This is a genomic window from Streptococcus devriesei DSM 19639 (assembly GCF_000423725.1).
GTDB lineage: Bacteria > Bacillota > Bacilli > Lactobacillales > Streptococcaceae > Streptococcus > Streptococcus devriesei.
Genome location: NZ_AUIN01000021.1, coordinates 1 through 57,671, shown reverse-complemented (window position 1 = coordinate 57,671; position 57,671 = coordinate 1). Strand labels below are relative to the sequence as shown.

General features: G+C 38.6%; 53 protein-coding genes, 2 tRNA genes and 4 pseudogenes (1 of these 59 running past the window's edge). 20 read left to right on the top strand and 39 right to left on the bottom strand.

Annotated features, from left to right (window positions below; all coding sequences use genetic code 11):
• Together G573_RS0106035 and G573_RS0106030 are read right to left on the bottom strand one after the other, a co-directional pair.
• Positions 1–3,278, bottom strand: the 5' portion of a protein-coding gene (locus G573_RS0106035) for an AMP-binding protein (protein ID WP_027975867.1). It extends 574 nt beyond the left edge of the window; 3,278 of the gene's 3,852 nt are visible here — the first part of the coding sequence; it begins with the start codon at positions 3,276–3,278; the stop codon falls past the left edge of the window.
• A gap of 11 nt (positions 3,279–3,289) precedes the next feature.
• A complete protein-coding gene (locus G573_RS0106030; protein ID WP_027975866.1) occupies positions 3,290–3,829 on the bottom strand; it encodes a 4'-phosphopantetheinyl transferase superfamily protein in 540 nt (179 codons plus the stop codon).
• A gap of 234 nt (positions 3,830–4,063) precedes the next feature.
• Here G573_RS0106030 and G573_RS0106025 point away from each other — a divergent pair, with 234 nt between their 5' ends.
• Positions 4,064–4,846, top strand: a complete 783-nt coding sequence (locus tag G573_RS0106025; protein ID WP_027975865.1) for a MerR family transcriptional regulator — start codon at positions 4,064–4,066, stop codon at positions 4,844–4,846.
• A 1,366-nt stretch (positions 4,847–6,212) separates the two neighbouring features.
• On the opposite strand, the gene G573_RS0106020 is transcribed toward G573_RS0106025, so the two are convergent.
• From G573_RS0106020 to G573_RS10955, 6 genes are all read right to left on the bottom strand, one after another.
• A complete protein-coding gene (locus G573_RS0106020) occupies positions 6,213–7,331 on the bottom strand; it encodes an AAA family ATPase (RefSeq protein ID WP_027975864.1) in 1,119 nt (372 codons plus the stop codon).
• The gene (locus G573_RS0106015; RefSeq protein WP_245543141.1) at positions 7,331–8,110 is read right to left on the bottom strand and encodes a DUF6414 family protein; all 780 of its coding nucleotides are present in this window, start codon (positions 8,108–8,110) and stop codon (positions 7,331–7,333) included. Before G573_RS0106015 ends, G573_RS0106020 begins: the two co-directional genes overlap by 1 nt.
• Before the next feature lie 287 nt (positions 8,111–8,397).
• Positions 8,398–9,291, bottom strand: a complete 894-nt coding sequence (locus G573_RS0106010; protein WP_027975862.1) for a Fic family protein — start codon at positions 9,289–9,291, stop codon at positions 8,398–8,400.
• 2,368 nt (positions 9,292–11,659) lie between these two features.
• On the bottom strand, positions 11,660–12,553 hold the full coding sequence (locus tag G573_RS0106005; RefSeq protein ID WP_027975861.1) for a hypothetical protein: 894 nt from the start codon (positions 12,551–12,553) through the stop codon (positions 11,660–11,662).
• On the bottom strand, positions 12,554–13,192 hold the full coding sequence (locus G573_RS11145; protein WP_051175712.1) for a zinc ribbon domain-containing protein: 639 nt from the start codon (positions 13,190–13,192) through the stop codon (positions 12,554–12,556).
• Positions 13,193–13,217: 25 nt separating this feature from the next.
• The gene (locus G573_RS10955) at positions 13,218–14,342 is read right to left on the bottom strand and encodes a zinc-ribbon domain-containing protein (protein WP_037586813.1); all 1,125 of its coding nucleotides are present in this window, start codon (positions 14,340–14,342) and stop codon (positions 13,218–13,220) included.
• Between the two features lie 124 nt (positions 14,343–14,466).
• On the opposite strand from G573_RS10955, the gene G573_RS0105990 reads away from it, so the two are divergent.
• The 10 genes from G573_RS0105990 (at position 14,467) to G573_RS0105945 (ending at position 22,447) form a co-directional block, all read left to right on the top strand.
• Entirely contained in the window at positions 14,467–14,793 is a 327-nt protein-coding gene (locus G573_RS0105990; protein ID WP_027975860.1) for a helix-turn-helix domain-containing protein, read from the top strand.
• Between the two features lie 399 nt (positions 14,794–15,192).
• Positions 15,193–16,005, top strand: coding sequence for a plasmid recombination protein (locus tag G573_RS0105985; protein ID WP_027975859.1), 813 nt, complete (start codon positions 15,193–15,195; stop codon positions 16,003–16,005).
• 89 nt (positions 16,006–16,094) lie between these two features.
• A complete protein-coding gene (locus tag G573_RS0105980) occupies positions 16,095–16,787 on the top strand; it encodes an XRE family transcriptional regulator (protein WP_027975858.1) in 693 nt (230 codons plus the stop codon).
• A 135-nt stretch (positions 16,788–16,922) separates the two neighbouring features.
• On the top strand, positions 16,923–18,338 hold the full coding sequence (locus tag G573_RS0105975) for a Y-family DNA polymerase (RefSeq protein WP_027975857.1): 1,416 nt from the start codon (positions 16,923–16,925) through the stop codon (positions 18,336–18,338).
• Positions 18,335–18,706, top strand: coding sequence for a hypothetical protein (locus tag G573_RS0105970; RefSeq protein WP_027975856.1), 372 nt, complete (start codon positions 18,335–18,337; stop codon positions 18,704–18,706). Before G573_RS0105975 ends, G573_RS0105970 begins: the two co-directional genes overlap by 4 nt.
• Positions 18,693–18,989, top strand: a complete 297-nt coding sequence (locus G573_RS0105965) for a DUF5960 family protein (RefSeq protein WP_027975855.1) — start codon at positions 18,693–18,695, stop codon at positions 18,987–18,989. The genes G573_RS0105970 and G573_RS0105965 overlap by 14 nt, the downstream gene beginning before the upstream one ends.
• 491 nt (positions 18,990–19,480) lie before the next feature.
• Positions 19,481–20,629: a replication initiation factor domain-containing protein gene (locus G573_RS11140; RefSeq protein WP_051175710.1), complete on the top strand. Its 1,149-nt coding sequence runs from the start codon at positions 19,481–19,483 to the stop codon at positions 20,627–20,629.
• 42 nt (positions 20,630–20,671) lie between these two features.
• Positions 20,672–20,944 carry a DUF3173 family protein gene (locus G573_RS0105955; RefSeq protein ID WP_027975853.1) on the top strand — a complete coding sequence of 91 codons (273 nt, stop codon included), beginning with the start codon at positions 20,672–20,674 and terminating at the stop codon, positions 20,942–20,944.
• The gene (locus G573_RS0105950; RefSeq protein ID WP_027975852.1) at positions 20,919–22,070 is read left to right on the top strand and encodes a site-specific integrase; all 1,152 of its coding nucleotides are present in this window, start codon (positions 20,919–20,921) and stop codon (positions 22,068–22,070) included. Before G573_RS0105955 ends, G573_RS0105950 begins: the two co-directional genes overlap by 26 nt.
• A gap of 77 nt (positions 22,071–22,147) precedes the next feature.
• On the top strand, positions 22,148–22,447 hold the full coding sequence (locus tag G573_RS0105945; RefSeq protein ID WP_027975851.1) for a YbaB/EbfC family nucleoid-associated protein: 300 nt from the start codon (positions 22,148–22,150) through the stop codon (positions 22,445–22,447).
• Positions 22,448–22,619: 172 nt separating this feature from the next.
• Here G573_RS0105945 and G573_RS0105940 read toward each other — a convergent pair whose 3' ends face one another.
• Positions 22,620–23,132 carry a DUF536 domain-containing protein gene (locus G573_RS0105940; protein WP_027975850.1) on the bottom strand — a complete coding sequence of 171 codons (513 nt, stop codon included), beginning with the start codon at positions 23,130–23,132 and terminating at the stop codon, positions 22,620–22,622.
• A 133-nt stretch (positions 23,133–23,265) separates the two neighbouring features.
• Here G573_RS0105940 and aao point away from each other — a divergent pair, with 133 nt between their 5' ends.
• On the top strand, positions 23,266–24,438 hold the full coding sequence (aao, locus tag G573_RS0105935; protein ID WP_027975849.1) for an aminoacetone oxidase: 1,173 nt from the start codon (positions 23,266–23,268) through the stop codon (positions 24,436–24,438).
• 183 nt (positions 24,439–24,621) lie between these two features.
• Here the strand turns inward: aao and G573_RS0105925 are convergent, their stop codons facing one another.
• From G573_RS0105925 to G573_RS0105865, 13 genes are all read right to left on the bottom strand, one after another.
• Positions 24,622–25,395, bottom strand: a complete 774-nt coding sequence (locus tag G573_RS0105925) for a DUF4931 domain-containing protein (RefSeq protein WP_027975848.1) — start codon at positions 25,393–25,395, stop codon at positions 24,622–24,624.
• 107 nt (positions 25,396–25,502) lie between these two features.
• Positions 25,503–26,024: an O-acetyl-ADP-ribose deacetylase gene (locus G573_RS0105920; RefSeq protein ID WP_027975847.1), complete on the bottom strand. Its 522-nt coding sequence runs from the start codon at positions 26,022–26,024 to the stop codon at positions 25,503–25,505.
• A gap of 46 nt (positions 26,025–26,070) precedes the next feature.
• Entirely contained in the window at positions 26,071–26,397 is a 327-nt protein-coding gene (locus G573_RS0105915) for an AzlD domain-containing protein (RefSeq protein WP_027975846.1), read from the bottom strand.
• Positions 26,387–27,085 carry an AzlC family ABC transporter permease gene (locus G573_RS0105910; RefSeq protein WP_027975845.1) on the bottom strand — a complete coding sequence of 233 codons (699 nt, stop codon included), beginning with the start codon at positions 27,083–27,085 and terminating at the stop codon, positions 26,387–26,389. Before G573_RS0105910 ends, G573_RS0105915 begins: the two co-directional genes overlap by 11 nt.
• Before the next feature lie 92 nt (positions 27,086–27,177).
• Positions 27,178–27,627 (bottom strand): ribose 5-phosphate isomerase B, encoded by a 450-nt coding sequence (gene rpiB, locus G573_RS0105905; RefSeq protein ID WP_027975844.1) that lies wholly within the window; start codon positions 27,625–27,627, stop codon positions 27,178–27,180.
• On the bottom strand, positions 27,624–28,274 hold the full coding sequence (locus G573_RS0105900) for a ribulose-phosphate 3-epimerase (RefSeq protein WP_027975843.1): 651 nt from the start codon (positions 28,272–28,274) through the stop codon (positions 27,624–27,626). The genes rpiB and G573_RS0105900 overlap by 4 nt, the downstream gene beginning before the upstream one ends.
• A 143-nt stretch (positions 28,275–28,417) precedes the next feature.
• Positions 28,418–29,155: a DeoR/GlpR family DNA-binding transcription regulator gene (locus tag G573_RS0105895; RefSeq protein ID WP_027975842.1), complete on the bottom strand. Its 738-nt coding sequence runs from the start codon at positions 29,153–29,155 to the stop codon at positions 28,418–28,420.
• Positions 29,156–29,211: 56 nt separating this feature from the next.
• Positions 29,212–30,582 (bottom strand): PTS transporter subunit EIIC, encoded by a 1,371-nt coding sequence (locus G573_RS0105890; RefSeq protein WP_027975841.1) that lies wholly within the window; start codon positions 30,580–30,582, stop codon positions 29,212–29,214.
• 28 nt (positions 30,583–30,610) lie between these two features.
• The gene (locus G573_RS0105885; RefSeq protein WP_027975840.1) at positions 30,611–31,543 is read right to left on the bottom strand and encodes a sugar phosphate isomerase/epimerase family protein; all 933 of its coding nucleotides are present in this window, start codon (positions 31,541–31,543) and stop codon (positions 30,611–30,613) included.
• 192 nt (positions 31,544–31,735) lie between these two features.
• Complete coding sequence (gene tsaD / locus G573_RS0105880) at positions 31,736–32,746, bottom strand: tRNA (adenosine(37)-N6)-threonylcarbamoyltransferase complex transferase subunit TsaD (RefSeq protein ID WP_027975839.1); 1,011 nt, start codon at positions 32,744–32,746, stop codon at positions 31,736–31,738.
• 26 nt (positions 32,747–32,772) lie between these two features.
• Positions 32,773–33,210: a ribosomal protein S18-alanine N-acetyltransferase gene (gene rimI / locus G573_RS0105875; protein WP_027975838.1), complete on the bottom strand. Its 438-nt coding sequence runs from the start codon at positions 33,208–33,210 to the stop codon at positions 32,773–32,775.
• A 4-nt stretch (positions 33,211–33,214) separates the two neighbouring features.
• Positions 33,215–33,901, bottom strand: a complete 687-nt coding sequence (gene tsaB / locus G573_RS0105870; RefSeq protein WP_027975837.1) for a tRNA (adenosine(37)-N6)-threonylcarbamoyltransferase complex dimerization subunit type 1 TsaB — start codon at positions 33,899–33,901, stop codon at positions 33,215–33,217.
• Positions 33,902–33,911: 10 nt separating this feature from the next.
• Positions 33,912–34,373 carry a MarR family winged helix-turn-helix transcriptional regulator gene (locus G573_RS0105865; protein WP_027975836.1) on the bottom strand — a complete coding sequence of 154 codons (462 nt, stop codon included), beginning with the start codon at positions 34,371–34,373 and terminating at the stop codon, positions 33,912–33,914.
• Between the two features lie 175 nt (positions 34,374–34,548).
• Between G573_RS0105865 and G573_RS10950 the strand changes: the two are divergent.
• Positions 34,549–35,604, top strand: a pseudogene (locus G573_RS10950) (SDR family oxidoreductase).
• A gap of 19 nt (positions 35,605–35,623) precedes the next feature.
• Positions 35,624–35,871 (top strand): annotated as a pseudogene (locus tag G573_RS11285) (aldo/keto reductase); the annotation flags it as partial.
• A 386-nt stretch (positions 35,872–36,257) separates the two neighbouring features.
• Here G573_RS11285 and G573_RS10945 read toward each other — a convergent pair.
• Positions 36,258–36,506, bottom strand: coding sequence for a hypothetical protein (locus G573_RS10945; RefSeq protein ID WP_245543140.1), 249 nt, complete (start codon positions 36,504–36,506; stop codon positions 36,258–36,260).
• A 26-nt stretch (positions 36,507–36,532) separates the two neighbouring features.
• On the opposite strand from G573_RS10945, the pseudogene G573_RS11280 reads away from it, so the two are divergent.
• The 3 genes and pseudogenes from G573_RS11280 to rnjA form a co-directional block, all read left to right on the top strand.
• A pseudogene (locus G573_RS11280) lies at positions 36,533–36,739 on the top strand (GIY-YIG nuclease family protein); the annotation flags it as partial.
• Between the two features lie 352 nt (positions 36,740–37,091).
• A complete protein-coding gene (locus G573_RS0105845) occupies positions 37,092–37,322 on the top strand; it encodes a DNA-dependent RNA polymerase subunit epsilon (RefSeq protein WP_027975835.1) in 231 nt (76 codons plus the stop codon).
• A 1-nt stretch (position 37,323) separates the two neighbouring features.
• Positions 37,324–39,006, top strand: coding sequence for a ribonuclease J1 (gene rnjA, locus G573_RS0105840; RefSeq protein ID WP_027975834.1), 1,683 nt, complete (start codon positions 37,324–37,326; stop codon positions 39,004–39,006).
• Between the two features lie 413 nt (positions 39,007–39,419).
• Here rnjA and G573_RS0105830 read toward each other — a convergent pair whose 3' ends face one another.
• The 16 genes from G573_RS0105830 to rsgA form a co-directional block, all read right to left on the bottom strand.
• Entirely contained in the window at positions 39,420–40,049 is a 630-nt protein-coding gene (locus G573_RS0105830) for a COG3942 and LysM peptidoglycan-binding domain-containing protein (protein WP_027975832.1), read from the bottom strand.
• Between the two features lie 479 nt (positions 40,050–40,528).
• Positions 40,529–41,872 carry a glutamine synthetase family protein gene (locus tag G573_RS0105825; protein WP_027975831.1) on the bottom strand — a complete coding sequence of 448 codons (1,344 nt, stop codon included), beginning with the start codon at positions 41,870–41,872 and terminating at the stop codon, positions 40,529–40,531.
• A gap of 53 nt (positions 41,873–41,925) precedes the next feature.
• Positions 41,926–42,297 (bottom strand): MerR family transcriptional regulator, encoded by a 372-nt coding sequence (locus G573_RS0105820; RefSeq protein ID WP_027975830.1) that lies wholly within the window; start codon positions 42,295–42,297, stop codon positions 41,926–41,928.
• Between the two features lie 87 nt (positions 42,298–42,384).
• Positions 42,385–42,924, bottom strand: coding sequence for an FUSC family protein (locus tag G573_RS0105815; protein ID WP_027975829.1), 540 nt, complete (start codon positions 42,922–42,924; stop codon positions 42,385–42,387).
• A gap of 1,030 nt (positions 42,925–43,954) precedes the next feature.
• Positions 43,955–45,151 carry a phosphoglycerate kinase gene (locus G573_RS0105805; protein ID WP_027975828.1) on the bottom strand — a complete coding sequence of 399 codons (1,197 nt, stop codon included), beginning with the start codon at positions 45,149–45,151 and terminating at the stop codon, positions 43,955–43,957.
• A gap of 216 nt (positions 45,152–45,367) precedes the next feature.
• Positions 45,368–46,210, bottom strand: a complete 843-nt coding sequence (locus G573_RS0105800) for an aldo/keto reductase (RefSeq protein WP_027975827.1) — start codon at positions 46,208–46,210, stop codon at positions 45,368–45,370.
• A 148-nt stretch (positions 46,211–46,358) separates the two neighbouring features.
• Complete coding sequence (gene gap, locus G573_RS0105795) at positions 46,359–47,372, bottom strand: type I glyceraldehyde-3-phosphate dehydrogenase (RefSeq protein ID WP_027975826.1); 1,014 nt, start codon at positions 47,370–47,372, stop codon at positions 46,359–46,361.
• Between the two features lie 267 nt (positions 47,373–47,639).
• Positions 47,640–49,721, bottom strand: a complete 2,082-nt coding sequence (gene fusA, locus G573_RS0105790; RefSeq protein WP_027975825.1) for an elongation factor G — start codon at positions 49,719–49,721, stop codon at positions 47,640–47,642.
• A gap of 310 nt (positions 49,722–50,031) precedes the next feature.
• A complete protein-coding gene (gene rpsG / locus G573_RS0105785; RefSeq protein ID WP_027975824.1) occupies positions 50,032–50,502 on the bottom strand; it encodes a 30S ribosomal protein S7 in 471 nt (156 codons plus the stop codon).
• A gap of 17 nt (positions 50,503–50,519) precedes the next feature.
• A complete protein-coding gene (rpsL, locus tag G573_RS0105780) occupies positions 50,520–50,933 on the bottom strand; it encodes a 30S ribosomal protein S12 (protein ID WP_027975823.1) in 414 nt (137 codons plus the stop codon).
• Between the two features lie 388 nt (positions 50,934–51,321).
• Complete coding sequence (gene purR, locus G573_RS0105775; protein ID WP_027975822.1) at positions 51,322–52,137, bottom strand: pur operon repressor; 816 nt, start codon at positions 52,135–52,137, stop codon at positions 51,322–51,324.
• 92 nt (positions 52,138–52,229) lie between these two features.
• Positions 52,230–53,174: a 3'-5' exoribonuclease YhaM family protein gene (locus G573_RS0105770; protein ID WP_027975821.1), complete on the bottom strand. Its 945-nt coding sequence runs from the start codon at positions 53,172–53,174 to the stop codon at positions 52,230–52,232.
• Positions 53,164–54,438: a DNA recombination protein RmuC gene (locus tag G573_RS0105765; protein WP_027975820.1), complete on the bottom strand. Its 1,275-nt coding sequence runs from the start codon at positions 54,436–54,438 to the stop codon at positions 53,164–53,166. Before G573_RS0105765 ends, G573_RS0105770 begins: the two co-directional genes overlap by 11 nt.
• A 6-nt stretch (positions 54,439–54,444) precedes the next feature.
• Positions 54,445–55,077: a thiamine diphosphokinase gene (locus G573_RS0105760; protein ID WP_027975819.1), complete on the bottom strand. Its 633-nt coding sequence runs from the start codon at positions 55,075–55,077 to the stop codon at positions 54,445–54,447.
• Complete coding sequence (rpe, locus tag G573_RS0105755; protein WP_027975818.1) at positions 55,070–55,729, bottom strand: ribulose-phosphate 3-epimerase; 660 nt, start codon at positions 55,727–55,729, stop codon at positions 55,070–55,072. The genes G573_RS0105760 and rpe overlap by 8 nt, the downstream gene beginning before the upstream one ends.
• A gap of 8 nt (positions 55,730–55,737) precedes the next feature.
• On the bottom strand, positions 55,738–56,610 hold the full coding sequence (rsgA, locus tag G573_RS0105750; protein WP_027975817.1) for a ribosome small subunit-dependent GTPase A: 873 nt from the start codon (positions 56,608–56,610) through the stop codon (positions 55,738–55,740).
• Between the two features lie 117 nt (positions 56,611–56,727).
• On the opposite strand from rsgA, the gene G573_RS0105745 reads away from it, so the two are divergent.
• From G573_RS0105745 to G573_RS11505, 3 genes and pseudogenes are all read left to right on the top strand, one after another.
• A tRNA-Leu gene (locus G573_RS0105745) sits at positions 56,728–56,811 on the top strand.
• Positions 56,812–56,903: 92 nt separating this feature from the next.
• Positions 56,904–56,992, top strand: a tRNA-Ser gene (locus G573_RS0105740).
• Between the two features lie 466 nt (positions 56,993–57,458).
• Positions 57,459–57,671 (top strand): annotated as a pseudogene (locus G573_RS11505) (ISL3 family transposase); the annotation flags it as partial.

The following is a 57,671-nucleotide window of genomic DNA, read 5'->3' as shown; positions in this document are numbered from 1 at the left end:
AAAATTTCAATGTTTTCAAATACCTCTAAGTAACTATTATATAGCTTAGCTAACTCATCAAACTCTAATGTTCTGGGATGAAGGACATTCGTATCTTTATCAAATTTAATAGCATATACATTATAAGTATCATCTATATTTTTTGACAGGTTATTATAGATCCCAATTTCTCCGCTACCCGCATGGATAAGAATCACATTTTTATTGCTTGTTCCCTTCTTTAACTGTACTATATTTTTATTAAGACGGATCGTTGATTTATTTATCAGATTCACTAACTCTTCAATGTACTGTGCTTGCTCATGAAGTGTAAATTTATTTAACAACTCTTCTATACTTAATGAAACACCATATTTTTGATTAATTAAATACAATAATTCCGGAAGTTTTATTGAATCTCCGCCTAACTCGAAAAATGTACGCATTCTTGATACATCATTACTATCTATATCCAATACTTCTTTCCAAACGCTAAGCAACTCCTTTTCTTTATCATTTAATTCCTGCTCTTTATGATAGTTCAAATATAGGTTTTTAAGCTGCCTCATATCAATCTTACCATTATTCGTAAGTGGAAATGATTCAATAAATACGAATGATGTAGGAATCATGTAACTCGGTAGATGATCTTTCATACGATTTCTAATTTCACTTCCTGAAATTTCAGGTTCACTAGAAACACAGTAGGCTATCAAATAGTCCTTACCATTGGAATTTTTTTCAATCACGACCTTAGCTTTATCAATACAATCATCTAAAAGCAAAGAATTTTGAACCTCGACTAAATCGATACGATATCCATTCAGTTTCATTTCTGATTTCATTCGTCCTGTAATGTACAACTTCCCATCACTAGCTAGATATCCTTTATCACCTGTCTTATATATATAACCTAACTTCGGATGCTTATAGAAGACAGAAGTCGAATCTTTATTATTTATATAACCATTAGCTACTCCTTTCCCAGAAATTACTAATTCACCCAAGGTGTTCATATTTACTAAGTTATCTTCAAAATCAACGACGTAGAAAGCCTGATTACTTAAAGGATAGCCATATGGAATTTTATGTCCGTCGAAATTATTTAGTGGAAAATAAATTGACCATATAGAAGCTTCTGTAGCTCCTCCTAAGCTAAAAATATTGATGTCTTTATTTATAAATTTCTTTTCAATATCTTGAACCAACTGACTAGAAATAAAATCGCCACTCATCAAAATATTTCGTAATTTTGAATTCTCAATATCAATTTCGTTTAATAACAATTGGACTAATCCGGGAGTAGAATTCCAAAAACTAGACTGAATAATTTGTTCTCTATGCTTCTTCAAATCAATATCGCTACTTAGGTATGTACTACAACCAATCACTAATGGTGCAAGTAAATCGAATATTGATAAATCAAAAGTCAAATTAGATACATTAAAAATTGTGTCTTCTCTTGATAAAGAGGTTCTTTCAATTATATCGTCTATTGTATTCAAAACAGCTGCTTCAGAAATCGAAATTCCCTTCGGCTCTCCTGTTGTTCCTGAAGTAAAAATACTATAAAGCTCATCTTTGGGTACCTTTTCTAATGGAATTTGATTTGTATCAATAATCTGATTATCCTGAATCAACAAAGTAATACTATTATTTTTTAATAACTTATCCATTCTGTTAGGGGATATATCATTTGGAATAAAGCAAAATGAATCACCTAGCATTATAACAGCCATCATTTCTATAACACTTTCAATTGTTTTATTCCCTTTTATCCCAATACGAATTTTTTTATAGGAATTATCCTTTTTTATTTTTACAATTCTTTGGTATAAGTCTGAACTTGACTGTCTTAATTCTTCGAAAGTTAACTCATTTTCCCCATCAGAAAATGAAACTGATTTAGGTAAAGATAGAGCAATCTCATTAAATTTTTCTAAAACTGAAATTGTTGGAGATAGAATAATACTTTCTCTCTTGTTATAATCTTTAAAATTCTCTAAAATATTTTGATTAATATATAAATTAGATTCCTCCATACAAGTTTCAGGATTTGTTAAGAACAACTTAATCTGTTTAAGATAAAAATCAAACATCTCTTTAATTTGAATAGGATCAAAAATATCCTCTAAAAAATCCCAGCTAATATTTAATTCCCCATTAATAATTTTTATTTGACAATCTAAAAACACCTGTGGGGTCTCAGATATCCAATATTCTATAGCTCCCAAACTATTAAAATCATCAAATTCAAATAACATAGAAGTGAATACAAAAGGCATTAAGTTACTCTTATTGCTCTTACCTAATTCACGTAAAACTTCTACCCCTTCAAATTTAGAATGCTTCATTGCTTGAAAAACTTTGTGATGAGCTGATCTAGTATTTTCTATTACTGACTGATTTAAATTTATATTTAGGTCAACCAACGTAGTACTAGTAAAATCTCCTATCACCTCTAAATATTTCTTATTCTTACGAGGTCGTTTAAATGTTGTCATATTAATAGTAAACTCATCTAATTCTGACCATCGTCTTAAGGTGATACCATAAAGTGTCAAAAGCAATGTACTAAGAGAAATATCTCTTTCTTGAGCTATTTTCTGTAGCTTCAATAATTCTTTCTCCGAAAAGTTAAATTCTTTACGTGAAAATTTACTATTTATAGCATTTTCTTCATGAAGGAGCAAAGAAGGTGATGCTGGTAGATCTAAAATTTTATTTTGCCAATATTCTTTATCTTTTAAATATCTATTACTTACCTTTTCTTTTAAATATGCTTCATTTATTTCCATGAGTTCAACAGTTCTATCTTCTAAATAGAAGCCATTATCTAATTCATTATTTAATAACTTATTAAGGCAATCAAAAAGATAAAAAAGACTCATTCCATCAGCGATTAAAAGATCAATACTAAAAAGTATGATATTCTCGTACTCACTTTCAGTGATTGACAAAGCTTCAATTGTATAGAATGGAAAATCATCTCGTCTATAAAGTTTTTGAGATAAATTTTGACGCTTTTGACTTTTAACTTCCTCAATATTATCGGTGCTACATTCTGTTACCTCAATTTCATAAGAATATTCGGGAAGGATCTCAAAATAACCAAATGATTCCACCTTCGCCCGCAGCATTGGTTGTTTTTCAATTAAGTAATTAAATGCTAATTCAAACTGTTTTATAGAACCCTTGTAACTCATTTCAAGATACATATGAGTACCAGTTTTTCCATCAAATGTCTCATTGCGACCTAATAAATAAGCTTTTTGAACTTCTGTCATTTGTAATTTCATATAAATTCACCTCATATAATAAAACTCGTAAAGTAATCCGAATCCTCTAATAATACCGCTTCTTTTGTGTTATAACCTTGTATTCCTAAACTATATTTCCCATCTATATTAGTTGAATGTACGATAATTTCAGATAAATTTAAATATAGACCTCTTTGAAGATATTTAGAATATGCTTCTTTCAGTGTCCATATTTTGAGAATATAATTTGAAATATCTGTATTATCAAAGTCTACATCATCATTCTCGTTATGAATAAAATCAAAAAGCACCTTCCTTTCCCTGCAAGATAATTCCCTCTTATATTCAATATCAACTGAACAAAACTCAGATGAAAAAATAATTGCTACAAATTCTTTTGAATATGATTTAGAATGATACAAGAGGTTTTTTTCAGATAAAATTATCTTATTTGCCAATCTTTGCTGTTCCTTCTTATCACTTGGAAAGTTTAAAATAATTAATTTTGAATGCATAATAGTGCCTATATAATCTACGTAATTCGCGAAACGTTTTCCTTGGCAGTGCTTAGCCTTTATTCTCTCATTCATACGATTATCACTGAGTAATAATTACTGTTATGACAATACCAACTATTTGCAGATGTCACTTTCAACATTATCAAGCCACCCCTACTCTTTTATTAAAATATACCTATCATTGACTATAGTTGCCACACTACTAGCATGATTTCCTTTTTAAGTAAGCATTTTGATATTATTGATGATATTTGATACACTTAAATTGTAAACTATACCGTTAAGGTAATGTCAAGGGGGGAACACATGAAGTCATTCTTAACTATCGGCCAACTTAGTAAATTATCAGGTATTCATACAAAAGCACTTCGGTACTATGAAAGTATTAATATACTAAAACCTGCTTATGTTGATCCTATTAATTCTTATCGTTATTACACTTATTCAGCAATACCATATGTTAAAGTAATTAAAATTTGTGCTGATTATGGTATTCCATTAAAAAAATTCAACAATTTTATTAATGATAATAATGAGATTATGATTAGTGAGATTCTCCAAATAGCTCAAGATATCATCAAGGAAAAAGAAGAAGCATTACAACAGGATAAAAATCACATTGAACAATTTAAATCTCAAATCAATCTTTCTAAACAATTGGACTACACTTCCTACCACCACATTGAAACTGGCGATGAAGACTACCTCATTTTACCCTTCGTAGGTGAAATATTATCTGATGCTTACTATAGAGAGGTATATAAATTGCTTATTTCTCTATCAGTATCAAAAATATCCTTTGAACAACGTGTTGGTTGTTACTACAAGAAAATAGGAAACACATGGAAACAATATATAGCATGTAAAATAGACCATTCTAAAGAGTACATTGATTTTGATACCATATGTTTAAAAAACAGCCATATTCATGGCGAACATATTGATCAGAAAAATATACCGATTAGAATAAAAGAACTTGATGCTGAGTTTAATGTTCAAGAACTTTTAATAATAGAGACTTTGGAATGTCCCTATAATTTTACAAAGCCACATTTAGAATTAAGATACTTATATAAAACTAGTTCCTAGTTACTAAGTGCTTGTGATTAACACAATAAATTGTTTTACTATTTTTTCATAAGATTTCCTAAGCTACTCCATACTGGTCTGCTAAGCAAACGGGATATTTTAATCTGTATAAGGTGGCAACATGCCCTTCCGATTTATTACAAACTAATCTTCTGCACAACCATATATTTCATTTTATATCCTTGCGGATTTATTCTCTACTTTAACTCTTGATGAAGCAAAAGAAAAATTTGACCTCCATAGAAAGATTTATATTGATGTGTGCTCTCAATATAAACGACAAGCTAATGAACAGGCTGGTATCATTCAAATGTTGCAGGCCTCTCCCTTTTGAAACAGCTTTACTCGTTATGGATAGAGGCTATGAAAGTTATAATCTCATGGATCATTACCAAGAAAAGCAATAGGGCTATATCATGAGAATTAAAGATGGAAAGTATGGGATTAAATCTAGCTATCATCTCAAACTCTCTCGTAAACAGACCAATGAATGGAATCATTTCCATATACAATGAATTTAGAAACAGATTCATCAGGCAATAGTATTTCACTAGAACATTTGAAATTTGAACAAATAGAAACAAAGTATGACCCTCATATTGATGGAGAAGGGCACAGGGACATACAAATTCGAACTAGCAGTAACATAATTACAGGATTCCACGTTTCTTTAAGTCTTGTAATCGTCAGAAATATTGATTTAAAACCTTCTTAATTTACTAAATCGAACTAAAAGCTATTAAATTGAGTGGGAATAAATGACTAAACTAATTTGAAATGAAATGGTTGGTTTAACAGCATTTCTAAATGTTATAAAATGTGAAAATAGAACTAAATTGATTTGGTTTCCCACCAAATTCCCCACCAGAAAATAATGTACGGACTCTAAAAGTTTGATTATAAATTTATGCCAAGGATTGAATTCTGTATTACACAGGTTTCAATCCTTTTAGTTTGGTAAAACCAACCAGATAGTGAACTAAGTCGCTGCTATGCTGCTATTTAATAAGAGCAAAAATAGCCAAAGTCAGTATTTTTCTTGCAATCAAAAAACGCTTCACTATATGTGTAGCGTTTTTTGATTTTCAGATTTCCATCTGGATTATTTGAAGTAGATGTGTTAGACACTATAGAAATTTCATAGTATGACTCAACTATCCTAAATAAGTCCATTGTTTTGTCCTATTTTCAACCTTATTCTATTTTCTTTTATAGCATTATTGTTTCTACATAAACAGTTAATCATTATACTAACACTAACCAAAAAGTAAGATGTACAACGGATCCACTAGCTTGCTTAATAAATATAAGCAACTATGCTCAATAATCTATCTGCAATAAGATTTTCTTTAATCATAGCATTCAATTATTTAGAGTTTAATATTATTTCTAATAATTTATCAGAAATTACGTCCTCAACATACTTTCTTATCGCTCTAACATTAGGAAGAAAATTTAATTTAGATTCAACGCTTTCTAGAATCTCAACTTCATCTAAATATTCCTCATATTCCTTAGTTATAGATTCTGAGTTAATAATTTTTGAATATACTATCTTTGAAATTTGTCTTTTCTCGTCAAAAGATAAAGGAAAAAATTTGATAAAACCATCGAATCGACTTAATAATGCTACATCAACATTTTTCTCCATTTCTGACCGACTTTTAAAATTAGATGTGCAAATAATAATTGAGTTACTTAAATCTACTTTATAATTTTGGTCTTCATAGATACCTTCATCAAACATTTGAAAGAAGGTGCTATGAAAAAATGCAGGAGCTAAAGCGAACTCATCAAGCAAAATAACATTAGATTCTCTGTTTAGTAATGTTTTAGAAAATGAGTCTTCGCTATGGTTTGTTGATTTAAAATATTTTACACTTGATTCACCACCAACCATCGACATTTGTTCTCTGATAATATTGTCATTTCCATATAGTGTAGTTGATAGTTGTTTTGCTGTTTCAGTTTTTCCGATTCCTGGTTCACCGTAAAACATTAGGACTAATGGTTTTGCACTCGGACGTATTAGCTGAGCAACCAGTTTTCTCAATAAACTTTGCTTAGCTTTTCCTTGACCAATTATATGTTCATTTAAGTCTTGTGTTACATCTTGGAGTTGCTTTTCGTTAACCTTTTCAAAAGAACTTTGCTCAACAAATATACTTTCCGAGGAAATTCGTTGTCTAATTAAGTGGAAAAACTTTTTTGGAGGATTATGAAGGTAGACTTCTAAAATATTAGCAGTTTCAAAAATTTTTACTAATAAATCAATATTCTCAAAAACTAAACTTGTTGATAATGAATATGAGTCCATTCTGAAAATACAAATATCTTTTTCCTTAAGAGGTTCTGCTATGTCCTGAATCCCAGCTCCATTTGGCCAATTTATAAGTACTTCATTAAACGAAACATGGTTATCTAATTTAGTAACTCGTTCATTAAACTTTTGAACTGGCTCAAAAAAAATATTAAATGTTCCCATTACACCCCTGCCACTAGAACATCATATATCGGAATTTTCTCATTATCTTGTTCTTCATCAAAATCAACTCCTAGTTGCGATTGTCCCTGATTTGATAATCTATCTATCATCGTATTAAAACTTAAATCAATTGAATCCACTTCTCCAACCTTAATTCCATAAAGTTTGACATCCATCTTGGTTAAATCACTCAAAGTATAATTATTACGCAAACCTGATATATTGAATCTTATAATCATTTCCTTATCATTTGAATCAATACCTTTGATCTCGTAATAACCAGACAATCTATCTAAAGTTCTTTCAAAATTTTTAATTTCAAATCCCTTAAAATTGTTTTTATCATCTATTGTTATACTACGTACTTGGTCAATATCTTTTATCATATCAAGAACTGGGGTAATATTCCGATAAAATGCCGGAGAGTCTTTTTCAATTGACATCTTGATATTTTCTAAAATTACAATTTCTGGCTCATTTGTCTCATTTTCTTTACTTACCTTTTCAGTCACAATCTTCTTAAAGTTACTTAATAATGTAGAAGTTATTTGTGATTCTACAACACCACTACGCTGATATGAAGCATTCCCAGAAAAACCTACTTTAAGTCTAGATAAAAAATTCATACCAACTTTTCCCTCAGTATCTGCCCCAATCACAGTCTTTGAAACTTTCTTTATAATATCAGACTGTTCGCCCTCTTGATGTAATTCTAAATAGTCAAAAACAGCTTGTTCGTCAAGATAAACAATTTTTCCATTAAAAAATTCTACCATCATTGTCCTTTCCATTACTTGTTTTTAGCTATAGATAGCCAATCTCCACTTTCTTTGTTATACCAAATTAACCATTAATCCTTAAGATACTCATAAAATATAATAGGTTAGTTGATTTCTCTCTTCTAATCAATAAAGAACGTACTTTTTTTGAACCAGACTTACACTTTCTTGCACATCCTCCGTCAGCTTGTCATACTACTCTGCCTTTGATAAAATCATGCCAGTTCAACTCATGTAACTGTTAGCAACTAAAATGGACATAATATACCTCATTATTTTTCTCTCTTTTACTCTGCCAAAATTGCTAGATACTCATCCAGACGTTCATTGACATACTTAGCAAACAAATCTTCCATGCTAGACACTTGGCCTTTAGCATGAAAGTCATCAAAAGCTTTATAATAGGATACACGATCTGTAAATTTAATATCAATCGGCGGAAATCCTGCTTTCATCAACTCAAGATTAACCAAAAGCCGGCCTGTTCGGCCGTTTCCATCAATAAAGGGGTGGATACTTTCAAAATCAATATGAAATTTAGCTAGCTTAGTAATGATTGAGCTTGTATCCTTTTGATAATCTTGCAAGAGCTGCTCCATCTTGGGACGAATCATATAAGGCGGAGCTGGTTCATTGGCAGCCCCCATGATTCTAACAGGAACTTTTCTATAAACACCTCTATCTTCTTTTTTATCTGACAGAACAAGGTAATGAATATCTTTAATGACTTGCTCCGTTAAGGGACGATTTTCTGAAACCAGTGTTTGAACGAATTGAAAGGCTTCCTTGTGACCAATGGCTTCAAGATGATCCTTCAAAGGTTTCTGATCAATGGTTAACCCTCTTAGCACCATATCGGTTTCCCGAAGAGTCAAGGTATTTCCTTCAATCGCATTAGAATTATAGGTGTACTCTACAAGAAATTCCTCATTTAGTCGATCTAGCTCACCACTAGTCAAGGGCCTCCTTGTTGCTAAGAGTGATTTCTTCTCTTCAATCACTGATAGTAAGCTAGAAGCCTTTTTATAACGACCGTCACTTGGCTGTGCTGCATCCGCTGGGATTCTCCAAATTTTCCCATCACGGTAGGCTCCTTCAACTTTCCCTTGTGCACACAAAGTACGCACGCGCCTATCAGAGATTCCCCAGCGTTTAGCAGCTTCTTTTGCTGTAATATACATCTATTCCACCTCTTTTCTGACTTCTATTATAGCATTTTCGGAATAATAGGTCTGTTTTCGGAACAATATTTAGAGATTTGCGGAATAATAGTAGTTTTTTATGTTATCATCTAAAACTGCATAACGGTATTTTCCATAAATATAACAAGTTGAGTTTCTACAACATAAGTTCTTCTAAATTATTTTTCACATCAGTCATGCGTTAGCAGAAAGAAATTAGTAAAATTTGCGCAAGTTGGTATTGCGTTTACCAACTAGCAGAAAATAACTGTAACTCTTGATAGCAAGGCATTTGATAAAATAAAAGAAAAACAGCGAAGCTTTCTCTCGTTTTCAAAACAATCTACTTATGAAATAATAATGCCCTTCTTATACTATTATCTAAAAATACATGGCTATATTCTCAGACAAGGGTTAGCAGAAGGAAATTTGTAAATATTTGCTCAACTATGTATTGCGTTTATGTAGTTGCGCAAACAGATTTGTTAAGTAATTTTCCGCTAAGTGGTATTGCGTTTATGTAGTTGCGGATTTAAACTAAAACCCTTGCTAGTAAAGCATTCGGTAACACAAAAGAAAAATAGCGAAGCTTTCTCTCTTTTCTCACAACAATCTGTCATCTAACTGAATATTAACCAATAAAATGATATTTCAATCTCATACCCAATAATCTAAGAAAAAGAAATGAAAAATCAAAGATGAATCCACAGTACGCCACACAAAGAACCGCATTAAAACAACGTTTAGAAACATTCAACTAATAATAAATAATAGAAAAACAATGCTATTTCCTTTCTATTCTCCCGCCACTTCGGATAGAGCTAAGAAGAGAGAAAGAAAAAGAAGGATATCCCCCCCTGAAGCTTTAATAAACCCATTTATATCAAGGGTTAAATTATATGAACAAAGATAAAAACATGAATTGTAATAGAAAAATGGCGTAGCCTTCTCTCTATTCTTCCCGCAATTAAGGTAGTAACACAATGTGGAAAACACCCACGAAGCGTATAATATCAAGGATTATCCACATGTTAATAATTTAAAATAGCAATAAATCACGCGCAATAACCTAAGAAAATAGGCCGAAAGGACAAAGATAAAAAAGACACTAAATAAGCCCATAATGATATTAAAGAATGCCTTTATATAGAACCCCATTTATAAGGCAAACGCTATCCCTTATAAAAGAAATATGGCACTGCCTTTTGCTTTTCTTTCGCCTTTATATCACGGCTCACTATAAAAGCCCATAACAGTTAGAAAACACGGTACAGTATAGAAGCCCATGATTATTAAAAGATAACAAGCGTAGCTTTCTCTCTTTTCTTATGGCGCGTGATGTGGATATCTGTATATAGTATAGATGTCCATAATGGGTCTTATTCGTGGTCTACTATGGAGACCCATTGAAATTATGATTATGTTTCACTACAGAAGTCCATGCTATCGCTTATATTACCCTACTATATTAGCCCACTTTTCTTTCATTCATGGCCTTATATAGTAGACCATGAAATTTAAAAATACAGATAACTATAGTGAGCCATGTTTTTTAAAACAACGGTGTGATATAGAAGCCCATGTTTAACAAAATATGAGCCTTATATGTAATCCATTATTGAGATATTCGTGGTACAGTATAGTACCTCATAAAGATAATAAATGATGGTCTAATATAGCGGGCCATGTTCCTTTAATTCATGGTCAACTATAGCTAACCACCAATGACTAAATAATGGGCCGGTATAGAGTAGCCAAATGAGGAATTTTATGGTCTTGTATAGAAGCACACGATTTAACTTTTTATGTTCCACTATAGTTGACCATTATTTGAAAATTTACATCCTAATATAGATGCCCATGTTTAACAAAAATATGGGCTTTATATGTAACCCATTATTGAGATATTCATGGTACAGTATAGCGCCTCATAAAATAACAAATAATGGTCTTATGTAGTGTGCCTCGTTTCTTTAATTCATGGTCGACTATAGTTAATTACCAATAACTAAATAATGGGCCAATATAGAGTACCAAAATGGGGAAATTTTATGATCTCGTATAGTAGCACTCGATTTAATTTTTTATGTTCTACAGTAGTTGCCCATTATTTGAAAATTTGCATCCTAGTATAGAAGCCCATACCACCTTATATAAGCGCTCTTCTACACTAGCCCATCTTTTGCTGATTTATGAATTGTTAAATAAGCTCATGAAAGAATGATAGTATGAATTTTATATGTAGATCATAGTTAGTAAAAAATCGGTCTTTGTGTAACCACATTTCCTATGAAATAAAAAGCATATACACTAGAGAGGGGCTGGAACTACTGCTCCAGACCCTCTCTAATTTTATACCATATAATCATTACTGAACTTCAATGCCAAGGTATTCATTTGTACAATGTATATTAATTTGAGTAAGAATTTCATTATCAAAAGTGAACTCTACATAAGAAGGACGGTCATTTTCTTCACGCCCATCTAATATGTAACTTATGAAGCAGCGTGTATCATTCTTATCATACTCTCTGTCATATCTGAAATACTCATCTTTATATATAGGGTTCTTAATTTTGACATTATCTAAAAATTGATTTCTTGTAATTCCTAAATTAATCCCTTCGTACGATAATCTATTTCCTGCATTTTCATTTGGCTTAATTGCACTATTGACACTGCCTTTATATTGGAAAGTAAGAATGTTAATATCCGAATCAACAGCCTGGGCACTACGTCTTTTTGTGTTAATAACATTTGCAGAAAGAAAGAAGGTTGTTGAGTTTTTTCGATTTTTTGCTGAGATAGACTCAAATGGTGTTGCTGTCTTTCCATTATCTATTTCAGTCATTGCTCCATCGTTACCTTCCATCTCTTCGCCCTCAACAGTTTCCCAAATTTTTCTAACAGTATTAGGCAGATTAAAATGATAAGAGTCAATTACAAAATTTGTTCCAAGAGTTACGTTTATCTTCTTTTGATTATGAACTGGTAGTATTTGGTCAATATCTAGGTATGACATTGCATCATATACAGAATCATCATTTTTCAAAAAACTATAACGGTAGATTCCCTCATCGTCCAATTTACCCTCTGGCGACTCATAAGTTTCAAAGTTGTGCACGACATCAGCAGAAATAGTTTTACCACTTGTTGTATCTGAACTTTTATTCTCTACTGATCCGTTTTTTCCTTTTCCACAGCCAACTAATAGCATTCCACAAATTATTAAGATAAAAAAATATTTAAATTTATTCATCATCTACACACGTCCTTTCGATTTCTTATAACTAGGATCTAATTGATTGATCTTTTCTTCATATTCTTTGATTTGACTGACTAATGATTGAAACTCCGAATCCCAATCGTTAGCAAACTTACTATAATAAGCCTCGCCTAATTGCTTAAACAGCGCATCAAGTTTCCTTTTTTCTAAACTGACCTCAATATTAGTCCTTACGTTACTTGTCAACTCTTTTGTCTTTTTTGAAGCTAAAGAACTGACATCTGATATCTTCTCTGTAATATCTGTCAAAAAGGAATGCTCCCCATCTGTTGATCCAAACTTTGCTCCACATTTTGGACAATAATCACTATCTATTTGTAACTGATTTCCACATTTATAGCAGAATTTTTTTAACGGCTGCTCTTTCTGAGAATGATTAGAGTTAGATAGAGGTGAAGTTGTCAGTTCAATTTTCTCACCATGTTCTATCCCATCTGCCATCATCGGTATGATTGGACTATTTAGAATTTGTTCTGGATTTTCAATAGAATCAGAACTACCTTTAGCATCTTCAGTTAAAAACAATCCAGCATTCTTAGCCTCAATAAATTCTTTTGGTGTTGGTTTGCGGCCTTTTTCTTTTTCAAAAGACTCAATCCATTCATCTTTAAACATAGCTATTCATTCCTTTTCAAATCGTCTAATAAGCTTTATTATAAGCAACTCCCATATTTTGCATAAAACCAATACGTTGGCTCACTGCTGGGAAACCTCTTTCAAAAAATTTCTTAATTCTAGAATTATCAACTGATGTTATATTGTCTAGATAGTAACAGTACACTTCTCCTAGGTTGTGCTCAGCCACATATTGATCAGCAGCTAAAACATCTTTTTGAATCGTGCTTCTAACAAATAAATAAGTTAGTCCTACCCAAGTCGCAATTATTGCTAAAGAAACATAAAAGATGATAGCTCCGTTCTTACTTTGCGACGTATCAGACCAAAATGATGTTCTTCTATCTCCATAATTTTTATTGAATCCGCTCCAGATTAAAATAGCAATTGCTGCTAATACGACGATAATGTTGGCAGAAATAACAACTAATAATAAATTCGGGGCCATATCGCTAATTCGATGCAATTCAAACATCACTTTAGATTCAAAAATTTCTGGGTGCTGAGCCAGTGATTCTGATACAACAAGTTTGTTCATCCCAACCGCATAAGTAACTGGTACGTCACTATTAATAATATGAATATCAATTGTCTCAGGCAATAACAAACCTTCAGACCTAGCTTTGGCTATCATATTATCTATGGGGACTTTTAAATATTCTATTTGTTCTTGACGTTCAATCTTTCTGGCACCAATAATCCGACACACTAGCCCCTGCCCTGTTTTTGATATCGCAAACATCATCAAAAGAATCGGTATCCCATATTGAAAAGAACTGGTTATCGCTAAATAAATTAATAAGATCCATCTTTTATGCTGTATGCAACTCGTCAAATAGTCTATTATTGAAGTTTTCTGAAATTGAGCAGACATGTCACTTGAGTGGTTTTCACCTTTCAATCTCTGACCACAGTTTTGACAAAACTGAGTTCCTTCTATAGCTTGACTACCACAAGAAGTACAAAACATCATGGCTTTAGTTGGTTCATTTAGATTATTTTCGGCATCTTCTTGAAGATTTGATTGACTCATTGCTGCAGTGGTATTTTCTATGAACTCTCCACTGAATTTCGCGGAAGTCATTTCTTCCTCAGTAGCTCTTCTTCCATTTATAGCTTCAAAAGCTTCTAACCATTCTTCTTTTGTCATAGTATTCTCCTAGTTCTTATATATAAAGCTATTTTACCACATTTTCAGTCTTTTGTGACTGTTAAATTTATTTTCAGTTTTTTATAGTGGTTCTTTGAAAAATTAATACCTGTATGATAGGTTTATGGAAAATAAACTACAGAAATTTATTGCTCAGCGCATCAGAATTCTACGGAAACAAGCTGGTATGACACAAATGGAGCTCGAAGAAAAAGCTGGCTTAGGTTTTAATTATATTTACAAACTAGAAAATAAACCTAGTAATATTACTATCAGTACACTTTACAAAATTATAGAAGCCCTTGAAGTAGATATACCCACTTTTTTCGATATGAAGCAAGGTATTGATGAGGAAACCGAAGATCTATTACTACTCTTAGCCGAACTTCCCAAACAAAAACGCCATGAATTCACGAAGGCTCTATCAATTCTGATTAAGTCTCTAAAATAGAGAAATAAATTTATCTTCAAGCCATTGTGAAGCTAAGAATAATGTTACAACACCAACTGAGGAGAGTACTCCTAGCTTGTTCATCATCCTGTATGCCTCCACGCGCATAAAGTTACAACTGGCAAAGATAAACCATATGAAATAGCTATCCATCTGCTCAAAGTATTTACCTAGACATCCATTTCGGATGTCTTTTTCATTCTTGACTACTCCACAATCTTAGCGTGTATACAGCGCTGTTAGTCAAAGAAAAATGAACAGCCTGTGCCTATTTTTTCTTTATTTGCATCAGGAAAAATTAATATCTCCAACCCTAGATTCAACGACATTTCATTATCAAGTTTTTATTTTTTTAATTATATGGCATGATATTAATGAATACATTTTTAGGAATATGACATGACAAATAAAGCAAACAAGCCTATGAAGGTTACTGTTCAAATTGGAAATACAGGAAGTCCTTCTCATAACTCAAGAAATTTTAATATAATATCTGCTTCTCATATTGATGAAAGTCGGTCTCACCTAAATCATTACATTTCTACCTATCCCGATTTAAAATATAATTTCGTTGAAACGGAAAAACGATTTTATCGAGTTAATTTTTCGGATTGGCTTAAAGATATTAATGCAAAAGCAATCAAACAATACCATCCAGAACGCAAAAAAACGAGTGAAGATTTAAGAAAAGGACGGAATACTAAGCCACAAGAAGTTATTTATCAAATTGGAAACAAAGATATAGCTCCTACTTCAACTGAATTTCGTATATGGAACAATGAACTGATAAAATATCAGTCGAAATTAACCAAAGAAAACTTATTTATCCTTGATGGTGCTATTCACAACGATGAAGCAACCCCTCATGCACATATCCGACAAGTTTGGGTATATCATGATAAAAATGAGGATGGAAAAGAGCTCCTCAAGATTGGGAAAAGAAAAGCTATGATAGAATTGGGATTGCCACTTCCGAATCCTGAAAAACCTGAAGGCCAGTATAACAACCGCTTAATGACCTATACTCGTCTTATTCGTGAAGAAGGGGAACGCCTGGCTATTGAAATGGGCTTTAACATTGATGTTGAACACAGCAAACGTCCGCACATGTCAAAAGAGGCATATATCCGTTACATTACCAGTCGGGAGTATGAAAATAAGGTGCTTAAACAAATTGAACAGAATCAGAAATTCAATCAACAGGATCGGTAAAGAAAATAAACTTTTCCCCATTGCTCTTACTCAAAAAATCTGGTATACTTTTGTTAGTTTATAAAACAACAGATGATTCGGGAGGTTTTATGTTTTCGGGAAATCGTTTAAAAGAAAGGCGGATGTCTCTAGGTTATTCGCAGTCTGCTGTGGCAGATAAACTTCGTATCAACCGTTCCTCCTACTTCAATTGGGAAAATGGAAAAACAAAGCCAAATCAAAAGAATCTCCAACAACTGGCCACCATCTTAAAAGTTCCAGAGACTTACTTTGAATCTGAATACAAGATTGTTAGTACTTACCTCCAGCTCTCTTCGGATAATCAAAAAAAGGTTGATGGCTATGCCGAAGAATTGCTTCAAGCACAACAATCACATGATAACATTGTTCCACTGTTTTCTGTGGAAGTCCTATCTGATGTGGCTCTTTCTGCTGGTCTTGGTGAATCTCTCTTTGATGAATACGAGACAGAAACCGTTTATTCAGACGAAGAACAATATGGCTACGATGTTGCTGCTTGGATTAAAGGAGACTCTATGGAGCCTATATACCTGGATGGTGAAGTCGCTCTTATTCGTGCCAGTGGTTTTGATTATGACGGAGCCGTCTATGCACTGTCATGGAATGAGTCCGTCTATATCAAGAAACTTTATCGAGAAGAAAATGGGTTTCGAATGGTATCTCTAAACGATGATTATCCTAATCGATTTATCCCCTATGAGGATGAACCTCGTATTGTTGGATTAGTCGTTAGTCACTTCATGCCCACTATAAGAAGCTGATTGTGATACCACCTGCTAAAACTATCATTTGTAGTAAAGAGCATATTTACATTGCACCACAGCATATTGAATATGAGATAACAGATCATATTGATGAACTGGAAAGTTAGAAGGAGATAAGGAGGAACTAAAACCATGGGCTATATTGATTATTCCAAAGAACCTCAATCTGATATAGCTTTCGTTGATATGAAGTCTTTCTATGCCAGTGTAGAATGTGTTGACCGTGGATTAAATCCCTTGCACACTTCTCTGTGCGTTATGAGTAGAGCTGAAAACGCTGCGGGGTTAATTTTAGCATCGTCTCCTATGTTTAAAAAAGTCTTTGGAAAAAACAATGTCGGACGTGCTTACGATTTACCCTTTGATATTCAGACAAGAAAGTTCAATTACTATAATGCTAAACGCCAAGGACTTGATATCTCACCCAGGTACATCTCTTATATTGAAAGCTGGGCTAAAAGAACACTGATTGTCCCTCCCCGGATGGATCGCTATATTGAGAAAAACATCGAAATTCAGCATATCTTTCAAGACTATGCTGCACCTGATGACATTCTTCCCTACTCTATTGATGAGGGCTTTATTGATCTAACCTCTTCTCTCAACTACTTCATCAGAGATAACTCATTGAATCGAAAGCAGAAACTGGATGTGCTATCTTCCAAATTACAACATGACATTTGGAAAAAGACAGGGATCTATTCAACTGTTGGTATGAGCAACGCTAACCCATTATTAGCTAAATTAGCTCTTGATAATGAAGCGAAAAAGACACCGACCATGCGAGCCAATTGGTCTTATGAAGATGTCGAATCAAAACTTTGGTCTCTTCCACACCTAACTGACTTCTGGGGTATTGGCAGACGTACAGAGAAACGACTCCATAAATTGGGCATCCCCTCTATCAAAGAACTGGCTAATGCTAATCCAGATACACTTCAAAAAGAATTTGGAAAAGTCGGCGTTGAATTGTGGTTCCATGCCAACGGTGTAGATGAAAGTAACGTTCACAAGCCTTACAAACCTAAGTCTCACGGTCTAGGTAATTCTCAGGTTTTACCTCGTGACTATTACTCAAAACGAGAGATTGAGACTGTCTTATCGGAAATGGCAGAACAGGTAGCGAATCGATTAAGAGCGGCCCACAAAAAGGCCACGGTAGTATCTATCCAAGTCGGTTACTCAAAAATAGAGAGGAAGCGACCTATTATGGCGCAAAAGAAAATTGAGCCTGCCAATCTAACAAAAACAATGGTGAATCATGTACTGGAGTTATTCCGCAGTAAATATAACTCTGGGGCCGTGAGAAATATCGGCGTATTCTACAGTGGCTTTGTCGATGAAAGCATTGGACTCCTATCACTTTTCGATGATGTTGAAACGATAGAAAAGGAAGAAAGACTCCAAGCAGCCATTGATACTGTTAGGGAACAATTTGGTTTTTTGGCTATACAAAAAGGAACCGTCCTTACAGAAGGTTCCAGAAATATTGAAAGAAGTAAACTCATCGGCGGTCACTCCGCTGGAGGATTAGAGGGACTAAAATGATAGATCGTTCTTATTTACCTTTTCAATCAGCAAGGGAATATCAAGATGCTGGGATGCAAAAATGGGTGGGATTTTTCTTATCAGAACACACTTCTGCTCTTTCTAATGATGCGAGTAGAAGGACTTACCAGTCTGAATTAACCGTAGAGATGAAACATCTGCTGCTAAACCAGTTGTATGTGAATCAATTGACTGCACGAATCACAATAGAAGAAAAGAACAATTTAAACTATGTCATTGGTAGCGTCCTAACGCTCACAAGTGACCATGTTTTAGTGAAATCAACTGATGGGCATATCACTATCGCACTCGAAGATATGCTTGCTATTGAACTTTTGGAGGAGGTGCCCCTGCATGAATCAGCTTGACTTTCATCACAATGAGTTACAAATGGATTATTTTAGCGATAGCTATCGTCGCTTTGAGATAGACTTCTACCGCTACTCTGCCTTAGATATCCCCTTAACGTTCTTAACAGATGATATTCTCTTGGCCATGTCCAAATCCCAACATAACTACTTTAAGCTCAATAAAGAGAATGCTAAGGATAATAGGGACCACTACTTCATCTTTGATATTAAACCTGTAGAGGAAGAAAAGCTAATTCGAAAGTTTGTCTATTTAAAAACAACTCTTCATCTCTTCTCTTGAAGTACCTAATAGCAATTAAATTATATATATGAACAAAAGGAGTAGGCGTTATCGCTTACTCCTTTTGTTATATCCATAGATAATATTGAAAAACTATCAATAGAGTATTCTTTAACATTTACAAATATTAGTAGATAAATACTTGAAAAATTATTTATCCCTAAAAAAAATGAATTTTTGAATGAGACTAAATTTTTTCGTGGCATAATATAGTTGCCAAAAACAACATAGGTTTTTACGACGATTTTTAAAGAAATCCTAGCTGTTCATGGCATACTATCTATGCGAGAAAATAAATCTAACATAAATTATATCAAAATGATTTACTTAGAGCTCTAAAATACAAACAATTTTCTAAAGATTAATTTTCAAGCATTCACAAATACATAGAGGAGAGTAATATACCCCCTCTCGACCGGTCGTACCAACCAAAAGAAGTCCTTTAAGGATAGTCTTTCCAATTATTTAAAAATTTTAAAAAGGAGATATTTATGATAGACATAAAAGTTGATCAAGTTACTTTAGTTGTATTTGATAATAATTCTCAGCACGAACATACATTTTGGCAGGAACGAGCCCAAAAAAATATTCAAAAATTATTGCACCTAAGCAAACTTTCTGAATTATATAGTTTTACTGATGAGAACGTAAAATTACCGCGGGGATATACAGTCGGTTTCAATATAGACAATGCGACCTTCCAGTTATCAATTGCATATCATCCTGACAATCTACAAATAGGGATCATCATATATTTCTCAGCTAAAGCATGGGATAACTATCAACAAGCATTTCAAGAAAAGTTTGGCAAATCTATTAATGTCCACACGTTATTACAAGAGCTACAATTTTCTTCTCTCAATATAAGATTGAGTCGAATAGATATTTGTGTTGATTTTATCAATGAAAAAATTAATATCTCGAAACTGAAACGTTCACTAGAAAGTGGGCGAACAGAGTTAAGATACGGAAAATACAAAAACTCTAATAAAATAAATCTCCAACATATTCAAGAAGATAACTTAAAAAAGCCATATCCCAGAAATACTTCTCAAATCAATGATATTTCAAAGGATTTTAAGACAGAGACAATCTATCTCGGATCTCGTTCTAAAAACAGTAAGGCTATAGTACGTATTTATGATAAAAAAAGAGAATTGCAAGAAAGAAATATAGATAAAAATGTGGAAGATTGGGTTCGATTTGAAGTTGAGTTTAAAGAAAAATTTGCACATCAGTTAACCTTAGCTCTTCTTGATTGTCAATCAGATAACGAAGCCAAAAATATTATACTATCAGCTGTTCTTGATAAATATTTATTTTTCTATACTAAATCTAACAGACTTCATAAAATATCAAAGTTAATGTTAGAACAACTTGAGAGTGGGGCATTTTCTTTTACTACATCAAAAATCACTGATAATAGCTTAGAAAAAAGTATTCAATATCTTATAAGAGGCTCTGGATTGTTAGCACTTTTGTGGAAAGTTGACCAAATCTATGGACAGAGAAGTTCCCCAAAATTATTAGGCCATTTTTACCAGATTTACAAAAATACATTCAAGCCAAACAAAGACCATCTGAGTTGGCTTAATAAGTATCAACACGAGCTTAAAGGCACAAAAGAACCGTGGATTTAGTCTAAAGAAAGCAACTATAAAATAATACATGAGGAGAAAATTATGATCGATTTATTATCAAAAGAAGAGATTATCACATTAACAGGCTACTCAGAATCTCAAGCAAAAAAAATTATACGAATGGCAAAAGAAGACCTAGTACAACATGGTTTTCTCTTTTATAATAATAAGAGGGTAGGTCGTGTTCCTAGAAAATCAATTGAACGAATTCTAGGTTTTGAGCTCTCACCTAAAGATGGTATAATTGATAGTGTGCAAGAAGATACTGTTTTTGAAAAGGGAGTTTCAAATGACAGTAACGAGACAAAAAAATAAGAAATGGAGGGTGGATATCAGTGACGGTTATGATCCTGTAACAGGGAAACAAAAGCGTCATAGAAAAACAGATTTCAAGTCACGCAAAGAAGCAGAAAGATATGAGGCGGACTATCGAATCAATAAGCTTTATCAAGTAGGATACCAAGACAAAATCAGTGTAGACTATTTGTATTCTTTGGTTCGAGAAGAAGATGAACTTCGTGGTAATAAACGAGGTACAATTGATAGTCAAGAGTCCTATTTCCGAGTATATGTCTCACAATATTTTAAAAATGCAAATATGCGAGCAGTATCCATTGCTGATATTAAGGATTATAGAAATTGGCTTAAGAGCCAACCTAGTGTAAAGGGTGGTACGCTATCTAATACTCACATCAATCAACAAATGATTTTTCTTCATAAAATGTTTGATGTTGCGATTTCAAATCAGCTTCGTATAGATAATCCCTGCGATGGTTTGCGGCAATTACCTCAACCATACAAAGAAATGAATTACTATACGCCTGAACAATTCAAACAATTCGACTCGCTTTTTAAAAAAACAGAATACCAATATCAGCTGTTTTACAGAATATTGATGTATACCGGAATTCGTATAGGAGAAGCATTAGCTTTAACTTGGAAGCAAGTCAATCTTGACGAAAAATATATTGATATTAAATACTCTGCTTATTATCGTAATGGACAAGTTCATATCGGTACTGTAAAAACAACTCAATCAAATCGTAGAATTTATATTCACAATGCCTTTATAGAAGAATTGAAATTATGGAAGGCAAAACAGTTTGATTTATTAGGTGAATTTACAGATGACTCGGATAATCTTCAAATTTTTCAAACAAGTCCTGAGTTGCTCACAGGTCCTAATATTTCAAATTTTAGAGTAATCCTAAAAAAGAGAATGCCTGATAATCTCAAGTTAATTCGCAATCATGATTTCAGACACTCTCATGCAGCCTTTCTTATTTCACAAGGCTTACGAAACGGTGAGGGGAGAGATTATATCTTCTTTACCTTGATGAAACGCTTAGGACATAGTTCTATAAACACTACTATAAATGTTTACTCACATTTATTTCCAACACAACAAAAAGAAGTTGCTTCTGCTTTTGAAAATTTTTAACAATAAGGCAAAATAAGGCAACGAAAATTTACAAACAGGGTCTAAACCCTTGATACGAAAGGAATCTAGAAAATCTTATGATGAATATGCAAAACATGATGAAACAGGCGCAAAAACTGCAAAAACAAATGGAGAAAAAGCAGGCTGAACTGGCCGCTGCTACTTTTGTTGGCAAATCTGCTCAAGAATTGGTTGTTGCTACTTTTACAGGTGATAAAAAGCTGGTTTCTATTGATTTCAAAGAGGCCGTTGTTGATCCCGAAGATATTGAAACACTGCAGGATATGACCGCTCAAGCCGTAAACGATGCCCTCAGCCAAATTGAAGATGCCACGCAAAAAACGATGGGTGCCTTTGCTGGGAAACTGCCTTTTTAAAATTGAAAAAGGAGAGAAGCCTCCATACGGCTAATTCATCAAGTTCAAACAGTCTGACGGAGTTCGGCAAGGATGGACTGGAAAAGCAAAAAACGGCTGCTCAATCAGCCGCTTTGTTAATCTATTAGCGCAATATAAGATTCAAGGCCGGGACACGTTGTTCCGGCCTTTTTTATTTACCAAACAAACGGGCAAAAAATCCTTTTTTGACGCCCTCTTGCTGATTTTGAATCTCTTCGACCTCTGCCTTAGCCTCATCAAGTTCCAGCTTGAGCTGTTCCTTATCTTGCATGGCGGTCAGGGTCAGCTGCTGCTGCTGGTCTATTTGCTTGTCTTTTTCAGCAATCTGCACATCCTTGATCCGCAGCTGTTCATCTTTTGAATCCAGCTGGCTGTCTTTTGCTTTAAGCTGCTCATAAAGGCGCGTAATTTCAGTGTTTTTTTCATCAATCAAAATTTCAAGAAATTCCCGCTGCTTAACTTCCTCGCTGACTGGCTCGTCTTCAAAGATTGTCTTTTTATAAATTTCCTCTAATTTGATAAGGCCGGCACGGTTGACAACCGTAACCCCCTTGTCATTTTTTTCAACATATTCTTCAGGAAAAGATTTAACGCGGTTATTAACCGCTTGTCGGCTCACTCCCAGAATTTCAGCCAATTCGCTGACTGTCTTTTCAATTGCCATAATATCCTCATTTTTACAGAATTTATACTATGAAAATAGTATCATATCACCCTTAATCTGTCAATTTATGGCAGGAAAAGCAAGGTTTTTAAGAAATCTGTCAAAGCCGGTAAAATTATGCTAGAATGAAAGTATGATACATTTTGATACTATTGTTATCGGCGGCGGGCCTGCCGGTATGATGGCCAGCATTTCTGCCGGCTTTTATGGGCAAAAAGTCCTCCTCATTGAGAAAAACAAAAAGCTGGGCAAGAAGCTCTCCGGCACCGGCGGCGGCCGCTGCAATGTCACAAATAACGGCAGTCTTGATGACCTTATGGCAGGTATTCCCGGCAATGGGCGCTTTCTCTACAGTGTCTTTTCCCAGTTTGATAATCATGATATTATCCATTTTTTTGAAGAAAATGGGGTGGCCCTAAAAGTTGAAGATCATGGGCGCGTCTTTCCAGTAACGGATAAATCACAGACAATCATCCGCGCGCTGGAGGCAAAAATTCAAGAAACCGGCGGCACCGTGCTGACTAATACAGAAGTCACCTCAGTCAAAAAAAGAGATGGCCTCTTTCAGCTCAAGTCAAAAGATCAGGCCTTTACCTGTCAAAAACTGATTGTCACAACAGGCGGAAAATCTTATCCCTCAACCGGATCAACAGGATTTGGGCATGAAATTGCCCGCCATTTCAACCTTGGTCTAACACCTCTCGAAGCAGCCGAAAGTCCTCTGCTGACAGATTTTCCTCACAAAGCTCTGCAGGGGATCTCACTTGATGATGTCACACTTAGCTGCGGCAGACACCAAATCACGCACGATTTGCTCTTTACACATTTTGGTCTGTCCGGTCCTGCTGCGCTTCGGCTATCCAGCTTTGTCTCCGGCGGTGAGACTGCTAACCTAGACTTTCTGCCACAGATGATGTCTGAAGATCTGCTCAGCTATTTTCAAAAAAATCGAGAAAAATCCTGCAAAAATGCTCTTAAGGGTCTGGTTCCCGAACGTGTTGCCGACTTTCTGAGTGCCAATCTGCCGGACAAGATCAAACACCTGTCTCCAAGCCAAACACAAGAGCTTGCGGACAAGCTTAAAAAACTGCCTATTAAAATTACCGGCAAGATGTCTCTGGCCAGATCCTTTGTTACCAAAGGCGGGGTTGAACTCAAAGAAATCAACCCTAAGACACTGGAAAGTAAGAAAGTTCCGGGTCTGTTCTTTGCCGGTGAAGTCTTAGACATCAACGCTCACACAGGCGGGTTTAATATTACTTCTGCCTTGTGCACCGGCTGGGTCGCCGGCAGCGTTTCTGTGTAATTCAAAGGATGCCAAAACAGATAAGGTTATTTTGACCGCTGCGCAGGACAAGTGCCAGCAAAGCTTTAAATCTTCTTGTTCTTTCCATAAATTAAGAAAGCTGGGATTTTCACCCAGCTTTTTCCTAGTGCCTACAGTCACTCTGCCAGATGACTTCACAGCAGGAGGCTTGGCTATAGAGTTTTATTTGATTTTTTCAAGAAATTTGTGCCTTAGATCATCTCTGATCGTTTCCAAGCGTTTTAGCTGATTGACCTGATGAATGCCATAAGCAATATTGTAAGCCGAGGTCACAAAACGCGGTACGACCTTGCAGCAAATTTCTCGCTCAAAACGATAAAAGAACAAATTATAGGAGCTGCAGCGACCGCCGGCAAATTCATTGAGCACATAATCACTGAGCAGCTGCACACTGTCTGCCAGGCGGTCTAAATCACTGATATCAGCAATTCTGACATTAAACTCTGTAAAGTCCTGTAAGGGATACGACGATATGGTAATTTCAGCCGCATGTTTTGACTCTTTATAAACTTCCAGACCTGCAAAAGTTTTCCTGTCCAAGGCTGCATAAGCATCTAGATCTTTAAAGCCCACAAGCTGTGAATGAGGGTGCCTGAGGCTCCCTCCGGATAAGGGACCAAAATTGCGAAAGAGAACAACACTGCGGTAATCCTTGCAGACCTCAAGCTCTGCCCATTTTTCAAACATAAAAGCAAAAAGCTGCCGGTTAGCTGCTGAATCGTAAGCTGAAATATCTCCCTCATGCCAGCTGGACTCAATGATCAGGGTTTGATAACTGTCTTGCAAGACAGGAAACTTATTCTCCACCCAAATCATGTCCTTTTTTCTATCTAAAATTTTGCCAAGCTCCGTCTGCTCACAAAAAGGGCAAGTATCCTTGTTGCTGGGCTTCTGACTGGCAATCGTGGTATTAAAGGTGAGCTTACGGTAGGTCATAACGTTTCCTTTCCTAAGTGTTTATGACATTATTCTAGCATAATTTTTCAAGGCCAAGCAAAAAGAACCGGCTTTTTGCCGGAACTTATTTAAAACTTGGTTCTCACTCATTTTTCTTGTACAGATTTATTAACGCAGTTATCATAAGCAGCATAAGTTCTCTCATCAAACAAGACCCACTCAATAAGGTCAAAGTCATCTGGATGTTCTTGGATATAGCCGGAAGCCTCAGCGCAGGCAATCTGAGCAGCCTTGTCAACCGGAAAATGATAGACGCCTGTTGCGATTGAGGGAAAAGCAATCTTGCGAATGCCATGCTGAGCTGCCAATTTTAAAGACTCACGATAGCAGGATGCCAAGAGCTCAGCTTCATTTTTCCCGCCGCCCTGCCACACCGGACCAACTGTATGAATAATGTAGCGGCAAGGAAGATTATAAGCCTTGGTCAGCTTAGCCTGACCAGTCTTACAGCCGCCAAGCTGACGGCACTCTTTTAGCAGCTCTTTGCCCGCAGCCCGATGAATGGCGCCATCTACACCGCCGCCTCCTAATAATGTCTGATTGGCCGCATTGACAATAGCATCAACGTTTTTGACCTTGGTAATGTCTCCTTGAATAATTTTTAACATAAGATACCTCAACAATTTCTTTAGTGAACATTAGGGCTCGCTATCATTAAAACAGCAGACGAATTACGGCCATGGCCGCAATTCCTGTTAAAACAGCATAGAGTAAATTTTTGGATTTATAGGCAATGTAAAAAACAGGAAGACTGGCTAAAACTTCCAGCCAGTGCACCTGAGGGAGCCGTCCAATCCTTTCATCAAGAAAGCTTGAAAAAGTCAGGGCAAAAAGGATAGATACCGGCAGATACTTCAAAAAACGCACCACAATATCAGGCAGGCCCTTATATTTGACTAAAATAAAAGGAGCAATCCGAGGCAGCCAGCTGACCGCAAAGCCCAGTAAGATTGCAGTGAAAACATAAGAATCAAGGCTCATCCAGCATCACCCCCACCCCGCAGCCAATCAAAGTTGAAAAAAGCACTGCCAAAGCTTCTGAAAGCAGCATCGACAGCAACAAAAAACTTCCTGCAACGGCTGACAAAACAAGAACAACTTTTTTGGCGCTGTCTGACACAGTCATAGCATCAAACTGACTGACTAAAAGCCCGATAAACATAGCAATCAAGGCAAAATCAAGGCCGAAGTTTTCTGGGCTTGGAATAGTGTTGCCCAGCAACGTTCCTGCAACAGTGGCTGATACCCAGGCTGAGTAGCTGAGAAGATTATTGCCGTGCATCCAGCTTGGTTGGATATTTTTATTGTGAACATTTTCCCCCAGCAGGACACCGTAGCTTTCATCGGTAATCAGTGTGCCGATGCCGATATTCTGCCAGAGGCTGGACTTGGTGAAAATTGTCGTTGCATGCAGGCTCATCAGCATATTGCGCAAGTTAACCAAGAAAACAGTCAGTGTAATGCTCCCCAAATCAGCGACGGAAACAAACATGGCAACCAGAGCAAATTGGGCAGAACCTCCGTAAATCAAAAGGCTCATCAAGCCAACTTCCAAAGGAGACAGACCGGCAGCAGCTGCCACAATGCCAAAGGCAAGTCCGATTGAAATGTAACCTAAAGCTGTCGGCGCAGCGTCTCTCATCCCTTCCCGAAATCCCTTTTCCTGCATCAAATCCCTCACAATCAATGACTAGTAGTTTCATTATAGCACACAAAAATACTCTTGAACACGGGAACAAGAGCATTTTTATCCATTTACTTTTATAAATTGTCGTCTTCGATCTCTTCAATCATATCCAGCCTTTTTTGATGGCGGCCGCCTTCATATTCTGCTGTCAGCCAGCTGTCTACAATCATCTTTGCCAGTTCAATCCCCACAACACGCGCACCAAAGGCCAGAATATTGGTGTTGTTGTGCTCGCGGGACAGCTTAGCCGAATAAGGCTCACTGCAGATTACACAGCGAACGCCCTTAACCTTGTTGGCTGAGATACCGATTCCGACACCTGTTCCGCAGATTAAGATTCCTTTATCAACCTGACTGCTGACAACGGCCTGAGCTACTGCCTTGCCCGATAGGGGATAGTCAAAGCGCTCTGAGCTGTCTGTCCCAAAATTAACGACTTCATAGCCGTAGGCTTCTCTGATGTAATCACTGATGGCCTTTTTGTAGGCAACAGCAACATGGTCATTGCCAATTCCGATTTTCATAATCTTTGCAGCTCCTTCATTATATCTTGGTATGTTTTTTTCTGTCCGAAAAGCGCGCTGGTCCCTAAAACAAATCCATCACAGCCCATTTTTGACAGTTCGGCTATGATTTGCGGACTGCAGGCTCCGTCAATGATGATCTTGTAATGATAGTTTTCTTTCATATCAAGCAAAACTTTGATTTTTTCTTTGACTGTTGGCAGAAATGCTTGACCGGCAAAGCCCGGATTAACCGTCATGACTAACAGGTAATCGCACAAACCTAAAACTTCTGACACAACCAAAGGATTCGTATCAGGATTAATGGCCAGACCGGCCAGCTTTCCTCTGCTTTTGATGTAGGCCAGTGTCTTTGAAACATAGCGTTCACTCTCAGGATGAATGTAAATCAAATCAGCCCCGGCGTTGATAAACCAGTCAATCTTACTGCTGGGATTTTCAATCATAAGATGACAGTCCACCATTTTATTGGTATGCTGTCGGACAGCTTCAATATCCATGACTCCCATTGCTATATTTGGCACAAAACTGCCGTCCATCACATCGCAGTGAAAACTATCTGCCCCGGCCAGATCAAGCTCTGTCACCTCTTTTTTAAGGTTCCCAAAGTCAGCACACATCATACTTGGACACAATAATTTTGCCATACTTACTCTCCTTTCCAAAGGATAACTAAGGATAATCAAACACCGACCTGACGGCAAAGCAGTGGTTTGATTGTCAAAGTGTATAAAAAATCCAATTCCCGAAAAATATCAGAAATTGGATCTTGACCATTACTAAGCAGCTATCATTTTACCTTTAAAGAGACAATATCATTAATGGAAGCATCAAACTGATCAGAAATCACCGTCAGGTGCTTCAAATCAAAGGCTTTAACATTGGAGGTCTTGTGGAATTTTGAGCTGTCACACAGCAGAAATAACTGGTTGGAGTGTTCCTTAACAATCCTCTTTTTAACAGCTTCTGCCAGTGTCGGTGTTGTTCCGCCGCTGGCTTTTGACAGGCCGTTTATCCCTAAGAAAGCCTTGTCAAAATACAAATTTCCTAAATTTTCCTCGGTCAGGCTTCCTTTCAAAGAAGATGTTTTGGGATTGTATTCACCGCCCAGCAGAATAATTTTAGCTGCAATCGGTTCATGAAAAGCCAAAATATCCGTGTTGGTCGTATAAATCGTTATCTTCTTGTCAAAAATCTGCTCAAAAAGAGCTGAGCAGGTCGAACCTGAATCCAGATAAATCACATCACCGTCTGTGATTTCTCTGGCAGCCAGCTGAGCAATTTTCGCCTTTTTATCACTGTTGAGAGTGCTTTTTTGCGAAATCGGTATCTCCCTGACTGTTGAGTTAAGCTTCACCGCTCCTCCTGACAAAGCTTCTATCTTGCGAGCTTTCTCCAATTCTTTTAAATCCCGTCTCAAGGTTGACATTGATACGCCGCTGATCAATTCTTGCAGCTGGTCAATTTTTACAATTTCCTTATCTTCAATAATTCTTAATATCTTTTGCTGTCTCTCATATGGAATCATTATAGTCACCTTCACTTTATAGTAATAATGATACCATATTTGCCCTACATTTTCATTTAGGCTAATTTATCTTCCTTCGTCGTGAAAATATAGCCTAAAATACCACCGACAACTACCGAAATGGCAAGACCGATGATACCATTGATAACATTGGCATTACCTGCAATGAAAGCCGGAAAAGTTGTTACACTGCCAAAAACAAAGGCATTCGTTACGACTTTGGTAAAGCCTAAGTAAGCTCCGCCAACGGCACCTCCGATAATTTGAGCCAGAAACAGTTTTTTATTTTTGACCAAGAGACCAAATAACGTTGGCTCAATGATAGCCGATAAAGCAATGGTTACCACGCCAGTCAGGGCGAAATTTTTCAGATTTTTATCTTTTCCTTTGAGATAAACACCCATGGCTGTTCCAATAACAGCAAAATTACAGGCAAAGGTGAGAGGACAGATATAGTCAAAACCATTTTGAGAGATATTATTGATCATAATCGGATTGACTGCCCAGTGAATACCAAAGCTGACCAGCACACTCCAGCCGCCGCCGATGACAATGCCGGTCAAGAGACCGCTTCTTTCAATCAGCCAGTTAACAGCATTGGCAATCAATTCGCCGCCATAGACACCGATAGGTCCGATAACAATAACCGTTAAAGGCACCATAATTAAGAGGGAAATCAAAGGAACCATAACCAATTTCAGTGTTTCAGGAATATGCTTATCCAGCCATTTATAAAGGTAAGAATAAGCCCAGATGGTTAAAATGATGGGAACAACCGTTGAATTATAATTCATCAAAACAACCGGAATGCCAAAGAAATTAGTCATTGCCCCATTTCCTGTCTTCCCCAGTAAGGCAATGAAATCCGGATGCAGCAATGCAGCGCCAATCAAAGCTGAAATATAAGGACTGGCACCGAAACGCCGGGCAGATGTGAAGGCCAGCAAAACAGGCAGGAAGTAAAAAACACTCATGGACGCAGCAAATAAGATAGCATAAGTCCCGCTTTTTTCACTGACTAACCCCAGCTGTACCGCAAGAATGAGCAGACCTCTTAAAATACCAGAACCTGCCAAAGCCGGCAAAAGAGGAGCAAAAATACCAGAAATAGCTGAGAAGATCTTACTGATGAGACTGCCGCCTTCTTCTCCCCCTTCATCAAGGCTGTTATTGGCATTTCCCTTAACCAGAATTTCAAATTCATCATAGACATGAGGAACTTCTGTGCCGATTAAAATCTGATATTGGCCGGCCTTGTTGATGACATCGACAACTCCCTCAACATTTTTAACAGCTTGGTCATCTGCTTTGGAGCTGTCTTTTAAATTTAAACGCAGTCTGGTTGCGCAGTGCGTCATATTCAGAATATTTTCAGAGCCGCCAATATGGTTTAAAATATCTTTGGCTGTTTTTTTGTAATCGACCATTTTATTCTCCTTTAGTTTGAAGGAAGGTTTAACTTCCCTTAAAAAACTCAAGCATCAGCTGACTTGCTGCTACTGCATCATTTTTATCAATAACAGACTGGATATATTCCAGCCCGGTCTTATTGATCAACTGTTCAAAATGCCGGATCATCTGTATATTTTGCTCACATTCCTTTGAAGCATCCTCAATAACAGGGAAAGTGTCAAAGTAAATAACTCCATCAAAATGATGCTTCTTCAAATAATAAAGCAGCTCCAGCGTCTTGAAAGGTGAAGAAGTCCCAATCATAAGCCCATCATCATTAAGACCGTAGCCATCATTAAGATGGATACCGTAAAGCTTGCTTTGGCTGCCAAAAAGATCCGCAGCAAAGGCCGGATTTTCATGCTTCATCAGCATGTGACAGTAATCCAGTGTTACACCTACGTTTTTTCTGTTGACATCATGCAGCATCATACCAGTCACACCCATGCTGTCAATAAAGGCATAAGCCCGCGGCTGAAAAGGCTTGTATTCTATGCTGATTTGCAGATCCGGAGCATAGTCTGCAATTGTTTGATAGGCAGCCCTCAGCTGTTCCCAAACTTTTTGATAGTTGATTTGAAAACTGTAGTCAAAACCATCAAAGCCCAGCCAAATCGTAATAACATGTCCTCCTGCCTGCCGGCAGTAATCAACAGCGTCCTTACACAGCTGCAGAGCCTCCTGAGCAAGCTGAGGATTAGCATTTCCCAGTTCACCATTGATAAACTGTTCTCTAAAACGCAGGGCAACCCCGTTTAAAGCTAAGTCATTGTCAGCCAGGAGAGACTTCATTTCTTCTGCCTCATAGCCCTTGACATGCTCTGGATAGTTGAGGTCAACATAGCCCAGACCTAATTCTTTGAAACGTTTGAAAACCTCCTTGATATCATTGTTATTGACCGGCAGGAATGAATTGATGCGTGTTGCTAATTTCATAATATTTCCTTTCTGTGTAGCTACAACTGTATTATAATCTTTTTGTTAAGCGTTTTCAATCATTTTTTATCATTTTTTTTAATATTTTTTCAATTATTTTCGGATTTTGCCGCTTTGAGGCTAAAAAATAGAAGTAAGACCAAAACAAAACTTTTAAAAATTCCGTTTTGGTCTTACTTCTTGATGACACATCTATTCTAAACTGTCAAAAGCTAAGCTTGGCCGAGCATTTAAATCCAAATCTGCAAAATGCCCTTTCTGATATTCTACAGCAGCAGCATAGGCTATCATGCCGGCATTATCTCCGCAAAGCCGCAAGGGCGGGATAATAACATTAACATCTGATATTTCCTCTTTCAGACGTTCCCGCAGTCCCTGATTAGCCGCAACTCCTCCTGCTACCACCAGCGTTTTGACAGGATATTGCTCCAAAGCTTTTTTCGTTTTTGCCAAAAGAATATCTAAGACAGCAGCCTGAAAAGATGCACACAGGTCTTCAACAGGCAGCTCTTCTCCCTTTTGTTTGGCATTGTGATGAAGGTTAATAAAGGCCGATTTTAATCCGGAAAAAGAAAATTCCAGGTTGTCTTCTTTGATCATTGCTCTTGGGAAATTATAAATGTCCTGCCCTTTATGAGCCAGCTGATCAATCTCGCGCCCTGCAGGATAGCTTAAGCCCATCACACGTCCGACCTTGTCATAAGCCTCTCCTACCGCATCATCACGCGTTTCCCCGATAATCTTGTACTGGCCTGCTTCTGCTACATAAACCAGCTCGGTATGCCCCCCCGACACCAGAAGAGCCAAAAGCGGATACTGCAAGTCAGCAGTGCTCTGGGCTGCCATCAAGTGGCCCGCCATGTGATTAACCGGAATCAAGGGCAAACCGTGTGCCCAGGCAAAAGCCTTAGCCGCTGCCATTCCAACCAGCAGAGCTCCAACAAGCCCGGGACCGTAAGTCACCGCAACAGCTGATAAATCTTCTGCTTTAGTGTCAGCTTCTTTTAAGGCATCTTGAATACACAGTGTAATAACCTCTACATGATGACGGCTGGCCACCTCAGGCACAACTCCGCCAAAACGTTTGTGACTTTCCACCTGACTGGCAATAACGTTACTTAAAAGCTGATTGTCATTTTTTAAAACGGCCACGCTGGTCTCATCACAAGACGATTCAATGGCTAAAATATATCTGTCTGTCATTATCTTACTTTCTTTTTTTACCTTGTTTAAAAACCTGCAAAGCGTCCTTCCCGCTTCATCAAAATAGCATCTTCAGATGGATTGCGATAGTAGTTTTTTCGCTTGGCAACAGCTTTAAAGCCAAATTTTTGATAAAGACTCTGCGCAGCTCGATTGGAAGCTCTAACTTCCAAAAAGACAGGCAGCTGTTCATCTTTTATGAAGGTGCTCATAAGCTGACTGCCCAGCCCTTTCCCTTGATAAGCATTCTTAACAGCAATATTAGTGACTTCAAGTTCGCCTACTAAGTGCTGTATGGACAAAAAACCGACAATTTCTCTGTCCTCATAGGCGAAAAAGTAGTCTGCTTCTGCTCGGTTCATATCAGCTAAAAGCTGTGCCTGACTCCAGGGAGACTGAGGATAAACATCTGCTAAGATGTCAAAAAGTACCGCTGCAAGTTCTTCATTCTTTTCGTCTTTCATTAAACTACACCCGCTTAATGTAAGAATCCGATGTTTCTTCGTGGTCTTTAAGCCAATTTTCCTCTGCCTCCACGCGTTTCAGATAGTTCGGTACAAAGGCATTGACATCAGACACAGGCATCAGCCGGCCGACTTTGCCAATCTCATAGGCTGACGGCAAAGTTTCTGCTGCTTGTGCCTGTGGAAAGAACTGCTGAATATCTTCACGAAAGGCGGCCACCTCTCCTACAAAAGTAAGCTCCTGCCTTCCCTGCAAATGTTCTAAAACATCCTGAAATGAGGCATGCCTATCAGCTTCTACTGCTTTGCCATTTTCATAGAAACCAGCATAGACATTGCGGCGTCTGGCATCCATAATAGGAATAACCAAACCCTTCGAATGACTGCTGAGAGCAAGTGCCTGCAAACTGGAGACGCCCACTAAGTCAATAGCAAGTGCATAAGCCAGCGTTTTAGCGGTAGCTGCAGCCACGCGCAGTCCCGTGTAAGAACCGGGCCCTTCCGCAACCACAATACGGTCTAAATCGGCTGGTTTCAAATCTGCTGATTGCAACAGAAAATCAATCGCAGGCATCAGACTGACACTGTGATTTTTTTTAATATTTAAGGTCATAGATGCCAAAAGATGATCCTCCTCTAAAAGAGCAACGGACATCGTTTTACTTGACGTATCAAATGCTAAAATTTTCATGACTTTTCCTTTATTTCTTCTCATCCCAGAGTAAACGGCGCTTGAGTTTTTCTTCGTAAGAGCTGCCTGTAATATAGGATTTTAAGGCTTGATTGAGTATTTCAATTTCTGGATAGTCCTTCTCTAATTTTTGATCAAAGACACTCTCGCATTCTTCAATTTTAGGAAGCAATTTTTGACCTGCCATCGTTAGAGATAAGAGAGAACTGCGGCCATCACTGGCAGATTTTTCTTTAGTTACCAAGCCTTTTTTAATAAGTGATTGCACCAGCCTGCTGGGGCTCTTTTCTTCACAGATAAGCAAATTTCCTAACTCTTTCAAAGACAAGGGAGCGTGCTTTCCTAATACGACAATGACTTCTCCCTGATTAGGCGTTATTCCCAAAGGGTCCAGCAGCCTGCCCAACTCCTTTGTTGCACGTTTTTCAGCACTTCTAAATAAATACCTAAATTGAGAACCTTTTAATGACATTATGTACTTCCCTTTTAAAAATCAGATTAATCTCTTTTCTATTTTACACTAGTTTACCTAAATTGTTGACAATTAACTATTAAAAATATAAAATGACTTTAAAAATAGATGACGTGTCATCTATTTTATGGGTAACTCGTTTTATAAGTCATTCAATTAAGAAAAGGAAGCTATTATGACAGATATCAATACTGCTGCATCAAAAAATCCCAGAACTGTTAAACACGCCTTTGTAACCGGCGCTACAGGACTTTTAGGCAATAATCTTGTTCGTGCTTTGCTTGATCAAGGTATAAAAGTCACTGCTTTAGTGCGTTCCGAGGAAAAAGCTAAGCTGCAATTTAGGAATTTACCAATCCGATACGTCAAAGGAGATATTCTTGAGCCGGAAAGCTACCGATCCTACTTAGCCGACTGCGACAGTCTTTTTCATACAGCAGCTTTCTTCCGAGACAACCATAAAGGTGGAAAACATTGGCAGGAACTTTATGATACTAATATTACAGGAACTATTAATCTGATGCAGGCTGCTTATGACGCCGGTATCCGTCAAATAGTGCACACTTCATCTATTGCCGTACTAAAAGGTGAACGCAATCAGCCTATTGATGAGACTATGTCACGAAATCCTGATACTAAGCTCAATTACTACCGCAGCAAAATTTTAAGCGAGAAGGCTGTAGATGATTTCCTTAACAAGCATCCCGATCTTTTTATTTGCTATGTTCTGCCCGGTTCGATGTATGGTCCGGGAGATATGGGACCAACTGCTACCGGACAGCTGATTTTGGACTATATGCAACAAAAATTACCGGGTCTTATCACCAAAGCCAGCTACAGTGTCGTCGATGCCAGAGATGTTGCCGCCATTCATATTTCAGCCTAAAAATACGGACGCAGAGGTGAGCGTTATTTGGCAGCGGGGCGTCATATGACTATGGAAACGATTGTCAAAACCTTGGAAAAAGTGACAGGTATTCCTGCCCCAAAACGCCATATTCCAAGTTTCCTGGTTCAAATTTTAGCACAATGGAATGAGCTTTATCACAGGGTAACGGGTAAGCCTGTTCTAGTCAGTAAAGAGGTAGCAGACATTACAGCCGAAGAATATCTTCGAACATATTTTAACCATGAAAAAACTGAGCAGGAACTTGGCGGACATTTCAGACCCTTTGAAGAAACCTTGTTAGATACTGTTCGCTGGTACCGCAATCACAGCTATTTGAACTAATATTAAAAGGAGCTTTTCTATGGAAAACTTAAGACCTTTAGGTCACTCAAACTTTCTCCTATCGGACTAGGAACTTGGCAATTCAGCAATCAAGGAAAAAACTGGTGGAAAACAGTCACCAGTCATTCTGTTTATGATATCATTAAGGCCTCTTTGCAAGGCGGAATTAACTGGCTTGATACTGCTGAGTATTATGGGCATGGCAACTCAGAAACATTTATTGGCAGCACTCTAAAATCTAAAACTGCACCACTCACTCCCTCAGTAACACCACCTGCAATAGCTCCGAAAGTATCCATTCCTTTGCCATTTCAATAACTCTAAAATAAGACAAAATTCTTCTTGCTTTGAGTAGTAAAACGACCTAGCAGCTGTTCATTTTAACTTGTCTACTAAAAACTCAAGAATGACAACACGAGAGAGCTATGATCCTCTCTCGTGTTTAACTTAGTTATAAAGTACAAAATTATTGACGTTAGTTATCTGAGCCCTTTACTGCAAAAAAGGCAAGAAGATTGACAGCCGTAATTGCGATAAAAGATAAAACTGCAAACAGTTTACTATAAGACCAAAAAGTTATCGCCCATATTATAGCTACTACTAGAAATAGGAATAGCGTATACCATCTTCTAAACTTAGTATTAAATAACATATCAGTTCCCGTTCTTATTCTTCGAATGCATAATATACAGCGGCACCAGCCATAAAAACAGCCGCCCCCCATAAAGAGCTGCTCCGACAGGAGTAGCAGCAGTTATTGCTCCTAGTGCAAAACCCCATTCCCCAAGATATGAAGTTGCAAATCCAAGTCCATTTATCCCTCCTTCAACGATGGAAAGGTTGTCCTCATTTACTGTTTTAAAATTATCAAATGCGGTTGAATCTAATACTAGTGTATTCATAAAATCTATTATAAATTATACTATTATCAACCGATTTGAACAAGCGAATCGCAACTCACAATGCTGGTAACGGGGCTAAATACACCAAATCGCACCTGCCAGTCAAACTCCTTTATTCTGAAACTTTCGACCATAAAAATGCTGTCATGAAAGCAGAAAGTCTCTTTAAACAGAAAACACGGCAAGAAAAACTAGATTATATAATAAAACACAGTAATACCCAGATACTCTGACATCTATACCTAATCCAAGTTTACTCCATTAGTAGAATAAATCAGTTTGCTCTCCCAGAATCAATCACAAAAGCCCTCACTAAAATCATACTTCTAGTGAAGGATACTCTCAACTGGCTAACTTCATTTTAGAACTTTCAACTTGAATTTTAACATCTGATGGATTGAGAATTTTATCCTAATGCTTTTACTAACGTCTTAAATTATGGTATAATTTTAATAATTGCAACGAATTAAGGTTAAATCTACTACTCATAAAAATTTCATAATCTCCTGTCAAATATAGCAAGGTTTTATATTTGACCGATTTTTTGTAGTTTGGATTAATCAGGATATAGCAGAAAGGAATAAAATGATTTACAAAGTTTTCTATCAAGAAACCAAAGACCGCAGTCCGCGCCGCGAACAAACAAAAGCTCTCTACCTCGATATTGATGCTAAGGATGAACTTGAAGGACGCATCAAAGCCCGCCAAACAGTTGAGGAAAAAACAGCTTACAATATTGAATTCATCGAGCTTCTTTCAGACAGACACCTGGAATATGAAAAAGAGACAGGTGCCTTTGAACTAACGGAGCTTTAAAATGGCAAATATTAATTTAAAAGCCGAAGAAGTCGGCGTTTATGCTATTGGCGGATTGGGAGAAATCGGTAAAAATACCTACGGCATTGAATACCAAGATGAGATTATCATTGTTGATGCAGGCATTAAATTTCCTGAGGATGATCTCCTTGGCATTGACTACGTTATCCCAGATTATTCTTATATTGTGGACAATATTGACCGCATCAAGGCGCTCGTCATCACACATGGTCACGAAGATCATATCGGCGGCATTCCCTTTCTTTTAAAGCAGGTCAATATTCCTATTTATGCAGGCCCCTTGGCTCTTGCATTGATTCGCGGTAAATTGGAAGAGCATGGCCTTTTGCGCGATGCTAAATTATACGAAATTAACCATAATACTGAGCTGACCTTTAAAAATCTTAGTGTTACTTTCTTTAGAACCACTCACTCTATACCGGAACCCTTGGGGGTTGTTATCCACACACCTCAAGGAAAAATCGTCTGTACCGGAGACTTCAAGTTTGACTTTACGCCAGTTGGTGAGCCGGCAGATCTTCACCGTATGGCTGCTCTTGGCGAGGACGGCGTCCTTTGTCTGCTGTCAGACTCGACCAATGCAGAGGTTCCAACCTTTACTAATTCTGAGAAGGTTGTCGGGCAGTCCATCATGAATATCATTGAAGGTATTCATGGACGGATTATTTTTGCCTCTTTTGCTTCCAATATTTTTCGTTTACAGCAAGCTGCTGAGGCTGCCGTAAAAACAGGACGCAAAATCGCTGTCTTTGGCCGTTCTATGGAAAAAGCTATTGCCAACGGAATCGAATTGGGCTATATCAAGGTACCTAAGGGAACCTTTATCGAACCCAACGAGATCAAAGAGTACCACGCTGGTGAAATTCTGATTATGTGTACCGGCAGCCAGGGTGAATCGATGGCAGCCCTGTCTCGGATTGCTAATGGAACACACAGACAAGTCCAGCTGCAGCCCGGCGACACTGTCATTTTCTCATCCAGCCCAATCCCTGGTAACACAACCAGCGTCAATAAGCTGATTAATACCATTCAGGAAGCCGGCGTTGAGGTCATCCACGGTAAAGTCAATAACATCCACACATCCGGTCACGGCGGACAGCAGGAACAAAAACTGATGCTGCGCTTGATCAAGCCAAAATTCTTCATGCCTGTTCACGGTGAATATCGCATGCAGAAAGTCCATGCCGGACTGGCTATTGATACCGGTGTTCCTAAGGACAATATCTTCATCATGGAAAACGGTGATGTCTTGGCTTTGACTAAAAACTCTGCCAGAAGAGCTGGTCATTTCAATGCTCAGGACATTTATGTTGACGGAAACGGAATCGGCGATATTGGTGCAGCAGTTCTGCGCGATCGTCACGATCTGTCTGAGGACGGTGTTGTTTTGGCCGTTGCCACTGTTGATTTTAAGACGAAAATGATTTTAGCTGGTCCGGATATCCTCAGCCGCGGGTTTATTTACATGCGGGAATCCGGCGATTTAATTCGCAGCAGTCAGAGGATTCTTTTCAATGCTATCCGCATTGCTCTGAAAAATAAAGAGGCCAGCATCCAATCTATCAACGGAGCTATTGTCAACGCACTCAGACCTTACCTTTATGAAAAGACTGAGCGCGAGCCTATTATTATCCCTATGATTTTAACTCCCGATAAACATTAAAACCATCCAAAAACACTTAAGCTAAACAAAAAACTTAAGTGTTTTTTTGATAGTATTTTGCAAACAGAAAAGAGAGTGGAACAAAAATGGGAGTGGGAAAGAACCCAAAAATTGAAAATTTTGGTTCCCACCACTCCCTAGTTTCAAGGTGGTGACCTGAAACGGTCTCTCCCCAGACCGTTTCACTCCCACCCCCGCACAGTTGGCTAGGTTTTCCGCTTTGGCCTTGTGGCAAAAGGAAAGCCAGCCAGCAGTGGTTCATTGGTGCTAAAGCACCTAATGAACTGTGCAGGGGTAAGACTAAGTCGGCTAAGTCGACAAGTCTTACTCCCAACCACTGCGTCAATCTAGTAAATCTGGAATAATACTAAAGAGTTTGAGACTTTTGTCCCAAACTCTTGAATGTTTGATTTTTAATTCGCATAAATATAGCTGACAGTTCCCGGAGTACCGCTATTATTCGGATCGAACCAACCGCGGTAGTTATCAAGCCATTGCTGATCTTTATAATTTGATTCCAGAACTTGAATTTTGCCGTCTGCACCAACAGCTGTTACATAGGCAACATGTCCATAACCACCATCTGTCCAGCACATGATAGAGCCTACTGCTGGAATATTACCAACACTGTAACCTTGTGCTGCTGCAGAGGCAGCCCAGTCACCGCCGTTGCCCCACCAGTCGCCGGCCCAAGTCGCTACTTCTTTAACTCCCCAGGTACATTGGCCAACAGGGTAAGTATTGCCATCAGCAGCCGGTGCTTGTGCCTGACTATTGTCTGCAGGCGCTGGTGCTGCAGGACCGTTAACAGTTAAGGTTTGTCCTGGTAAAATGAGACTTGTAATATCTTTTCCGTTAAGTGCTGCTAACTCATATACATCCATATTGTACTTTTGGGCAACACTAAAGAAGGAATCTCCTTCTTGAAGAACATACTCATCAGCTTTAGTTACTTGATCTCCTAAAAAGCCTGCCGCTGCTGTCACAGCTACTGCTAAGGCAGCCTTCCCTAAAAATTTAGCTGTTGTACTCTCTTTTATCATGACAATATATAACCTCCGAAAAGTGATATAATCATGATAACCTACAAATATTTCAGCTGTTTTAAGGCTAAGTTAAGAAAACAACAATTCTTATCGTCTAAAAATAACATTTTCCACAAAAAAGCCAGAAATTGTCATTCTGGCTTCAGGTTGTAGACAAACTCCCAAAACTAAATTCTCTCTAAAATTCCAACATAGAATCGTATCACTTTTCGTTTTTATAAGATGATGTAGAAATGAGCGAAGCCTGATCCGATACTTTCCGATGTAGCAAAAGAGGCAGGAACAGTGAGTTTCTGCCTCTCGGAGATTTTGAGACCTAGGCTCAAAATCTAGGTTTGGAATTCCGAAGGAAGTCGCTACCGTCCGTGCTACCTAAGGAAAGTATCATAACAAAATATTACTTTTTAAGAAAATAGACTTTTTCTTCAGTCTGAAGCCAGAAATAGTCATTCTGGCTTTTAATATATTGTTTTTTCTTAATAAAGATCGAGGTAATTATCTACTTCCCACTGTGAAACAAAGGCTGCATAGCTCGACCATTCAATGCGCTTAGCCTCTAAGAAATTGACGTAAATGTGTTCACCAAGAGCCGCTTTAACAACCTCATCTTCCTGAAGAGCTTTAAGAGCGTTGTGAAGAGTTGATGGAAGATCAAGTATTCCTGCTTCTTTACGTTCTTCTGCTGTCATAATATAAATGTTAGACTCAACAGGCGCCGGCGCTTCAATTTTATTTTCAATACCATCAAGACCTGATTCCAAAAGAACGGCAAGCGCTAAGTAAGGGTTGGCTGTCGGGTCAACTGAACGCAGCTCCAAACGTGTGCTGACACCGCGCGATGCAGGAACACGAATCAAAGGCGAGCGATTGCGGCCGGCCCAAGCGATATAAACCGGTGCTTCATAACCAGGAACCAAGCGCTTGTAGGAATTAACTGTCGGATTCATGATGGCAGTGTAGCTATAGGCATGTCTCATTAAACCGCCCAAGAAATAATAGGCATCCTGTGACAGCTGCATACCGCGCGGATCTTTCGGATCAAAGAAAGCATTGCCGTCTTTGCCGAACAGTGACATATTACAATGCATACCGGATCCTGCAATACCATATTTAGGTTTGGCCATAAAGGTTGCATAGAGACCGTGTTTACGAGCAATCGTTTTTACAACTAATTTAAAGAGCTGGATTTTATCACAAGCAGTTAAAACATCGGCATATTTAAAGTCAATTTCATGCTGCCCAACAGCTACTTCGTGATGACTGGCTTCTACTTCAAAGCCCATCTTGGTCAAGACATTTACAATTTCACGGCGTGTATTATCGGCAAGATCGGTCGGTGCCAAATCAAAATAACCGCCTTTATCATTAACCTCAGTTGTCGGATTGCCAAGATTGTCCATCTTGAAAAGGAAAAATTCTGGTTCTGGTCCTAAATTAAATGATTTATAACCAATTTTCTCCATGTGGCGAAGCGCTTTTTTGAGGTTACCGCGCGGATCACCCGGGAAAGGTTCTCCTTCTGATGTGTAAATATCACAAATAAGACCTGCAACAGCACCGTTCTCGTCTCCCCAAGGAAAGACTGTCCACGTATTCAAATCCGGATAAAGATACATGTCAGATTCGTTGATACGGACAAATCCTTCAATTGAAGAACCGTCAAACATTGCCTTATTTGAAAGTATTTTTTCTAGTTGCTCGTCAGTAGCTGGAATCTCCACATTCTTCATAATTCCCAAAATGTCTGTAAACATTAAGCGAAGGAAGGTAACATTTTTCTCTTTAACTTCACGACGAATGTCAGCTGCTGTGATTGCCATAAAGGCCTCCTTTTAAAATATGAAATAAATAAAAAATGATGCTACGCATGCTATTACATACGTAAACCGCCAAGGGGTTGCGTCGGGCTGGAAAAACGGCCCTGATTTCGGAGTTCATCATGCAAGATACGGCGAACGTCCGCATCTGTAAGAGTCTTCTTTTTCTTCAAAGCCCTGTCTTTGCGATCAGCATATTCTCTCTTGATAGCCGCAATATTTAAACCTTCATCTAAGAAATCTTTGATTTCAAGCAAGGTATCCATGTCATTTAAAGAATAAAGCCGACGATTGCCTGAACTACGATCCGGTGTTAGCAACCCTTGATCTTCATAATATCGAATTTGACGAGCTGTCAAATCTGTTAATTTCATAACGGTACCAATAGGAAATACTGCCATTGACCGTCTTAGTTCTTTTTCTTTCACGATTTCCCTCCTTTCATTGTCTATTATATTCTGAAAATAAGGGAGTGTCAACCCTTATGTCATATTTTATGACACAAAATATCAAAATTATGTTCCCTTCTTGTAAAATATCTCCCGCAGCTTGTCAACATCTGTGTTTACCGCAGTAGCAATAAAAACTCCCACAAAAGTTTCTGCTATTCTGGCACACACATAAAAAATCGTTTCATCTTTGGGAATAGAAAGTGTAATGATAAGCAAGGCTGCAACACCGCCGATAATTCCTGTTTTATTATTCATGGCAACATTGGTCATAATTGTTAACATGGTAAAAATAGGAACAAAAATAAGTGTCACCCAGAATTGATAGTGCAGCAAGCCGTTTAGCAAGAAAAAAATCATTGAATAAAAGCCGCCGATACTGTTGCCTACAATTCTGGATGTTCCAAAGTGGACACTTTTATCAAAGTCCTCACGCAAACTAAAAACAGCCGTTAAAGTTCCGATTTGCAGACCTTCCCAGCCAAAAAAATGAAACAAGAGGAGAACTAAAAAGACTGCGATTCCTGTCTTTATAGTACGCATGCCTAGTTTAAAGTTATTGATTTCAAATTTATAACGCATTAAAAAACGTTTCAGATTATTCATAGATTATTATATCACCATCATTTTTACGATTTGAAAGATTAATCGGAGTTTACCAGTCAGCCTGCATGAGATGCAGATAGCTTCCCCAGAGCTTTCTCCATATTAATTTTCTCTTTCATTTTATCATATTATAGGGTCTTCAGCCATCTGCTTCTGATTTCAATACGTCTGAAAAACGCCTGACTTCACCTGAAACAAGCTTAAAATCACAAACGGCTGTCAGATGTTAGACTGACTCAGCTTATCTGTCAGTGCTGCCAAGCCTAATAGTACTTTATACTTTGCTATCGTTTTTAGTTTGCTTCATTTCACAGAAACTCTGGCAATGCATAGAAAAAGCACCTTTCAGTGCTTTTTCGAGTTCTCAAATTTCGCAGTAGCTGAATGGCAGTTCACCTCATTACATCTGTGACCAGCCTATTTAGCCTTGCGGGGTGCGTCTACGAAATCAAAGATTTCTGACTTACCGCCTATTTTTCAGTAAGCGCTGCTAAACCTGGCAACACTTTACCTTTACCTCCGCTGATTTTCTATGCTCACTTTGTTTCGCGGAAAATCTAGCGTATGTACTAGAAAAGAGTTGTATTCACAACTCTTTTCGTCGCAAGATTTTATTTCTCAGTAAGAGCCGCAAGTCCTGGAAGTACTTTTTACCTTGCTAGATTTTCTAACTCGCTCCGCTTCGTAGAAACTCTAAGCGATGTACAGAAAAAAAGAGACAAATGTCTCCTTTTTTCTAGCCTTCAAGGCTTATTTTTCAGTAAGAGCTGCTAAACCTGGCAACACTTTACCTTTACCTCCGCTGATTTTCTATGCTCACTTTGTTTCGCAGAAAATCTAGCGTATGTACTAGAAAAGAGTTGTATTCACAACTCTTTTCGTCGCAAGATTTTATTTCTCAGTAAGAGCCGCAAGTCCTGGAAGTACTTTTTACCTTGCTAGATTTTCTAACTCGCTCCGCTTCGTAGAAACTCTAAGCAATGTACAGAAAAAAAGAGACAAATGTCTCTTTTTTTCTAGCCTTCAAGGCTTATTTTTCAGTAAGAGCTGCTAAACCTGGCAACACTTTACCTTCAAGGAGTTCCATTGACGCGCCGCCGCCTGTTGAAATCCATGAGAATTTGTCTGCACGGCCGAGGTTGATAGCTGCTGCAGCTGAATCGCCGCCGCCGATGATTGATTTAACACCTGGTTGTTTCACAATAGCATCCATCACACCGATAGTACCAGCTTGGAAATCAGGATTTTCAAAGACACCCATAGGTCCGTTCCAGACAACTGTTTTGGCACCAGTCAATTCTTGGTCAAATTTAGCGATAGACTTAGGACCGATATCAAGACCGAGGAATCCTGGATCAATGGCTTCGCCTTCAGTATCACGAACTTCAGTGTAGTCAGCAAAAGCATTGGCTTCTTTTGAGTCAACCGGCAAGATTAATTTGCCATTTGATTTTTCAAGAAGAGCTTTAGCGATATCCAGCTTGTCTTCTTCGACAAGTGAATCACCGATTTCAATTCCTTGAGCCTTAAGGAATGTATAGGTCATACCGCCGCCGATAAGAACTTTGTCAGCTTTTTCAAGAAGATTTTCAATAACACCGATCTTGTCTGAAACTTTTGAACCACCAAGAATAGCGATGAATGGACGAACCGGGTTGTCAACAGCTTCTTGGATGTAAGCAATTTCGTTTTCAAGAAGGAAACCGGCAACTGCCTTTTCAACGTTTGCTGAGATACCGACATTTGAAGCGTGAGCACGGTGAGCTGTACCAAAGGCATCGTTTACGAAGATACCGTCGCCAAGGCTGGCCCAGTATTTGCCAAGTTCTGGATCATTTTTAGATTCTTTCTTGCCATCAACATCTTCAAAACGAGTGTTTTCAACCAAGAGAACTTCGCCATCTTTCAAAGCGTCGATAGCAGCTTCCAATTCGGCACCACGTGTAACACCTGGGAAAACAACATCTTGGCCTAATTTAGCAGCCAAGTCCTTAGCTACAGGAGCAAGTGATTTACCTTCCTTGTCAGCTTCTTCTTTCACACGTCCAAGGTGAGAGAACAGCACAGCACGGCCGCCATGCTCAATGATGTACTTAATGGTTGGGAGAGCCGCAGTAATACGGTTATCGTTAGTGATAACGCCATCTTTCAAAGGTACATTAAAGTCAACGCGAACGAGAACTTTTTTACCTTTTAAATCAACGTCTTTAACAGTCAATTTAGCCATGAATGTAGACTCCTTAAAAAATTTTTATACATGCTAATTATATCACAAATTTCCCCAAAGTGGAATCCGTAAAGCCGTTTCATTCCCTAATTTACAAAATAAAGTATCATTCTCACAGCGAAAGCCGGCAGGCATAAAAAAGAGTAAGGTCATAAAACGTTGAAGAGATATGCCTTACTCTTTTATGGAACAAACAGCTGATTGCAGCTGCCATAATTAGAAGTTAACCTGATCAGGATTTTGCTGGGTTTTAAGGCCCTCAAGCTTGTCTAATTTGCTGATATCCTCTCCGTCCAAATCAAAGTCAAAGATATGCAGATTAGCCTCAATATTTTTAGGAGTCACTGATTTTGGCAAAGGCAGGAATCCTTTTTGCAGCGACCAGCGCAGGGCAACTTGGGCGACTGATTTATCATATTTATCAGCAATTTCTTCCACCACCGGATTGCCAAAGATTGTTCCGGTTCCCAGCGGGCTGTAAGCTTCTAAAAGAATATCATTAGCTCGGCAAAAATCAACTAATTCTTCCTGAACACAGCCTGGGGCTAAAAGAATTTGATTGACATGCGGTTTAACTTCAGCTGTTTCAAACAGTGCTTCCAGGTGATGAATCATAAAGTTTGAAACACCAATCGCACGAACTTTTCCAGCCTGATAAGCTTCTTCCATAGCCTTCCAAGCACCGGCATTCCCCGCTTTCCAAGCGTCATTCTCCCGCAAAGCTTTAGGATTAGGCCAGTGAATCAAAAGAAGATCTAAATAATCAACACCAAGTTTTTCAAGCGATTCATCAATAGAAACTTTGGCCCGTTCATAATCATGTTTGTCATTCCAAACTTTTGTTGTTAAAAAAATATCAGAACGCGCTATGCCACTGTCTGCAATTGCTTTTCCGACACTGACCTCATTGCCGTATGCCTGTGCAGTGTCTACATGGCGGTAGCCTACTTTAAGTGCATGGCTGACACTGTTATAAGCCTCATCGCCATCAGGAATCTGCCATGTTCCAAAACCAATCTTTGGGATTTTTACACCATTATTCAACGTATAAACTTCCATATCTCTTCTCCTTTTTATCTGTGAAACTGCTTTCTTTCATTATAACATCGGCTTTTTTAAAAGTCTATTATTTTGAAATGATGGCTGCAGCTTCTGCATTTTTTGAAACAAAAAAGAAGGCCGAAGCCTTCTTCTTTTACAATCACTATTATTTAGCGATTTTTGCAAAGTACTCAAGAGTACGAACAAGTTGTGAAGTGTATGACATTTCATTATCATACCAAGAAACAACTTTAACCAATTGTTTGCCATCAACAGTTTGTACTTTAGTTTGAGTTGCATCGAACAATGAACCGAATGACATACCTACGATATCTGAAGAAACGATTGGATCTTCAGTGTATCCGTATGATTCATTTGAAGCTGCTTTCATAGCTGCGTTAACTTCATCAACAGTAACTTCTTTATCAAGAACTGCTACCAATTCAGTAACTGATCCAGTTGGAACAGGAACACGTTGAGCAGCACCGTCAAGTTTACCATTCAATTCAGGAATAACAAGACCGATAGCTTTTGCAGCACCTGTTGAGTTAGGAACGATGTTAGCTGCAGCAGCGCGAGCACGACGAAGGTCACCTTTACGGTGTGGTCCGTCAAGAACCATTTGGTCACCAGTGTAAGCGTGGATAGTAGTCATCAAACCTTGTTTTACACCAAAGCTATCTTGCAAAGCTTTTGCCATTGGAGCAAGACAGTTTGTAGTACATGAAGCACCTGAGATAACTGTTTCAGTACCATCAAGGATTTCATGGTTAGTGTTGAAAACGATTGTTTTGATATCACTTCCACCAGGAGCTGTGATAACAACTTTCTTAGCACCGCCATTAGCATGCAAATGTTTTTCAGCAGCTTCTTTAGTTGCAAAGAAACCAGTTGCTTCAAGAACGATTTCTACACCGTCAGCAGCCCAATCAATTTTTGTTGGATCAGCTTCAGCAGAAACTTTAACGAATTTGCCGTTAACTTCGAATCCGCCTTCTTTAACTTCAACGTTACCATCGAAGCGACCTTGAGTTGAATCATATTTCAACAAGTGTGCAAGCATATTAGGATCTGTAAGGTCATTGATGCGTGTAACTTCAACACCTTCTACGTTTTGGATACGACGGAAAGCAAGACGTCCGATACGACCGAAACCGTTAATACCAACTTTAACTACCATTAGTGATTTCCTCCTTATGAAAATCAAAAAAATTTATTTTAAAAGGCAGAGCCTTTTAGACAATTGTGAAAAGATTAACTTACACAAGTATAAACCAACCTTTTAACACCCTTATTATATAATTATTTTAAGAAAATTGCAAACGATTTTCCTTGATGAAAAGAAAAAAAGGAGAACGAAAACTAAGCCTTATCAAGCTAAATTTCACGTTTTCCTTTTTATGAAAGAATCAAGTCTTTGCGGCTCTAAGATGCTTTATCAAACAGCTTAAGCTTCTCCTGCATTTTTCTTGATGATTTCTTCTTGAACAGATTTTGGAACATCTTCATAGTGATCAAAGACCATCATGAAGGTACCGCGTCCTTGCGATGCTGAACGAAGAACTGTTGCATAGCCGAACATTTCAGCAAGCGGAACATAAGCACGGACGATTTGGCTGTTACCATGTGCTTCCATACCATCAACACGTCCGCGGCGAGCTGTTACATGTCCCATAACATCACCGAGGTTTTCTTCAGGAACTGTGATGGTTACTAACATCATTGGTTCAAGAATAACCGGCTGTGCTGTTTTGGCAGCTTCTTTAAGAGCAAGTGATGCAGCAATCTTGAAGGCTGTTTCAGATGAGTCAACATCGTGGTAAGAACCATCGTAAAGCTTAGCTTTAATGTCAACCATTGGATAGCCGGCAAGAACACCGTTAGCCATAGACTCTTGAAGACCTTTTTCAACGGCTGGAATAAATTCACGCGGAACCACACCACCGACGATAGCGTTCTCGAATTCGAAGCCTTTACCTTCTTCATTTGGCGTAAATTCAATCCAAACATCACCGAATTGACCTTTACCACCGGATTGACGTTTGAAGAATCCACGTGCCTGTGTAGGAGCACGGAATGTTTCACGGTAAGATACTTGAGGAGCACCTACATTGGCTTCAACCTTGAATTCACGTTTCATACGGTCAACAAGGACATCCAAGTGAAGCTCACCCATACCAGAGATAACAGTTTCACCAGTTTCAACGTTTGTTTCAACACGGAAGGTTGGGTCTTCTTCGGCAAGTTTTTGCAGGGCAACACCCATCTTGTCTTGGTCAGCTTTTGATTTAGGTTCAACCATCAACTGGATAACCGGTTCTGGAACTTCGATAGATTCCAAAATGATCTTAGCCTTCTCATCTGTCAATGAGTCACCAGTTGTCGTTTCTTTCAAACCAACAGCAGCAGCGATATCACCAGAATAAACGGTTTCAATTTCCTGACGGCTGTTAGCATGCATTTGCAGAATACGTCCGATACGTTCGCGTTTGCCTTTGGTTGTGTTCAAAACGTAAGAACCTGAATTAAGAACACCAGAGTAAACACGGAAGAAGGTCAGACGTCCCACAAATGGGTCAGTCATAATCTTGAAGGCAAGTGCTGCAAATGGTTCATCATCTGAAGCTGGACGTTCTTCTTCTTCATCTGTATCTGGGTTTACACCTTTGATTGCAGGGATATCAAGCGGACTTGGAAGGTAGTCAATAACGGCATCCAGCATCATTTGAACACCCTTGTTTTTGAAGGCTGAACCGGCAAGAACAGGGAAGAATTCAACATTGATAGTTGCTTTACGGATAGCAGCCTTTAATTCTGCTTCTGTAATTTCTTCACCTTCAAGATATTTCATCATGAGGTCTTCGTCCGTTTCAGCAACTGCTTCAATCAATTTTTCACGGTATTCGTTTGCTTGGTCAACATATTCTGCCGGAATATCTTCAATCAGAATGTCTGTACCAAGGTCATTGGTATAGATTTCCGCTTTCATTGTTACTAAATCGATAATTCCTTGGAAATCATCTTCAGCACCGATTGGCAATTGAATTGGGTGAGCATTTGCCTGGAGGCGGTCATGAAGAGTGCTTACTGAGTAAAGGAAGTCAGCACCGATTTTGTCCATTTTGTTAGCAAATACGATACGCGGAACACCGTATTCAGTTGCTTGACGCCAAACAGTTTCTGTCTGAGGTTCTACACCTGATTGGGCATCAAGAACGGTAACAGCACCGTCAAGAACACGCAGTGAACGTTGAACTTCGATAGTGAAGTCCACGTGCCCCGGGGTGTCGATGATATTAACACGGTGATCTTTCCATTGTGCAGTTGTTGCAGCTGAAGTGATGGTAATACCACGTTCTTGCTCTTGTTCCATCCAGTCCATTTGTGAAGCACCTTCGTGGGTTTCACCAATTTTATGGATTTTACCAGTATAGTAAAGAATACGCTCTGTTGTAGTTGTTTTACCGGCATCAACGTGGGCCATGATACCAATATTACGAGTTTTTTCAAGTGAAAATTCGCGAGCCATTATGGTTTTCTCCTATAGTCTATAATTTTTGGAAAAAACGGATAGGCAGGGACCTACCCGTTCTAATATTTATTCGTTAAATTGAGCACGAGTTGCATACTTTCAGTGAAAAATGATGAACTCCTTAGAAGCTCAAGCTTCTTCGTCAAGTTTTCTAATTTCACTATCCGTTTTATATGTCTTCGTGTCTTAGATAATTGAACTCGAGCTACAAGTCACTGACAAAAAGATAAAATCTCCTAGAAGCCTAAGCTTCGTCGTCGCTTTTCCTATTTTGTCTAGGACTTGTTTAACGCTCTCGTATCTTAGATTACCAGCGGAAGTGTGCAAAGGCACGGTTGGCTTCTGCCATACGGTGTGTGTCTTCACGTCTCTTAACAGATGCACCTGTATTGTTTGAAGCATCTAAGATTTCTTTGGCAAGACGATCCTTCATTGTATGTTCACCACGGGCACGTGATGCTGTTACCAGCCAGCGAAGGCCAAGTGTTGTACGGCGTTCCGGACGAACTTCAACGGGAACTTGGTAGTTAGAACCACCAACACGGCGGGCACGAACTTCAAGAACAGGCATGATATTTTCCATAGCTGTTTCAAAAACTTCGAGAGCGTCATTTCCTGTTGCTTCTTTGATTTGTTCAAAGGCTCCATAGACGATACTTGCAGCTGTACCGCGCTTACCATCAAGCATAACGCGATTGATAAGACGTGTTACAAGTTTTGAATTGTACAATGGATCTGGCAATACTTCGCGCTTAGGCGCACGATTTTTACGACTCATTTCTTAATCTCCCTTCCTTATGCTTTAGGCTTCTTAGCACCGTATTTAGAACGGCCTTGTTTACGATCAGCAACACCTGCAGTATCAAGTGCTCCGCGAACAATATGGTAACGCACACCCGGAAGGTCTTTAACACGTCCGCCGCGAATAAGAACAACACTGTGTTCTTGCAGGTTGTGGCCGATACCTGGAATATAGGCAGTTACTTCAATAAGGTTGCTCAAACGCACACGGGCAAATTTACGAAGGGCTGAGTTAGGCTTTTTAGGCGTCATTGTCCCAACACGGGTAGCAACACCGCGTTTTTGCGGTGAAGATAAATTCGTTTGAACTTTTTTATGGCTGTTGTAACCAATATTCAAAGCTGGTGACTTAGATTTTTCTACTTTAGACTTACGTGGTTTACGTACCAACTGGTTAATTGTAGGCATCTACATTCTCCTGTAAAATTTTTATTTTGGTTGGCATAGCACTTGGTGACAGCCTATACCTGTGTGTACTTTGCAACATTTGTCAGCACGTCTCTGTACACTTTTGAGAGACCAAAAGTAAAAAGTACCGCTTATCATAATAGCACAGCGGCACTGTTTTGTCAATAGTTTTTTACTGTTCCTGTCCCTTTAAAATAAATAATCTGAGCAAAAGCAGAACCTAAAAACCAAGATTTTTCTAAAGAACAGGTTTACTTCTGACAAACCCAAGCAACTCTGATTAAAAACAGGCAAACCATTATCCCGAATAACCTGTCGTTCTACTGCTGCACAGTTAATTAGTGAAACATCGATGACATTTCTGACTTTCACAATTTTATCATCTTATCTAGTCATCAAAAATATTTCCCAGCTGAACATCAACCTTGTTTTCTTTGACATCAATATTGGTAACAGTCAAAAGGGACTTATAGCTCAGGCGCTCAGGCTTTCTTTGGGCATTGTCAGCAAAAACAGCTACACCGACCAGCTCACAGTCAAATTCGCTCAGAAGGCTGACCATGCCGCTGACTGTGCCGCCTCCTTTAAGGAAATCATCCACAATCAAAACCCGACTGTTGGGCTTGAGGCTTCGTTTTGACAAAAACATTTTTTCGATACGATCGCTCGAGCCCGAAGCATAATTGACAGATACCGTTGAGCCTTCTGTGATTTTTAAATCACGCCGAACGATGACAAAAGGCACATTGAGAATATTGGCAACAGCATTAGCCAAAGGTACTCCTTTAGTCGCAACTGTCATGACGGTATCAATCTTTTCACCTTTAAAGGCATTGGCAATAATCCGGCCGATATTTTTTAAAATACTGGGTGTACTCAGTAAATCTGACAGGTAAATATAGCCTCCCGGCAAAATCCGGTTGCTCTCTGAAAGGCGCTGACAGAGTTCTTTGGCGATTGCTTTGCCTTCTGCGGCAGAAATGCTAGGCGTAAAAATAACACCGCCATTAGCACCGGTTACCGTCTCAATATGGCCGATGCCGCTTTCTGAAAAAGCTTTTTTGATAATAGCCATATCTTCTGAAATAGATGACTTTGCTGCACCGTATTTTTCTGCAAAGGTGTTAAGACTTGTTAATTGATAAGGATTGTTGACCAGATAATTGGAAATAACAACCATTCGTTCGCTGCGTCGTAATTTCATAAACTCACCATTCATTAGTTTACTTTTATTATACCATATAACAAAACAAAAAGACGAACATTACCATCCTAATATCCATCTTTTTTCGTCTTTTAGTGATTTTTTTGAGGCTTATAAAAGGAACGATTGTCCATGGCGAAAATACGTCCCGTCATTTCGCCTTCGGATACCCGCGACAGTGCTGAGGTCATCATCATCATTTCAGCATCAAGGTTATCAATCATGTGGATAATCTCTGCCTCCATAATCCTCGGTCTGACCGGACTGCCATATTCTAGGAGCCCGTGATGGCTGAGGATGACATGGCGCAAAACGATAACATCTTCCTTGGTATCATCGATGTTTAACTCAGCTAGGGTCTTGGTAATTTCTTCATCAATCAAGGCAATATGACCAATCAGATTGCCGCGAACCGTATATTCGGTGTTTTCAGGACCGGACAGCTCAAGAACCTTGGCTAAATCATGGAGCATAATCCCGGCAAAAAGGAGGCTCTTGTCAAGTTCCTGATAGATATCTCCGATGCTGTCCGCCAAATGAACCATGGTTGCTGTATGATAGGCCAGACCGACTTCAAAAGCATGATGATTGGTCTTTGCAGCAGGAAAGCTGAAAAATTCATGGCTGTACTTGCGGTAAAGCGCTCTGACAATCCGCTGCCAAGTGGCATTTTCAATTTTGAAAAGCATCTGCTCCAAATAATCTCTGATTTCCTTGACATCAACCGGCGGCTTTTCCTTAAAATCTTTAGGATTATTAGGCTCCCCGTCTTTAGGATGGCGCAAACTGATTTGATTCACCTGCGGCATACCGTTGTACACTTCACGACGGCCTTTCATAAAGACAACTTTGCCGGCTGTGAATTCCTCAACATTATAAGGCTGCGCATCCCAAAGGTTGCCGGAGATTTCCCCTGTATCATCCTGAAAAGTAAAAGCAAGATAATCCTTACCGGCTCTTGTTTTTCGAAGTTCTGCTGACTTAATGAGATAAAATCCTTCAAAAAGCTCATCTTTTTTCATTTGATTAATTTTCATCTGGTTCCTCATCTTCTAGCGGTGCAACATTTAAAAGCAAGCGAGTATTGTCATCTTCGTATAGTTCAATATTTCTAAGTACTCGGTCAATGGCGTTGGTACGTGTTGTCAAAAGCTTATCAATATTATTGCTGGCGCGGTGCAGCTGCTTCTGAGTTGTTTGCAGAAGACCGCCGAATTTATTAAATTCTGACTTGACATTCCCTAAAATTTTACTGATGTCATCCGCATTCTTTTGGATATTCAGGGTCTTAAAGCCAACAGACAGCGAATTTAGAAGCGCTGACAGAGTTGACGGTCCTGCAACGACAATGTGCTCATCACGGCGCAGGCTGTCAAAGAAGCCTGCATTTCTGACGACTTCTGAATAAAGACCTTCTGTCGGCAGGAACATGATGCCAAAATTAGTCGTTTCCGGCGGATTAAGATATTTCTTTTGAATATCTTTGGCAAAACGCTTGAGGCCGGCCAAAAGGGCCTTGCGATGAAGCTCAATCTGCTCTTTATCACCCGTTTCATAGGCATCTTCCAGACGATAATAATCTTCCAGCGGAAACTTAGAATCAATAGGCAGATAAACATGCTCATCCTGATGGTTGCCCGGAAGTTTGATGGCGTATTCCACGCGCTCAGCCGATCCCTTAACCGTAGCAAATTCCCGTTCATACTGACTTTCAGTCATAATGTCTTCAATGATTTGCCCAAGCTGCAGCTCACCTAAGATTCCCCGTGTCTTGGTATTGGAGAGAACTTTGTTTAGCGTTCCGACATCACGCGCTACTGTCTTCATCTCACCTAAGCCTTGGTTGACACTTTCTAACTGTTTAGAAACTGTCTCAAAGGACGTTCTGAGACGGTTGTGCAGAGTTTGATCCAGCTTTTCCTCAACAGTCTGCCGCATTTCCTCCAGACGTTTTTCATTTGAAGTCTGCATTTCTTTAACAGACTGCGTTAGCTGAAGGTTAATCTGCTCTAAACGTTTATCGGAACGATCGCGGCTGTCAGTGAGATTTTGATATAAAACCTCCCTTAGATCTGCAAACTGCTGTGACAGGTCATTTTGCAGGCGTGTCAGCTGCGTATTTATTTCGAGCAGCTGGTTTTTATCCGCCATTTCCAGCTGATAAGAAACTTGGTCTGACAAATTGTCAGCATTGTTATCCAGCTTTTTTTCCAAGTCTGATTTATTTTTATCCAGCTTCAAGAAAATAGCAACACTGATAAAGCAAGCGCTCAAAGCCAGCAATAAAGTGAGAATATCCATTATTAATTAAATCCTATCTTTGGTTTGAATAACAACGACATAGCCCGATGGAACAGAAAAACAGATGGGCTTGCCGACAAATTCGTTGCTGCCGTAGATCTTCTTCTGAAAGAAATTCTTTTCAGAGAGCTCATACTTAGCATCCTGAATAGTCAAAGGAGCATCATTGTCAGCCATAAAAGAAACATAAGCCATGCCATCTTCCTGTTCAACACAGTGCTGACCCGGCGGAAAAAACTGTACCAGATTTTGCCTGTCACGCAAATGAAAATGCTGCATAAAGGGAGCTAAATCCGGATTGCTCGGCAGAAAAACATTTGCCAATGTATGATCAAGACGGCCGCCAAAAGCTCCAAAGACGGTTACTTCAGCTTTTTCAAACTGCTGAAAAATCACTTTGAGAGCCAATTCAGTATCCGTATCCTCTTTTTCTGCCGGGGCTGTAATAAGCCGTTTGGCTGAAGTTTTAATTTTTTGCAGCTCTTGATGAGACACCGAATCAAAATCGCCAACAGCCAAATCCAGAGGCAGGTGATTTTGGAGAAGGAAAAAACAGCCTCTGTCAATTCCTACAAAATAATCAAAATTCGTCGTGAAATACTCCAAATCACCCCCGGTAAAGAGAGCTACTCTAGTCATTTAAGGCCGCTTTCAGTGTTTCAACTTGAGCTGACAGATTTTCCTTGAAAAGGTAAGAACCTGCCACAAAAACGTTGGCTCCTGCTTGGGCGCAGGCACCGATTGTTTGATTATCTACTCCGCCGTCAACTTCGATGTCATAGCTAAGACCGCGCTGTTTGCGCAGCTGAGCTGCTAATTTTACTTTTTCCAAGCACTCAGGAATAAAGGCTTGTCCGCCAAAGCCCGGATTGACAGTCATGATTAAAACCTGATCAACCAAACTCAGCACCGGCTCAATCGCTGTTAAAGGAGTTCCCGGATTGATGACAACGCCTGCTTTCATACCTGCAGCTTTGATTTTTTGCAAAGCACCGTGAATGTGGGTAGTCGCCTCAGCATGAATCGTCATAATGTCAGCTCCTGCCTGGGCAAAATCATCAACATAGCGCTCCGGATTAACAACCATAAGGTGGCAATCAAAGACTAACTTGCTGTGCTTACGCATACTGGCAACTACACCTGCACCAAAGCTGATATTAGGAACAAACTGACCGTCCATAATATCAATATGGACATATTTAACGCCTGTTTCTTCAATACGTTTTAATTCTTTTTCAAAATTAGCATAATCCGCAGCCAAAATAGAAGGGGCAATTTTGTAAGTTGACATAAAAAGACCTACTTTCTCTTAATTGTTTTTTTATAAATCTCCCGACGATTCTCAATCTCGCTGAGGAATTGCAGATAATGCTGGTAGCGTTCCTGCCAGATATCGCCATGTTCCAAAGCCTCCTTAACCGCACAGTCCGGTTCATGCGTATGGGTGCAGGAACGAAACTTGCAAGCAGAGCTCAGCTGCAAAAATTCGGGAAAGGCAGCGGTTAAAGCTTCACTATCTGTTATTTCGTAATCCAGCGAACTGAATCCGGGCGTATCGGCAATTTTACCGCCGTGGACATTATAAAGTGTTACAGCACGTGTTGTATGACGGCCGCGGCCTAAGCTGTCTGAAATCTCGGCGGTTTCAAGCTCCAAATCCGGCGCAATCTTATTGAGCAGGGTTGATTTACCAACTCCTGTCTGCCCCATAAACACAGTGATATTGTCCTTTAAAAGCGGCAGCAGATCCTCTAAACGGCAGATAACCTGATAGCCGATTTTTTGGTACTGCTCCTTGACGACAGTCAAATAGCTGAAATCTTGTAACAAATCCAGCTTCGAAATATAGATCAAAGGCTTGATCTTTTTATGTTCCAAAAGGATTAAGAAACGATCCAGCAGATTGGTATTCAAATCAGGCTCCTTGGCTGACATGATAACCACAGCCTGATCAATATTAACTATCGGCGGCCTCGTCAAGCTGTTTTTTCGCTCATGAATAGCCAGAATGTAGCCTTCAGAATGTTCTTCTGCCGAAAAATCAACCTCATCGCCGACATAGGGCCGATGGCCCTTTTTTCTAAAATTCCCACGTGCCCGTGTCTGATAAACCTGTCCTTTTGACTCCACATAATAAAATCCGGCCAAAGACTTAATAATTTTCCCTTGCAAACGCTCTCCTCGCTAAATTTATTAACTACATTATATCAAAAAAATAATCTTTTTTCTTTTTAGGTATTGGCAAATGACAAAAAAAGCGTATAATAGTATAATGTATTATAAAGTTACGCGGAGATGGTGGAACGGCAGACACGCATGCTTCAGGCGCATGTGCCCGCAACGGGCGTGAGGGTTCAAATCCCTTTCTCCGCATTTTTCGAGCTCTTTAGCTCAGTCAGCTTTCCTGCTGGCTCTTTTTTAATCTCTTTACAGCTCTTTAAAACGATTTTTAAAGAGCTGCACTTGGAAAGGTGGCCCAGCCTGGTACGGCACCGGACTCGAAATCCGGCAAGTGGACTTTGTTCACGCGCGGGTTCAAATCCCGTCCTTTCCTTTAACCAAGATACAAAGGAACGATTCGCTCCAGCGAAAATTCCTGACAGAGAAATAGGGACTTGACGTTGAGTGCTTGCACGCAAGGAAAGTCATCTTTTCTCCAAAGGAATTAGTTCCGTGTTCAATTAACCAAGATACAAAGGAACGATTCGCTTCAGCGAAAATTCCTGACAGAGAAATAGGAACTTGACGTTAAGTGCTTGCACGCAAGGAAAGCCTTACTCCAGAGCAGCCACAGCTGTAAGCGTTAAAGCGCAAACAGCAAGCATCTCTTTTCCCCAAGAATTTAATCTGCGCTCAGTTACAGCCTAAAAAATCTCTCCCCCTTAATGAGGTGAGAGATTGGCTCTATAATATCTGTAGTGGGTAACGCCACTTTGGATATTGTAGAGCTTTTTGAATACACAAAAAGCCTCATAAGACTTATAATGAAAAGCGCCTAAACCATCATTAGAAAGTAACTTATGAGACACCTTAAGAATACCACAGAATTACTCGGAATAAAAGACCCACACATCAAAATAATCTTGGCTTCTCAGCACCAATCTCACATTGAGGTGCAAGCCACCCTTGATTATCCCGCTCCTTCTTGCCCTCATTGCCAAGGCAAAATGATCAAATACGACTGGCAGAGACCTTCTAAAATTCCTCTCCTTGAGCAGGCAGGGATGCCAACG

What these genes read in the sequence shown, in the direction of transcription:
- G573_RS0105845 (WP_027975835.1), top strand. Translation starts at nt 37,092, where the DNA reads ATGATTTACAAAGTTTTCTATCAAGAAACCAAAGACCGCAGTCCGCGC.
- G573_RS10955 (WP_037586813.1), bottom strand. Translation starts at nt 14,342, where the DNA reads ATGACAAAAGAAGAATGGTTAGAAGCTTTTGAAGCTATAAATGGAAGA.
- G573_RS0106005 (WP_027975861.1), bottom strand. Translation starts at nt 12,553, where the DNA reads ATGATGAATAAATTTAAATATTTTTTTATCTTAATAATTTGTGGAATG.
- G573_RS0105825 (WP_027975831.1), bottom strand. Translation starts at nt 41,872, where the DNA reads ATGGCAATCACAGCAGCTGACATTCGTCGTGAAGTTAAAGAGAAAAAT.
- rpsL (WP_027975823.1), bottom strand. Translation starts at nt 50,933, where the DNA reads ATGCCTACAATTAACCAGTTGGTACGTAAACCACGTAAGTCTAAAGTA.
- fusA (WP_027975825.1), bottom strand. Translation starts at nt 49,721, where the DNA reads ATGGCTCGCGAATTTTCACTTGAAAAAACTCGTAATATTGGTATCATG.
- G573_RS0105885 (WP_027975840.1), bottom strand. Translation starts at nt 31,543, where the DNA reads ATGAAATTAGCAACACGCATCAATTCATTCCTGCCGGTCAATAACAAT.
- aao (WP_027975849.1), top strand. Translation starts at nt 23,266, where the DNA reads ATGATACATTTTGATACTATTGTTATCGGCGGCGGGCCTGCCGGTATG.
- G573_RS0105910 (WP_027975845.1), bottom strand. Translation starts at nt 27,085, where the DNA reads ATGCAGGAAAAGGGATTTCGGGAAGGGATGAGAGACGCTGCGCCGACA.
- G573_RS0105990 (WP_027975860.1), top strand. Translation starts at nt 14,467, where the DNA reads ATGGAAAATAAACTACAGAAATTTATTGCTCAGCGCATCAGAATTCTA.
- G573_RS11140 (WP_051175710.1), top strand. Translation starts at nt 19,481, where the DNA reads ATGATAGACATAAAAGTTGATCAAGTTACTTTAGTTGTATTTGATAAT.
- rimI (WP_027975838.1), bottom strand. Translation starts at nt 33,210, where the DNA reads ATGAAAGACGAAAAGAATGAAGAACTTGCAGCGGTACTTTTTGACATC.
- rnjA (WP_027975834.1), top strand. Translation starts at nt 37,324, where the DNA reads ATGGCAAATATTAATTTAAAAGCCGAAGAAGTCGGCGTTTATGCTATT.
- G573_RS0105940 (WP_027975850.1), bottom strand. Translation starts at nt 23,132, where the DNA reads ATGGCAATTGAAAAGACAGTCAGCGAATTGGCTGAAATTCTGGGAGTG.
- G573_RS0105830 (WP_027975832.1), bottom strand. Translation starts at nt 40,049, where the DNA reads ATGATAAAAGAGAGTACAACAGCTAAATTTTTAGGGAAGGCTGCCTTA.
- G573_RS0105900 (WP_027975843.1), bottom strand. Translation starts at nt 28,274, where the DNA reads ATGGCAAAATTATTGTGTCCAAGTATGATGTGTGCTGACTTTGGGAAC.
- G573_RS10945 (WP_245543140.1), bottom strand. Translation starts at nt 36,506, where the DNA reads ATGAATACACTAGTATTAGATTCAACCGCATTTGATAATTTTAAAACA.
- G573_RS0105985 (WP_027975859.1), top strand. Translation starts at nt 15,193, where the DNA reads ATGACAAATAAAGCAAACAAGCCTATGAAGGTTACTGTTCAAATTGGA.
- gap (WP_027975826.1), bottom strand. Translation starts at nt 47,372, where the DNA reads ATGGTAGTTAAAGTTGGTATTAACGGTTTCGGTCGTATCGGACGTCTT.
- G573_RS0105975 (WP_027975857.1), top strand. Translation starts at nt 16,923, where the DNA reads ATGGGCTATATTGATTATTCCAAAGAACCTCAATCTGATATAGCTTTC.
- G573_RS0105965 (WP_027975855.1), top strand. Translation starts at nt 18,693, where the DNA reads ATGAATCAGCTTGACTTTCATCACAATGAGTTACAAATGGATTATTTT.
- G573_RS0105950 (WP_027975852.1), top strand. Translation starts at nt 20,919, where the DNA reads ATGACAGTAACGAGACAAAAAAATAAGAAATGGAGGGTGGATATCAGT.
- G573_RS0105815 (WP_027975829.1), bottom strand. Translation starts at nt 42,924, where the DNA reads ATGAATAATCTGAAACGTTTTTTAATGCGTTATAAATTTGAAATCAAT.
- G573_RS0106010 (WP_027975862.1), bottom strand. Translation starts at nt 9,291, where the DNA reads ATGTATATTACAGCAAAAGAAGCTGCTAAACGCTGGGGAATCTCTGAT.
- G573_RS0105890 (WP_027975841.1), bottom strand. Translation starts at nt 30,582, where the DNA reads ATGGTCGATTACAAAAAAACAGCCAAAGATATTTTAAACCATATTGGC.
- G573_RS0106025 (WP_027975865.1), top strand. Translation starts at nt 4,064, where the DNA reads ATGAAGTCATTCTTAACTATCGGCCAACTTAGTAAATTATCAGGTATT.
- G573_RS0106015 (WP_245543141.1), bottom strand. Translation starts at nt 8,110, where the DNA reads ATGATGGTAGAATTTTTTAATGGAAAAATTGTTTATCTTGACGAACAA.
- G573_RS0105760 (WP_027975819.1), bottom strand. Translation starts at nt 55,077, where the DNA reads ATGACTAGAGTAGCTCTCTTTACCGGGGGTGATTTGGAGTATTTCACG.
- G573_RS0105925 (WP_027975848.1), bottom strand. Translation starts at nt 25,395, where the DNA reads ATGACCTACCGTAAGCTCACCTTTAATACCACGATTGCCAGTCAGAAG.
- G573_RS0105955 (WP_027975853.1), top strand. Translation starts at nt 20,672, where the DNA reads ATGATCGATTTATTATCAAAAGAAGAGATTATCACATTAACAGGCTAC.
- G573_RS11145 (WP_051175712.1), bottom strand. Translation starts at nt 13,192, where the DNA reads ATGTTTAAAGATGAATGGATTGAGTCTTTTGAAAAAGAAAAAGGCCGC.
- G573_RS0106030 (WP_027975866.1), bottom strand. Translation starts at nt 3,829, where the DNA reads ATGAATGAGAGAATAAAGGCTAAGCACTGCCAAGGAAAACGTTTCGCG.
- rpiB (WP_027975844.1), bottom strand. Translation starts at nt 27,627, where the DNA reads ATGAAAATCGGAATTGGCAATGACCATGTTGCTGTTGCCTACAAAAAG.
- G573_RS0105765 (WP_027975820.1), bottom strand. Translation starts at nt 54,438, where the DNA reads ATGGATATTCTCACTTTATTGCTGGCTTTGAGCGCTTGCTTTATCAGT.
- G573_RS0105805 (WP_027975828.1), bottom strand. Translation starts at nt 45,151, where the DNA reads ATGGCTAAATTGACTGTTAAAGACGTTGATTTAAAAGGTAAAAAAGTT.
- G573_RS0105770 (WP_027975821.1), bottom strand. Translation starts at nt 53,174, where the DNA reads ATGAAAATTAATCAAATGAAAAAAGATGAGCTTTTTGAAGGATTTTAT.
- purR (WP_027975822.1), bottom strand. Translation starts at nt 52,137, where the DNA reads ATGAAATTACGACGCAGCGAACGAATGGTTGTTATTTCCAATTATCTG.
- tsaB (WP_027975837.1), bottom strand. Translation starts at nt 33,901, where the DNA reads ATGAAAATTTTAGCATTTGATACGTCAAGTAAAACGATGTCCGTTGCT.
- G573_RS0105915 (WP_027975846.1), bottom strand. Translation starts at nt 26,397, where the DNA reads ATGAGCCTTGATTCTTATGTTTTCACTGCAATCTTACTGGGCTTTGCG.
- G573_RS0105920 (WP_027975847.1), bottom strand. Translation starts at nt 26,024, where the DNA reads ATGTTAAAAATTATTCAAGGAGACATTACCAAGGTCAAAAACGTTGAT.
- tsaD (WP_027975839.1), bottom strand. Translation starts at nt 32,746, where the DNA reads ATGACAGACAGATATATTTTAGCCATTGAATCGTCTTGTGATGAGACC.
- G573_RS0105970 (WP_027975856.1), top strand. Translation starts at nt 18,335, where the DNA reads ATGATAGATCGTTCTTATTTACCTTTTCAATCAGCAAGGGAATATCAA.
- G573_RS0105865 (WP_027975836.1), bottom strand. Translation starts at nt 34,373, where the DNA reads ATGTCATTAAAAGGTTCTCAATTTAGGTATTTATTTAGAAGTGCTGAA.
- G573_RS0105945 (WP_027975851.1), top strand. Translation starts at nt 22,148, where the DNA reads ATGATGAATATGCAAAACATGATGAAACAGGCGCAAAAACTGCAAAAA.
- G573_RS0106020 (WP_027975864.1), bottom strand. Translation starts at nt 7,331, where the DNA reads ATGGGAACATTTAATATTTTTTTTGAGCCAGTTCAAAAGTTTAATGAA.
- G573_RS0105800 (WP_027975827.1), bottom strand. Translation starts at nt 46,210, where the DNA reads ATGGAAGTTTATACGTTGAATAATGGTGTAAAAATCCCAAAGATTGGT.
- rpsG (WP_027975824.1), bottom strand. Translation starts at nt 50,502, where the DNA reads ATGAGTCGTAAAAATCGTGCGCCTAAGCGCGAAGTATTGCCAGATCCA.
- G573_RS0105895 (WP_027975842.1), bottom strand. Translation starts at nt 29,155, where the DNA reads ATGATTCCATATGAGAGACAGCAAAAGATATTAAGAATTATTGAAGAT.
- G573_RS0105980 (WP_027975858.1), top strand. Translation starts at nt 16,095, where the DNA reads ATGTTTTCGGGAAATCGTTTAAAAGAAAGGCGGATGTCTCTAGGTTAT.
- rpe (WP_027975818.1), bottom strand. Translation starts at nt 55,729, where the DNA reads ATGTCAACTTACAAAATTGCCCCTTCTATTTTGGCTGCGGATTATGCT.